This is a genomic window from Streptomyces sp. NPDC001848, assembly GCF_042891915.1.
Classification (GTDB): Bacteria; Actinomycetota; Actinomycetes; order Streptomycetales; family Streptomycetaceae; genus Streptomyces.
On sequence record NZ_JBIATP010000002.1, the window covers coordinates 481256 to 538457 of the forward strand.

Sequence of the window (57202 nt, forward strand, 5' to 3'; positions counted from 1 at the left end):
CGACGGGGTCATCCCCGGGTACGGGGCGGTGGGGCGCAAGGGATAGGCCGACGGCAGGGCCGGGGCACACGGCGCGGCCCGCCGGCGCCGCAGCGGCCACGACCGGTGGGCGCCCGGCAGGGCCCTCACCGGGTGCCCGCTCGGGCTCACGCCGTCATCGGGCGGTCGTACGGCCCGATCGGCGCCGGCAGGCGTGACGTCCCGCCGGACAGCCGTCGGTCCACCGCCGCGGCCACGGCCCGTCCCTCCGCGATCGCCCATACGATCAGCGACTGCCCGCGCGCCGCGTCCCCGGCGGCGTACACACCAGCAACGCTCGTCTCGAAGTCCTCGTTCCGCGCGATCGTGCCACGTGCGTCGAGCGCGAGTCCGAGCTGCTCGATGAGCCCGTCCTTCCGGTCGGGTCCCGAGAACCCCAGAGCGAGCAGCACCAGGTCGGCGGGGAGCGTCCGCTCCGAGTCCGGCAGCGGGCGCCGACGCTCGTCCACCTCGACCAGGTGCAGCGCCCGGACATGCCCGTCCGCGTCTCCCGTGAAGCGGAGCGTGGACGCCGCGAACAGCCGTGCGTCCGCGTCCGCCGCCGGCGCCGTGCGCAGATCGCGTGCCTCCTCGTGCGCCGCGGACAACCGGTAGATCTTCGGATACGTCGGCCACGGCTCGGCGTCCTGGTTCCGCTCCGGCTCCGGCTGCGGATAGATGTCGAGCTGGGTCACGGACGCGGCCCGTTCGCGCACCGCCGTTCCCAGACAGTCCGCCCCGGTGTCCCCACCTCCCACGATCACCACATGCTTCCCGGCCGCCGACAGCGGTGAGACCTCCAGATCCCCCTCGCACACCCGGTCCGCCAGCGGCAGATACTCCATGGCCTGATGGATTCCGGCCAACTCGCGCCCAGGCACATCCAGTTCACGCCACGCCGTCGCACCGGTCGCGATCACCACGGCGTCGTACCGCGACCGCAGCTCCGCCGCCCCTATGTCCTTCCCTATGACCGTGGACGTACGGAACTTCGTCCCCTCCGCACGCATCTGCTCCAGCCGACGGTCCAGATGCCGCTTCTCCATCTTGAACGCTGGTATCCCGTACCGGAGCAGCCCGCCGATCCGGTCCGCCCGCTCGTAGACAGCCACCGTGTGTCCGGCCCGGGTGAGCTGCTGGGCCGCGGCGAGTCCCGCGGGCCCGGACCCGACGACCGCGACGGTGCGCCCCGACAGCCGCTCCGGCGGGCGCGGTGGCGCGAACCCCTCCTCCCAGGCCCGGTCGGCGATGGCCACCTCCACGTTCTTGATCGTGACCGCGGGCTGGTTGATGGCGAGCACGCAGCCCGCTTCGCAGGGAGCCGGGCACAACCGCCCCGTGAACTCGGGGAAGTTGTTCGTGGCGTGCAGTCGCTCGCTCGCCGCTCGCCAGTCCTCGCGCGAGACGAGGTCGTTCCACTCGGGGATCAGGTTCCCGAGCGGGCAGGCGTCGTGGCAGAACGGGATCCCGCAGTCCATGCAGCGGTTCGCCTGCCGGCTGATGATCGGCAGCAGCGCACCGGGGACGTACACCTCGTTCCAGTCCCGCACCCGTTCCTCGACCGGCCTCCGGGGCCATTCCTCGCGAGGTGTGGTCATGAAACCCTTGGGATCGGCCATCGCCGTCCCCCTTGCGTCCATACGGGATCGTTTCGTGCCACGATACGACGCCACAGTCCCGTGCGCGCCCCCGCCGTCCGGGCCCGCCGCGACGGCCGATGCCTCAGGTGAGGGCCAGGACGTACGACATCGCCGCGCCGGCCGCGGCGACCACCCGGACGTGGTTCCACAACGTCCACTCCCTGAGGTACGTACGCCAGTACACGGCCGTCTCGGGGGAGCCGGGGTCCATCCGCAGCAGCGTGCCGTTGCGGGGAACGTTCGCCACGGCGGTCACTCCGAAGACACCTATGAGATACAAGGCGCTGCCCACCAGCAGCGCCGCCTTGCCGTCGTCCGGCCAGAGCACGAACGTCACCACGGCGAGCACGGTGCACAGCACCGCCGCCCCCAGGAAAACGATCATGAACGCCGGTGTCATCGCGGCTCGGTTGATCGCGTTCATCGCGGCGACCCCCTGCGCCGGCGGCAGTGAGCCGAGCCCCTTCATCACGAAGGTGGAGAACGCACAGCACACCCCCGCCACCAGCCCGGCCGCGAGCACTCCGACCATGATCAGCACGAAGTAAGGCCCATCGATCATGTCAACTCCCCGCATTCCTTCCCCCACGCAGCCACCCCAGCCGCACCATCGGCCAGGCGCTCAGCCCGTCCGGCAGCATCCTGCGAAGCCCACACCGATCACGCAGCCTCCCGGAGCCTCCATTCCCGCAGTACCGTCTCCACACGCCCCGCGATGCGCCGCCGCGCCTCGGACCGCGCCACGCCGTCCATCAGCAGCTGGTCGTACGGCGTCTCCAGGTGCCGTACGGACGCCCGCACCGCTGCCGTGACCGCCTCCGGTGACAGGGCCCGCCCCGCCGCACTACGCCCGACCCGTCCGCTGCCGCGCACCGACGCATGCCCCGCGATGGCCCGCGCCCGCTCGGCCGGGCAGCCAGGAAACAGCCGCCGGATCTCCGCCGCGAACGCCTCCGCGAACCGTGCGTCCTCCGCCGCCCGCCGCCGCGTATCCCGCGCCCGCCGTCTGCGCCGCGCCTCCGCGTCCGCCAGGCACCGTTCCTCGGCCAGGGTGAGCGCCGCCTCCTCGACGAGCAGACCCTGGCGCTCGTACCGGCCATGGCGCCGGTTGAACCGCACCACCACCGCCGACAGGCCGCTCGCCTCCCGCGCCCGCCGGGTCAGCGCCGTATCACCCCGCGGCAGGAACACCAGATGGCCGAGATCCGCGCACTCCAGGCACCGCGGCGTCCCCTCCTCCAGCACCAGCAGCGGCAACGGTCCCTTCCGGCACTCGGCACAGTGCCGCCGCCTGAGCGGCTGGAAGACCAGAAGTGCGCGGTATGGCGGGGGAGTTGGGGTCGATGCCATATCCGTTTCCTTCCCCTCCCGTCCGGACGCCGACCGCAAGGGGCACCGTTCGCCCCCCCGGCTTTCTCCCGCCCCGCTCCCGCGGTGGCACCGTCGGCTCCGGCCCGGCTTCCGCGCTCCGCTCCCGGCCGGGGGCGGTACCGTCCGCCTACGACGAGCCGTGAAGAGGGCTCGCCGGCGTGGCGCGGCATCATGGGCCCTGTGCGACTCGAAGCGATCACCTGGGAACGGCTCGGCGACATCCTCGCCGACCGGCTGCTCGACCTGACGCCCGGCGACGGCAGCCCCTGGCCGCGCATCGCGTTCGACGGGGCCCCGGCCGCGCACCCCGGTGACCTCGCCCAGCGCGTGTCCGACGCCCTGCGTATACGTGGCCGGCCTTCGCTCGTCGTCGGTGCGGAGGGCTTTCTGCGGCCCGCGTCGGTCCGCCTCGAGCACGGCCGCCGGGACCTGGACTCCTACTATGACGGCTGGCTCGACACCGGCGCCCTGTGGCGCGAGGTCTTCGGCCCCCTCGAGCCCGGCGGCGACGGCCGCGTCCTGCCCGACCTCTGGGATCCGGTCACCGACCGCGCGACCCGCAGTCCCTACGTCCGCCTCCCGCCCAGTGGCCTGCTGCTGCTCCACGGCCCCCTCCTCCTTCGGCACTGGTTCCCCTTCGATCTCACCGTCCACCTGCTCCTCTCACCGGGCGCGCTCCGCCGCCGCACGCCCGAGTCGGACCACTGGACCCTGCCCGCCTTCGAGCGCTACGAGGCGGAGACGGACCCGGGCGCAGTCGCCGACGTGCTGATCCGCGCGGACGATCCACGCCACCCGGCCTGGAACGGCTGAGGACGGACGGTCGAGGAAGGACGGTCGTGGGCTTCTCGATCTGACCGCGGGTGCCGTCGGCACCGTTCCCCGCCCGAACCGCCGGCGCGCCCCTGCCGACCGGTCGCTCCAGGTGCGTGTTCCCGCAGGCCCGGCGAGAATTGAACTGCGCCGGGACCTGCGGTGCGTCCCGTGCCGCGCCGGCCGTCCGGCACCGGGAGGTACCCATGACCACCGCCGGAGACATCATGCACCGTGGTGCCCAATGGATCCCCGCCCACGAGACCCTGGATCGCGCCGCCCAACTGATGCGCGAACTCAACGTCGGTGCCCTGCCCATCAGCGACGAGAACGAGCGGCTCTGCGGCATTCTCACCGATCGCGACATCGTCGTCGGCTGCGTGGCCATGGGCCACGACCCCTCACACGTGACCGCGGGCGACCTGGCCAAGGGCACGCCGCGCTGGATCGACGCGGACGCCGATGTCGGCGAAGTGCTCCACGAGATGGAGGAGCACCAGATCCGCCGGCTTCCCGTCATCCACAACAAGCGCCTCGTCGGCATGATCAGCGAGTCCGACCTGGCGGAGCATCTGACGGATGACCAGCTCGCCACCTGGGTCGAGAGCGTCTACGCGAGGACGACCTCGCGTTGACCCGGCAACCCGGCCGGAGCCACTCCGGGGTCACAGCCAGTCGTTGCGCTTGAACCCCCGGTACAGCACCAGGCAGGCCACGGCTATCACGACGAGGACCAGCGGATAGCCGAATTTCCAGTGCAGCTCAGGCATGTACGCGAAGTTCATGCCGTAGACCCCGGTGACCATGGTGGGCACCGCGATCAGTGCGGCCCAAGCCGTGATCTTTCGCATGTCCTCGTTCTGCGCGACGCTCACCTGGGCGAGATGGGCCTGCAGGATCGAGTTGAGCAGCTCGTCGAACGCGGCTATCTGCTCGGTGGCACGCAGCAGATGGTCGGAGACGTCCCGGAAGTACGCCTGTATCTCGGGGGCGATCACCCCGATCGGCCGGGTGGCCAGCTCCTGGATGGGACGGTCCAACGGTGCCACCGCACGCTTCAGCTCCAGAAGTTCACGTTTGAGCTGGTAGACGCGTCCCGGATCCAGCCGCGCGCCGTTCTCCGCGAACACGTACGTCTCGACCTGGTCGATGTCCTTTTGGACGGCGTCCGTCACGCTGAGGTAGTCGTCCACCACATGGTCCGCGATCGCGTGCAGCACCGCGGCCGGCCCTTTCGCGAGCTGCTGGGGATTGGCCTCCAGTTCCTCGCGCAGCGGACCGAGCGAACCGTGCCTGCCGTGCCGCACCGTGATGACGAAGGCGGGACCGATGAACACCATGATCTCGCCGGTGTTCACCACCTCGCTCGTCGCCGTCAACTCCTGGTGCTCCACGTAGCAGACGGTCTTGAACACCGCGAACAGCGTGTCCCCGTACCACTCGAGCTTCGGACGCTGATGCGCCTCCACGGCGTCCTCGACCGCCAGCGGGTGCAGGTCGAAGAGTTCGGCGATGCCCGCGAACTCCTGGTCCGTCGGCTCGTGCAACCCCAGCCACACGAAACCGTCGTCCCTCTTCCGGACCCGCTCCACGGCCTCGACCAGATCGCCGGCTCCGGGAACGCGCACGCCGTCCTGATAGGTCACGCAGTTGACCACCGCGGAGCCCAGCGGCGACCGGGCGGGGTGGCTCAGATCGACACGCGTACGGCGCCGCCCCAACCGTGCCACCTTGCGGAGGCCGCCGACCTTGCCGAGACCGGTGACCTTCCGCAGATTCCCTGCCATGGACATCTGGATCTCCTTGCGTGGATCTCCTCGCGCCGCACTCTGCGCCGTCGCGAGCCAGTCTGCCAGTCCGCCGCGATCGCCGGAGAAGCCTGTGGAAGCAGAACATTCCGCTTCACCGCCCGGGTTGCCCGCCGCTTTGGGCCGGTCAGGGTGGGCCCTGCGGAGCGTCGCCCCGCACCGACCAGTACGTCGACTGTCATGATCTCCGCATGACGCACAACGACGGGTACCTCCTCGACAACCGGCAGACCGAGGCCGGCCTGCGTTTCGAGGCGTTGTCCACCCTCTTCGACCCCACGACCTTCCGCCACATCGAGGGGTTCGGCATCGGACTCGGCTGGCGGTGCTGGGAGGTCGGCGCCGGCGGTACCTCCGTGATCTCCTGGCTCGCCAAGAGGGTCGGCCCGACCGGGCAGGTCATCGCGACCGACATCGACACCTCGTGGGCCGCCCAGGCCGCGCAGCCTCCGATCGAGGTCCGTACTCACGACGTGGGCGGCGAAGAACCCCCTGGCGAGGACTTCGACCTGGTGCACGCCCGGCTTGTCCTCGTTCATGTCCCGGACAGGGACAGGGCGTTGCACTCCATGATCAAGGCGCTGCGCCCCGGCGGACGTCTCCTGGTGGAGGACGCCGACCCGGCGCTGCAGCCCCTGAGCTGCCCGGACGAGTACGGCCCCGAGCAGCGGCTCGCCAACCGCCTGCGCGAGGGCTTCCGCGCGTTGCTCGCCGAACGCGGCGCCGACCTCTCCTACGGCCGCGGGCTCCCGCGTCTGCTGCGGGAGGCGGGCCTCAGCCGTGTCGAGGCCGACGCCTACTTCCCCCTCACCTCGCCGGCCTGCGCCGCGCTCGAATCCGCGACGATCCGTCAGATCCGCGACCAGCTCGTCTCCGCCGGCCTCGCCACGGACGAGGACATCGATCGTCACCTGACCAACGTCGCCTCCGGCATGATGGACCTGGCGACCGCCCCGATGATCTCGGCGTGGGGCCGCAAGGAGTGAGCGCGAGGGGGAAGGGAGCGTCACCCGGTACCGCGGAACGTGCCGGAGGCTACCGCTCACCCCTCACCGGTCTCGCTCCCACTGTCTGCACCGCCATCGTCCCCGCCTCGCACCCTGCCGTCGCCGCCTCCTCCGGCTCGGCTCCCGCGAGCAGGGCCGCGAGGAACGCTCCGGTGAACGCGTCGCCCGCTCCCGTCGTGTCCCGAGGCGTGGCCGGGGCCGCCGGGATCCGGGCGGCGATCGCCCCCGACGAGGCCACCAGCGCACCTTTCGCTCCCTGCTTGGTGACCACCAGGGGAACATGGCGGCTCAGCTTGGCCGCCGCGTCCGCCGGGTCGGGCAGTCCGGTCAGCAGACACGCCTCGTCCCGGTTCGGCAGCAGCACGTCGACCCCCTCGGCGAACGCCAGGAACCGGTCCACACCCAGCTCGGTGAGGAACCCCACCGACGCCGGATCGAGGCTCACCGGCACTCCACGCGCGCGTGCCGCTTCGAGGACCAACGTCGCCAGCGCCCGGCTCGGCTCGGAGAACAGCAGATAGCCCGACAGATGCAGCCGTACGACACCGTCGAGCAGTTCGTCCGACCAGTCACCGGGGGCCAGCCGCAGCGACGCCCCGCTGTCCGTGAGGAACGTCCGCTCCGCCGAGGCGCCCGTGTCCACCAGACAGATCACCGTGCCCGTAGGGGCCTGGGGGTCGACGACCAGAAGCGGCCGTACGCCCGACTCCGTCAGCTCCCGCTCGTGCCAGGCGGCGGACTCGGCCCCGACGCGTGCGAGCAGCCGCACATCCGCACAACCCCACCGAGCCGCCCAGCACGCCACGTTCGCGCCTGCGCCACCGGGCAGCGTCCGGATGACGGCGGCCGTGTCCGTACCCGATGCCAGCGGTCCGAGGTGCCGTGCGACGACGTCCGTGACGACGTCCCCGACGACCAGCAGAGACCCGCTCACGCCCCCGCCCAGGCCGCCGCGATCCGTGCCGCAAGCCGCACGTTCCCGCGCACCGCCGCCAGATTGGCGCTGAGCGACGCGCCGCCGGTGTGCCGGACGAGATAGTCCAGCAGGAACGGTGTGACCGCCTGACCGGTGACCCCTTCCTCGCGGCACGCGGTCAGCGCCTCGGCGAGCACGCGTGCGTGAAGCTCCGGATCCAGCTGCTCCTCCTCCGGTACCGGATTGGCGACGATGAGCGCCGACCGGGGGGCACCGAGCGCGTCCTGCGCCCGCATGACCTCCGCGACCTGCCCGGGCGTGTGAAGCGTCCAGTCGACCGGATGGCCGGAGTCGGACAGGTAGAAGCCCGGGAAGCGGTCCGTGCGATATCCGGCGACCGCCACACCCAATGTCTCCAGACGCTGGAGTGTGGCAGGCACGTCCAGGATCGACTTCACGCCCGCGCACACCACGGTGATCCTGGTCCCCGCCAGCAGGCCCAGGTCGGCGGACTCGTCCTGGGTCACGGTCCACTCCCGGTGGACGCCGCCGAGCCCGCCCGTGGCGAACACCCGTACGCCCGCGAGAGAGGCCAGCAGTGCCGTGGCGGACACGGTCGTCGCCCCGCTGACGCCCGCCGCGACCGCAAGGGGAAGATCACGGTGGCCCAGTTTGCGGATCCCGTCCTCGTTCGCGACCCGCTCCACCTGGTCCTTGCCCAGGCCGACACGAGCCCGCCCGTCCAGCACCGCGATCGTCGCCGGTACGGCGCCCTCCTGTCGGACCACGTCCTCCAACTCCAGCGCGACCTGGAGATTGCGCGGGCGTGGCAGCCCGTGCGCGATGATCGTGGACTCCAGAGCCACCACCGGCCGACGGGCGGCGAGCGCCTCCCGTACCTCTTCCGACACCACCAGCACGCGCCTGCCTCCTGTCTCCGGGTCTTCCCTCATCTCTGGCGGGCGGCGCACCCGGTCAAACCCCTGGGAGGTGCGGGAGCCTGCGGCGTCGACCGGGGGCGGAACCACAGGAATCAGAACAGCGGTTCCGGAAGGACCCCCTCCAGCGCCAGCAGCTTCCGCTTGGTCTCCAGACCCCCTCCGAACCCACCGATGCCGCCCCCGCTCTCGACCACGCGGTGGCACGGCACCACCACCGGCAGCGGGTTCGATCCCATCGCCACACCCACGGCCTGGGCGGCGCCCGGCTGACCGACGCGGCCGGCCAGGTCGCCGTACCCCACCACCGTGCCGTAGGGCACGCCGGACGCCAGCTCGCGCAGCACCTGACGGTTGAAGCCGGTGATCAGCGACCAGTCCAGGGGCAGCGCGAAGTCCTGCAGCTCGCCTGCGAAGTACGCCGTCACCTGGCGTATCGCCTCCGCCAGCAGCGGTGAGCGGGCGTCCTCCACGGGCTGGGTCCCCAGCCGGGCCGCGAGCCGCTCCAGTGCCTTCTCACGCACGGCGTCCGTGGCGTGCAACACCACGTTCACCAGGCCCTCGCGTGTGGCCGCCAGCAGCAGGGGGCCGATGTCGGTGGTGAGGACGGTCCACACCAGCTGCTGCTCGTACTGCCCATGACTGTCCATGCGCTCACCGTACGGCGCCGCACTGACAACGGCCCCGGATCGCGGCCCGGGCGGCGCCGGTGCGCGGGTGCATCGCCGCTCACTGGGCGCTGATCGCGGTCTGCACCACGTCGGGCGCGTTCGTGATGATGCCGTCCACGCCGAAGCCGGACACCCGCCGGGCCGCCTCCGCCGTGTTGACGTCCCAGGCGAAGACCTTCATCGGCCGGTCGTGTGGTCCCTTGACGGCGTGGACCGCGGAGACGTAGCGGGCGGAGAGCTTCGTCTGCGTGGAGTTGATCTGGTCGGCGAACCGCGCGTACAGCGGCAGTTCCGTCAGCGGCGGCGTGCCCAGGTAGGCGGTGGTGATCCCTGGGCGCAGGTCGTGGACCATCCGCACACTGTCCGCGCTGAAACTCTGGACGATCAGGCGGTTCCTGAGGTGGTCCGCATCGAGCCACCCCTCGTTGCCGAGCAGCTTGAGGATCTGCCGCTCCAGTCCCGGGTACAGCTCCGGGTTCTTGATCTCCAGGAGCAGGTTCTGCTGGTTGAGCGAGACCCGCTCCATGTACTGCCGCAGCATCGGCACGCGCACGCCCGCGTACCGGGCGCCGAACCAGCTTCCCGCGTCCAGGTGTGCGATCTCCTCGGCGGTGAAGTCCTTCACCCGCCAGGGCGACCGGCCAGGAAACAGCTGCCTGACGTTCGTGGTGCGCTCCAGCGTGGCGTCGTGGATGACGACGAGCCGGCCGTCCCTGGTGCGCTGCACATCGTTCTCGACCCAGCTGAAGCCCATGTCGGCCGCCTTGTCGACGGCGGCCAGCGTGTTCTCCGGTGCGTACGCCGAGGCGCCGCGGTGAGCGATGACGACCGGGCTGTGATCGCTGGTGGCGCGGGCGTGCGGGGTGGGCAGTATGGCGACGCCGAGTCCGAAGAGGGCCATGATCGCGGCGGCGGCGACGCGCGTGTGCATGTTCACTCCTTGTGCCGGTTCGATTACGAACAGCACCAGGATGGCAGTACTGGGCCCGTGGCTCGGCCGCACGAAGGACACGGATGGACCAGGATTGCCCGACACTGGTCACAGGCGCCGCACAAGTGCGGGAGCGCCGTGATTCTTTGCCGGAAAATCGTTCGACCGTCCCGGTGAGGGTCATACTCTCTGCCTCAGCCCTGACCGTCGTCACGGCCTGGGGATGGGGGCTTTTTCCGGAATTCATGAACCATCAGGGTGGGAAGGGCAGCCGCGCATGCAGGGCACCGTCGACGGCTTCAGCTACGGACTCGTCACACCGGTGGTGGCGTACCTCATGGCCTGCCTCGGCGGCGCGCTCGGTCTGCGCTGCACCACCAGATCGATGCTGGTCGCCCAGTCCTGGCGGGCCGGCTGGCTCGCCCTGGGATCGGCCGCCATCGGGTCCGGCATTTGGACCATGCACTTCGTCGCCATGATGGGGTTCACCGTGAAGGAGACCCCGATCCACTACGACAAGGTGATCACCTTCGCGAGCCTCGGCGTCGCCATCGTCATGGTGGGGATCGGCGTCTTCATCGTGGGCTACCGGGGCGCGACCGGAGTGGCGCTCTTCACCGGCGGCACGATCACCGGCCTGGGCATCGCCTCGATGCACTATCTGGGCATGGCCGGGATGCGCCTGCACGGCGTACTCCAGTACAACACCCTCACCGTCGCCGCGTCCGTCGTCATAGCCGTCGTCGCCGCGACCGCCGCTCTGTGGGCCGCCGGACAGATCCGCGGATTCCTCTGGAGCATCGGCGCGAGCCTCGTCATGGGACTCGCCGTCAGCGGCATGCACTACACCGGAATGGCCGCCGTCAGCGTCCATCTGCACGGCGCCGCCGGCAGCCCGGGCGGCGACTCGCCCGCGGCCCTGCTCGCCCCCATGCTGATCGGCCCGCTCGTCTTCCTGGCCCTGGCCGGCGTCATCGTCCTCTTCGACCCCCTGATGGTCATGGGCCGGCCCCACTGGATCCCCGTCGAGCGCAAGCCCGGCGTACCGGCCCACCCCGAGCTCGCGCCCACGGGCACGGGACGCAGTCCGCTGTCCCGCTCCGGCCCGCGCGTCGGACACCGGGGCTCCCGTACCCCGCAGGACTGGTGACCGGCCCCCGTTGTCAGTGCGGGGTCGTACGGTGGATTCCATGCGGCCCGTTTCAAAGATCGAACGCACGGTGGCGCCCTTCGAGGTCGTCAGCCCCTACCGGCCGAGCGGTGACCAGCCCACGGCCATCGCCGACCTGGAAAAGCGCATTCGCGCAGGTGAGAAGGACGTCGTCCTGCTGGGCGCGACCGGCACCGGCAAGTCCGCCACCACCGCGTGGATGATCGAGCGGCTCCAGCGCCCCACCCTGGTGATGGCGCCGAACAAGACGCTGGCCGCCCAGCTGGCCAACGAGTTCCGCGAGCTGTTGCCGAACAACGCGGTCGAGTACTTCGTCTCGTACTACGACTACTACCAGCCCGAGGCGTACGTCCCGCAGTCGGACACCTACATCGAGAAGGACTCCTCGATCAACGAGGAGGTGGAGCGCCTGCGCCACTCCGCCACCAACTCGCTGCTCACCCGCCGTGACGTCGTCGTGGTCGCCTCCGTCTCCTGCATCTACGGTCTGGGTACTCCGCAGGAGTACGTGGACCGCATGGTCAGTCTGCGGGTCGGCGACGAGATCGACCGCGACGAACTGCTGCGCCGTTTCGTGGACATCCAGTACACGCGCAACGACATGGCGTTCGCACGCGGCACCTTCCGGGTGCGCGGCGACACCATCGAGATCTTCCCGGTGTACGAGGAGCTGGCCGTCCGGATCGAGATGTTCGGCGACGAGATCGAGGCCCTGTCCACCCTCCACCCGCTGACCGGCGAGGTCATCAGCGACGACCAGCAGCTGTACGTGTTTCCGGCCTCCCACTACATCGCCGGCCCCGAGCGTATGGAGCGGGCCATCAGAGGCATCGAGAAGGAGCTGGAGGAGCGCCTGGCCGAGCTGGAGAAGCAGGGCAAGCTCCTGGAAGCCCAGCGGCTGCGCATGCGCACGACGTACGACATCGAGATGCTCCGCCAGATCGGCACCTGCTCCGGCGTCGAGAACTACTCGATGCACTTCGACGCCCGCGAGCCCGGTTCCCCGCCGAACACCCTGCTGGACTACTTCCCGGAGGACTTCCTCCTCGTCATCGACGAGTCGCACGTCACCGTGCCGCAGATCGGCGCCATGTACGAGGGCGACGCCTCCCGCAAGCGCACTCTCGTCGAGCACGGCTTCCGGCTGCCCTCCGCCCTGGACAACCGACCGCTCAAGTGGGAGGAGTTCCAGGAGCGCATCGGCCAGACCGTGTACCTGTCGGCGACCCCGGGACCGTACGAGCTCTCCCGCTCGGACGGCGTCGTGGAGCAGATCATCCGCCCCACCGGCCTCGTCGACCCCGAAGTGGTGGTCAAGCCCACCGAGGGCCAGATCGACGACCTGGTGCACGAGATCCGCCAGCGCACCGAGAAGGACGAGCGCGTCCTCGTCACCACGCTCACCAAGAAGATGGCCGAGGACCTCACCGACTACTTCCTGGAGCTCGGCATCCAGGTGCGCTACCTGCACAGCGACGTCGACACCCTGCGCCGCGTCGAACTGCTGCGGGAGCTGCGGTCGGGCGAGTTCGACGTCCTCGTCGGCATCAACCTGCTCAGGGAGGGCCTCGACCTCCCGGAGGTCTCCCTGGTGGCGATCCTCGACGCCGACAAGGAGGGCTTCCTGCGCTCGGGCACCTCGCTCATCCAGACCATCGGCCGCGCGGCGCGCAACGTCTCCGGCCAGGTCCACATGTACGCCGACAAGATCACACCGGCGATGGAGAAGGCCATCGAGGAGACCAACCGCCGCCGGGAGAAGCAGATCGCGTACAACACGGCGAACGGCATCGACCCGCAGCCGCTCCGCAAGAAGATCAACGACATCGTGGCGCAGATCGCCCGCGAGGATGTCGACACGGAACAGCTGCTGGGCACGGGCTACCGCAGGACGAAGGACGGCAAGGGCACCAAGAGCCCGGTGCCCGCACTCGCCAACCACGCCGTCAAGGGGGCCAAGCCGGCCAAGGGCAAGGCGAAGGCCAAGGAGACGGTCCCCACCGACCGCCCGGCCGCCGAACTCGCCGGGCAGATCGAGGAGCTGACCGAACGGATGCGGGCCGCCGCCGCGGATCTGCAGTTCGAGATCGCGGCCCGGCTGCGCGACGAAGTGTCCGAGATGAAGAAGGAACTGCGTCAGATGAGGGAGGCGGGCCTGGCCTGACGTCCCCGCCACCGTGCCGGTCCCGGCACACGCGCGGTGTGTTGCAAGACCGACACAAAGCGCGAGCCGGGGCTCGGCACTGTCAGTGCCGCTGCGTAGGGTTTTGACATCCGCCAAGTCCGCGGCCAACAGGGGACGCTCGAGAGGGGAACAGCGCGTGACCGTCAACTTGACCAAGGGTCAGGCCATCAGTCTGCAGAAGAACGACGGAGGCACGCTGACCGCGGTGCGCATGGGGCTCGGCTGGCAGGCCGCACCCCGGCGCGGGCTGTTCGGTTCGCGCACCCGGGAGATCGACCTCGACGCGTCCGCGGTCCTGTTCGCGGACAAGCAGCCGGTGGACGTGGTCTTCTTCCGCCACCTCGTGAGCGACGACGGATCCGTCCGGCACACCGGCGACAACCTCGTGGGCGGTGCGGGCCAGGGTGGCGACGACGAGGCGATCCTCGTCGACCTGCAACGCGTCCCGGTCCACATCGACCAGATCGTCTTCACCGTGAACTCCTTCACGGGCCAGACGTTCCAGGAAGTGCAGAACGCGTTCTGCCGTCTCGTCGACGAGACCAACGGCCAGGAACTGGCGCGTTACACGCTCGCTGGCGGCGGTGCCTACACCGCGCAGATCATGGCGAAGGTGCACCGTGCGGGCGGGGGGTGGACGATGACGGCTCTCGGCACCCCGGCCAACGGCCGGACCTTCCAGGACCTCATGCCGACGATCCTGCCCCACCTGTAGGCGGCCGGACGCCCGGCACACGAAGCGACGCAGGGGGACGAGGCGATGACGGCCGAGCTGGTCCGGGGGCAGAACCGTCAACTTCCCCAGGTCCGACTTGAGGTTCGGGTGTCGGCCGGCACGCCGATCGTGGCCGGGGCGACGCTCAGCGACGAGCAGGGCAGGGTGCCCGGCACCGAGTGGGTGGCCCATCCGGGCAAGCCCGTCCTGCGGGGCCTGGAGGTTTCCGGGCAGGCGGCAGCCGACCACCGCCTCGCCTTCGACCTGGATGCCCTGCCGGAGAGCGTGCACCGGGTCACCGTGCTGCTGGCCCTGCCGACCGGCATCGGCGGCCCAGTGCGGTTCGGCGCCGTCGCCGCCCCCTTCGTCGCGGTTACCGGCCTCGACGGCTCCCAGGTCGCCACCTACAGCATCACCGGCCTGGACTCCGAGTCCGCCGTCATCGCACTGGAGCTCTACCGCAGGCAGGGGAGCTGGAAGGTGCGTGCGGTCGGCCAGGGATACGCGGGCGGGCTCGCCGCACTCTTCATGGACCAGGGCCTGCCCGAGGCCCGGCAGCTCGCGGACAGCATCAACGAAGCGGTGGTCCGGGGCCTGGCCCGCTCGGTGGCCCCGCCTCCGCCGCGTCCGCCGGGGGGCGACCGCGCACGGCGGACGACCGCCCCGGCGCCTCCCCAGGGGCCGCCCGGCACCATGGCGCCGGCGCAGCACCAGGGGCCTCCCGGCCTACCGCAGCAAGGGCGCCCGTACGACATCACCGACGCACCGGTTCCCGTCGCACAACCCGCCCTCGGCGGGCCCGTCGACCAGCACCCCGGTCGGCATACGGCACCCCCGCCCGCCGCGCCGGCCGGCCAGGCCGCGCAGCCGATCGCCGGCGACGCGACCGGCTGGTCCATGGAGGAGCGCCTGTACAACCAGGTGTGGGGCATGTTCGAGGACCTGGCGCGTACGGTGGCCGCCTACCGAAGCGCCGTCGACTTCGCCGACTCGCGCCTGGAGAAGGAGCTGGACGAGGCCCTGGCCGATCCGCGCGCCCGCCTCGGCCGACAGGGCGACGCCGCACGCGACGCGGCGCAGGCCAGGCACGCCCACCTCGTCAACCAGGCGAGAGCCGCGCTCGATCGGGACCTCACCCAGCTCATCGCCGAGTCCGACGTCGTCGAACCCGCGCTGCCTCCGGCGTTCGCACGCTGGGACAGCCCGGTCTGGCAGGGCTACCGGGTACCTACAGAGATCCCCATGGCCGTGCGCCTCGGCGACCTGCACCTGCCGGAGAGCGAGAGCCTCCACATCCCCATGCTCGTCAGGCTGCCTCTGGAACGCGGCCTGTGGATCGACAGTGGACGTTCCGGATCCCCCGACCCGCTCGTGGACCCGGACGAGCTGCGCCGCCTCGCCATGGACGTGGCGGTCGCACACGCCTCCCGACTGCTTGCCGTGTATCCGCCTGGAGCGTTCGCGGTGCACGTCATCGACCCGGCGGGCTCGGGCGCTCCGGCGCTCGCGCCCCTCGTCCGCTCCGGGGTGCTCGCCACGGCGCCCGCGGTCGGCGCCGCGGGGGTGGCCGACGCGCTGACCCGGCTCACCCAACGCGTCGACCTGGTGCAGATGGCGGTACGGGGCGGCGCGTCCGACTCCCTGCCGCCCGGGGTCGACACGGCCCGGCAACTGCTGGTCGTCAACGACTTCCCGCACGGCTTCGACGACCGGGCCGTGAACCAGCTGCGCTACCTGGCGGACGAAGGTCCCGACGTCGGTGTCCATCTGATGATGGTGGCCGACCGGGAGGACGCCGCCGCCTACGGGCCGCTGCTCGACCCGCTCTGGCGTTCACTGCTGCGAGTCACCCCCGCGCCCGACGACCACCTCGCGGACCCCTGGGTCGGCCACGCCTGGACCTACGAGCCGCCTCGTCTGCCGAAGGGCAGCCAGGTGCTCGGTCGAGTGCTCACCCAGGTCGCCGAGGCCCGTCGCTCCTGGAACGGCTGAGGCGTCCCCCTCCGCCGTGCGTGGGGGGCGCTTGACCAGTGGCTTTGACCTTTCTTTTGCCAATCGCTTTACCTTTCCTTGGTGATTCGGGTACTGTTGGTGACACGGAGGGGAGTACTCCTTCTCTGCTGCGGCGCACCCGTCAGTACGGATCAGGCCGGATCCCGGGGCGTCGGCCCACTGCACAGGCCGTATCACGTGCCTCTGCTCGTGGGTGGAAGAGACCTCCGGTGGCGACGACGCCGACATGAGCCGTGACGTACGTACTGCCGGAGGCGCAGTGGATGTTTCGATGACCCTGTGGGTCCTGACGGTCCTGGGCCTTGCCGCCCTGATCGCCGCCGACTTCTTCATCGGCCGCAAGCCGCACGACGTATCGATCAAGGAAGCCGGGATCTGGACGGTCGTCTGGATCGCTCTCGCGTGTCTGTTCGGGCTCGGCCTGCTCGTCTTCGGTGGTGGCCGGCCCGCCGGAGAGTTCTTCGCCGGCTTCATCACCGAGAAGTCGCTGAGTGTCGACAACCTCTTCGTCTTCGTCCTGATCATGGCGAAGTTCGCGGTCCCGTCGCGCTACCAGCAGCGTGTACTCCTTGTCGGTGTGCTCATAGCCCTGGTCCTGCGGGCGGTCTTCATCGCCGCGGGTGCCGCGATCATCGCGTCCTTCTCCTGGGTCTTCTACCTCTTCGGCGCGTTCCTGATATGGACCGCCTGGAAGCTGATCCAGGAGGCCAGGGCCGACGAGGAGGACGAGGAGTATGAGGAGAACAAGCTGCTGAAGGCCGCCGAGCGCCGCTTCGGCGTAGCCGACCGGTACCACGGCACCCAGCTGTGGATACGGCAGAACGGCAAGCGGGTCATGACGCCGATGCTCGTCGTGATGCTCGCGATCGGCACCACCGACGTACTGTTCGCCCTCGACTCCATCCCGGCGATCTTCGGCCTGACGCAGGACCCGTACATCGTCTTCACGGCCAACGCGTTCGCGCTGATGGGTCTCAGGCAGCTGTACTTCCTCATCGGTGGCCTGCTCAAGAAGCTGGTCCACCTGTCCTACGGCCTGTCGATCATCCTGGGCTTCATCGGCGTCAAGCTGGTGCTGCACGCGCTCCACGAGTCCGGGGTCCACGTCCCCGAGATCTCCATCCCGGTCTCCCTCGGCGTGATCTGTACCGTCCTGATCGTCACCACGGTCACCAGCCTGATGGCCTCCCGGAAGCAGGAGGCGGCGGCTGACACGACGCACAAGGCCACTCAGAGCACTGCAGAGGACAGCGTCGACGCCTGACGCGCCCCGGCCGACACGGCCGACACGGCCGACACGGCCGACACGGCCGGCAGGGGTGCCCGGCACCTTGCCGGGCACCCCTCGGACAGGCAGGCGCCGGAATGCGCGGGAGGCGTCCGTCTGGTGCTCTTCGCGGCGTTCCTGGAGTTGGCGATCAGCCCGTCGCGGGTTCCGTCACGGCGAGCGGAACCGGGCGGGTCTCCGGGAGCAGCGCGAAGCACCCCAGGCTGAGGAGGGCCACGGCCGTCAGGTAGGCGCCGACACCCCAGGGCACCCGGCCCCCGCGCTCGGCCAGCGTGGTGGCCACGATCGGGGTGAGGGCGCCGCCGAGCACGCCGCCCAGGTTGTAGCCCACGGCCGCGCCCGTACAGCGCACCCGGGGCTCGAACAACTCCGGCAGATACGCGGCGATCACGGCGAGCATGGTGATGAGGGCGAGCGCCGCCCCCAGGAAACCCAGGAACATCAGCAGCGGCTCGCCCGTGGCGAGCAACGCGACCATGGGGAACATCCACAGCGCGGTGCCGGCACAGCCCGTCAGACACAGTGGACGCCGCCCGTAGCGGTCACCCAGGAGAGCGAACAGAGGGGTCAGGATCCCCTGCACCACGACGGTGGCCATGACGCAGACCAGCATGACGGTGCGGCTCACGCCGAGCCGCACCGTCGCATACGCCAGGGACCAGGTCGTCATGGTGTAGAAGACCGCGAACCCGATCGCGAGTGCGCCGGCCGTCAGCAGGACGAGCCGCCAGTGGCGGCGCACGACCTCGACGAGCGGCACGCGCGCGTGGTCGTCGATGCCCAGGAAGAGGGGGCTCTCGGTGAGCGCGCCCCGCAGCCACAGACCTGCCGTCGCGAGCACCCCGGCGGCCCAGAAGGGAATCCGCCACCCCCAGGAGGCGAACTGCGCGTCCGACAGTGTCGCCGACAGCCCCAGCATCACGCCATTGGCCAGCACGAAGCCCAGCGACGGGCCGATCTGCGGAAAGCTGGACCACAGCACGCGCCGCCCGGCGGGCGCGTGCTCCGCGGTCAGCAGCACCGCACCGCCCCACTCCCCGCCCAGCCCGAGTCCCTGGAGGAAGCGCAGCACCAGGAGGAGCACGGGAGCGGCCGTGCCGATGGCCTCGTACGTCGGAAGACATCCGACCGCCACCGTCGCCGTGCCGGTCAGCATCAGGGAGGCGATGAGCACCGGCCGCCTCCCGCGCCGGTCCCCGATGTGCCCGAACAGCACCGAGCCCAGCGGCCGCGCCACGAAGCCGGCCCCGAAGGTCCCGAAGGCCGCCAGTGTGCCCGCCACCGGTGAGAACGTCGGGAAGAACAGAGGGCCGAGGACCAGGGCGGCCGCGGTCCCGTAGACGAAGAAGTCGTAGAACTCGACGGCGGTTCCGGCGAGCGAGGCGGCCGCGAGCCGGAGCATGGACGGAGCGCTTACGTTGCGTGCATCGTGCATGCTTGGTCAACTACCCACCGTGACCTTCGGCTACGGGGGCGCGCGGGGGCTCGGCGCCGCGACGGATGGGGCGGGCGTACGCCCGAGCGAACGGCGCGGTCAGCCGGTGACGGTGATGCGCCAGGCGGGACCCTCCGCGCGCACGGTTCCTGGCCGGCTCACCCCGCACCGGGCCGGGCATGCGCTCGAAGCGTCGTGATAGACCGGGGGCTGATCAGCGGTCCGCCAAGGACCGGAAGCCCCGAACGGACCGGAGGAACCGTGCCCCGCACCCTCGCCGACGCCCCGATCATGATCCTCAACGGCCCCAACCTGAACCTGCTCGGGCAGCGCCAGCCGGAGATCTACGGCTCCGACACGCTCGCGGACGTCGAGGCGCTGTGCGTGAAGGCGGCGGCCGCCTACGGCGGCACGGTCGACTTCCGGCAGTCCAACCACGAGGGCGAGCTGGTGGAGTGGATCCACGAGGCACGCCTGAACCACGCCGGGATCGTGATCAACCCGGCCGCCTACTCGCACACCTCCGTCGCGATCCTCGATGCCCTCAACACCTGTGACGGGCTGCCGGTGGTGGAGGTCCACATCTCCAACATCCACCAGCGTGAGCAGTTCCGGCACCACTCCTACGTGTCCCTGAGGGCCGACGGGGTCATCGCCGGATGCGGGGTGCAGGGGTACGCGTTCGCGGTGGAGCGGGTCGCGACGCTCGCGGGGGCGGGGCGGACCCAGGTGTGACGCAGGTGTGGTGGGGCTGCGTCAGAGCCGCCCCGCCTCCACGATCCGGTGCAGGAAGCGCCGTGTGCGCTCCTGCCGCGGATCGCCGAAGACCTGCTCGGCCGTCCCGCGCTCCAGGACCACGCCGCCGTCCAGGAAACAGACCTGGTCGGCCACCTCGCGGGCGAAGCCCATCTCGTGGGTGGCGAGCACCATGGTCATGCCGTCGTCCTTCAAGTCCCGCACGACGCTGAGGACCTCGCCGACGAGTTCCGGGTCGAGGGCCGCGGTGATCTCGTCCAGGAGCAGCAGCCGGGGGCGTACGGCGAGCGCCCGCACGATCGCGACGCGCTGCTGCTGGCCGCCGCTGAGCCGGTCCGGGTACTCGGTCGCCTTGGCAGCGAGTCCCAGCCGTTCCAGCAACTCGTGGGCATGCTCCTCGGCGGTCGCCCGGCCCACGCCGTGCACCCGGCGCGGGGCAAGCGTGATGTTCTCCAGCACGGTCATGTGCGGAAAGAGGTTGTACGCCTGGAAGACGACACCGATCCGGCGGCGTACGGCGTCCTGGTCGACGCGCGGGTCGGTGATCTCCTCGCCATCCAGCCAGATGGCGCCGTCGTCGATCTCCTCCAGGAGGTTCGCGCAGCGCAGCAGCGTCGACTTGCCCGAGCCGGACGCGCCGATCAGGGCCGTCACCGTGTGCGGGGCGACCTCCAGATCCACATTCCGCAGCACGACCGCGTCGCCGAAGGTCTTGCGGACGGACTCCATGCGCAGCACGGGGGTGCCACCCGGCGTACCAGGTGCGGCGTCGGACTTCTCGAGTGTCTCGCTCACAGGTTCCCTCCCTGCGCCCGCTGCCGGTCCATCCGGGCGGTCACCCAGTCCGTGAAGCGGGTCATCGGGATGGTCAGCGCCACGAAGACCAGCCCCGCGACGATGTACGGCGTGTAGTTGAGGCTCCGGCCCACGATGATGTCGGAGGCCCGGACGGCGTCCACCGCACCGCCGATCGAGACCAGCCCGGTGTCCTTCTGGAGCGACACCAGATCGTTGAGCAGGGGCGGCACCTGGCGGCGTACGGCCTGCGGGAGCACCACGTGGCGCAGCGCCTGCCGGTTCGTCAGGCCGAGGGAGCGGGCCGCGGCGCGCTGCGAGGGGTGGACGGACTCGATGCCGGCTCGGAACACCTCGGCCACGTACGCCGAGTAGGTGAGCGTGAGCGCCGTCCCACCGAGCAGCACCGGGTCGACGGTCACGCCCTGCAGCCGTAGCGCGGGCACGCCCAGGACCACGATCATCAGGTTGATGATCAGGGGCAGCCCGCGGAAGAAGTCCGTGTACGCGGCGGAAAGGACGCGCAGCGGGAAGAACACCGGCCCGCGCAGCGTGCGGGCGACGGCGATCAGCATGCCGAGGACGAGGACCGCGACGCCGCACACCAGCAGCAGACGCACGTTGAGCCACAGCCCGTCCAGCACCTTCGGGAGCGCCTCGCGCGCGTACTGCGCGTTGAAAAACGTCTCCTTGGTGCGCGGCCAGCCGGGCGCGTTGACGACGATCAGGTAGACGACGGCCGCGGTGACGAGCGTCGAGAGCGCCGCGATCGCGGTGGCGCGCCGGGCACGGGCGCGCTTGTGGCGCTCGCGCTCGATCCGCCGCCGCGAGGGGACGTACGCGTCGTCCCCGCCGGGCCGGACGCCCGTTTCCGGCATGTCGGCTTCGCCGGAGCTCTCTCCGGACTCCTCCCTGATGACGCTCACTTGAGCACCGGCGCGTCGACGGCGTCGGACAGCCACTGCTTCTCCAGCTTCGCCAGGGTGCCGTCCTTGCGCAGGGCGTTCACTGCGGAGCTCACGCACGGCGTGAGGGCGCTGCCCTTGTCCAGGACGAGCCCGAACTGCTCGGGCGTGCCACCCTGGTTCTCGAACTGGCCGACGATCTTCGCGTCGGTCACCTCGGCCGCGGTGATGTAGAAGGCGGTGGGCAGGTCGGTGACGATGGCGTCCACCTGACCGTTCTTCAGGGCGGACTTGGCCTGGTCGTTCTTGGCGTACGCGGCCGGCTGCTGCTTCGGCTTCACCACGTTGGTGATGTAGTCGAGGCTGGTCGTCCCCACCTGGGCACCCAGCTTGACGTCCTTCAGGTCCGCGATGCTCCTCGCCTTCGCGGCCTTGGAACCCTTAAGGGCGATGACGGCCTGGCGGACGTCGTAGTAGCCGGAGGAGAAGTCCACGGCCTTCTTGCGCTCGGCACTGATCGACACCTGGTTGATGTCGAAGTCGAAGGTCTTCTCCCCCGGCGCGAAGGCCTTGTTGAAGGGAACGGCCTGCCACACGACGGCGCTCTTGCCGTAACCCAGCTGCTGCGCCACGGCGTAGGCGACCGAGGACTCGAACCCCTTGCCGTTGGACGGCTTGTCGTCCTTGAACCAGGGCTCGTAGGCGGGCTCGTCGGTCGCGATCGTCAGCTTTCCGGACGCCTTCGTGGCCAACTTGCCCTTCGCGCAGGTCGCGGCACTCGTCCCGGAAGCCTTGGCGGTAGCGCTCTCCTCCGGCTGCGGGGCACAGCCCACGGCGAGGGCGAGCAGGGCGACGGTGGCGCCGGACACGGCGCGGCGCAGGGCGCGTTGGGCGAGGTGCATGGCGGGAGACTGGCAGCGCAACGCCTGCTTGTCGAGGTCAGATCAGCAACTGTCCGCATAGTGGGAACGGGTGTTGCGTTTCTGTGAACACTCGGGCGGAGTGCGGGCGGGGCCGCCGGTCGAGGGCGGGGATCGGGGGACCGGCGGCCCGTCACCGCGCAGGAGCCGTCATCCTGTGCGGGGCTGCTTCCAGTGGACTGCACCAGCACGCGCGCGGGGAGCGCGCGCGGGGGACCAGCGTGTGCGAACGGTTCACACGGGGCGCGTGCGCCCGGCTGTCACGCCCGGCGCACAGTAGGCTGCGCCGTTCACCATCCCCGCGCGTGCCACTCCGGCAGGTGCGGGCGCTCGTCGCCCAGCGTGGTGTCGTTTCCGTGTCCGGGGTAGACCCAGGTCTCGTCCGGCAGCGCGTCGAAGATCTTCGTCTCGACATCGTGGATCAGGCTGGCGAAGGCCTTCGGGTCCTTGTGTGTGTTGCCCACACCGCCAGGGAAGAGGCAGTCACCGGTGAACACGTGCGGGTGACCGTGTGGGTCGTCGTAGACCAGGGCGATCGAGCCGGGCGTGTGGCCCACCAGGTGGCGCGCGGTGAGTTCCACGCGCCCTACCCGGATCGTGTCGCCGTCGTCGACCAGGACGTCCGTCGGCACGGGGATGCCCTCGGCGTCGTCCCGGCCCGCGTACGTGCGCGCACCCGTGGCCGCCACGACCTCGGCCAGCGCCTGCCAGTGGTCGGCGTGCCGGTGGGTGGTGACGACGGACGCGATGCCGTCGTCACCGATCATGCCGAGGAGCGTCCTGGCGTCGCTGGCCGCGTCGATCAGCAACTGCTCGTCGGTGGCGCGGCAGCGCAGCAGATAGGCGTTGTTGTCCATCGGGCCGACCGCGATCTTGGTGATCATCAGGTCCTTCAGCTCGTGCACATCCGCCGGGCCGCCGACCGTCACCTCTCCGCTGTACGTCATGTCCGCAGCCTATAGCGGCGAGCGGGCCGGTGGCCGTCCGAGACCTACAGCGGCGGAAGCGTCGGCAGCGGTCCTCCCTCGGCGGTGAGAGAGGACCCGTCGCGACGGCCGGAGAGCCAGCCGAGCAGGTCGGGTGCGGGGCCCCGTACGGTGACCTCGGGCTCGGCCGCCTCCCGGCCCGTGCTCCACGCGCGCGTGCCGTCGGTGACACGCGTGGGCGGTACCTCGGGGTGCCGTGTGAACCGCTCCGTGAGGAAGTCGATCTCCCGCTCGACGAACTCCGCCGGCAGGTTCTCCAGCTCGTACCCGATTCCGAGATCGACATGGTGCAGTTCCACCTCGACCCAGCGCCTGAACGGCACCCGGGCCGCGGAGTCGGTGACCCCGTTGCGCAGCTCGACCGTGCGCGACCAGTCCGCGGGCGCTGCCCCCGCCTCCTGGAAACGCGCCTCGCCCGCACGCAGGTCGGCGAGCTGGACGTCCACAGGCCGCGGGGCGTCCCGTTCGATGTCGGCGTCCCGGGCCTCGGCCGAGGCGTACATGGGACGCCCCTGCAGCACGTTCACGAGGGCGTCCGCGTTGCGGGCGAGGTGGGCGAGGACATGGCCGCGGCTCCAGCCGGGCAGCCGTGACGGTTCGGCCACAGCGGCGTTGTCCAGTTCGGCGGCTGCGGTGAGCAGTCGCTCGGTCGCGTCATGTACAGACGCCAGGTCGCGGGCGTGATCCATCATGACGCCGACCCTAGCCCCGCCACTCCTTCGGGTGAAGGAGGCGGCCCCGGCCCGCAAATCGAATGCACGTGCTATATGGTCGAGTCCGGCGTCGGGCATGCTGGATGGCCCGGGATTGTTGTGAACCCTGGAATCCGACCGGCGTTGTCAGTGGCTCCCCCTAGTCTGGGAAAGCGGGGGCCTCGCCCCTGTCGCTTCTCTCAAGAAAGGTGCGGACCGGCGTGGCCGACCGTCTCATCGTCCGTGGCGCGCGCGAGCACAACCTGAAGAATGTCTCGCTCGACCTGCCACGCGACGCGCTCATCGTCTTCACGGGCCTGTCGGGGTCGGGCAAGTCCTCGCTGGCCTTCGACACCATCTTCGCCGAGGGCCAGCGCCGTTACGTGGAGTCGCTGTCCTCGTACGCCCGGCAGTTCCTCGGGCAGATGGACAAGCCGGATGTCGACTTCATCGAGGGCCTCTCGCCGGCCGTCTCGATCGACCAGAAGTCGACCTCGCGCAACCCCCGCTCGACGGTCGGCACGATCACCGAGGTCTACGACTACCTGCGGCTGCTCTTCGCGCGGATCGGCAAGCCGCACTGCCCCGAGTGCGGCCGCCCGATCTCGCGCCAGTCCCCGCAGGCCATCGTCGACAAGGTCCTGGAGCTGCCGGAGGGGAGCCGCTTCCAGGTGCTCTCGCCGCTGGTGCGCGAGCGCAAGGGCGAGTTCGTCGACCTCTTCGCCGATCTCCAGACGAAGGGCTACAGCCGTGCCCGGGTGGACGGCGAGACGATCCAGCTGTCCAGCCCGCCCACGCTGAAGAAGCAGGAGAAACACACCATCGAGGTGGTCGTCGACCGCCTCACGGTCAAGGACTCCGCCAAGCGCCGGCTCACCGACTCCGTGGAGACCGCGCTCGGCCTGTCGGGCGGCATGGTCGTGCTCGACTTCGTCGACCTCCCCGAGGACGACCCCGAGCGCGAGCGCATGTACTCGGAGCACCTGTACTGCCCGTACGACGACCTGTCCTTCGAGGAGCTCGAGCCCCGCTCCTTCTCCTTCAACTCGCCTTTCGGCGCCTGCCCCGAGTGCACCGGCATCGGCACGCGCATGGAGGTCGATCCCGAGCTGATCGTCCCCGACGAGGAGAAGACGCTCGACGAGGGCGCCATCCATCCCTGGTCGCACGGGCACACCAAGGACTACTTCGGCCGCCTCATCGGCGCCCTCGCGGACGCGCTGGGTTTCCGGACGGACATCCCCTTCGCGGGCCTGCCGCAGCGCGCCAAGAAGGCCCTGCTCTACGGCCACAAGACGCAGATCGAGGTCCGCTACCGCAACCGCTACGGGCGTGAGCGCGTGTACACGACGCCCTTCGAGGGCGCGGTGCCCTTCGTGCGCCGTCGGCACAGCGAGGCCGAGAGCGACGCGAGCCGCGAGCGCTTCGAGGGCTACATGCGCGAGGTGCCCTGCCCGAGCTGTCAGGGCACCCGCCTGAAGCCGGTCGTCCTCGCGGTCACGATCATGGGCAAGTCGATCGCCGAGGTCTCCGCGATGTCGATCAGCGACTGCGCGGACTTCCTGCGCGAACTGAAGCTCGACGCCCGGGACAAGAAGATCGCCGAGCGGGTCCTGAAGGAGGTCAACGAGCGGCTGCGGTTCCTGGTCGACGTCGGCCTGGACTACCTGTCGCTCAACCGCGCGGCCGGCACCCTCTCCGGCGGCGAGGCCCAGCGCATCCGGCTCGCCACCCAGATCGGTTCCGGCCTCGTCGGTGTGCTGTACGTGCTCGACGAGCCGTCCATCGGCCTGCACCAGCGCGACAACCACCGGCTGATCGAGACCCTGGTCCGGCTGCGCGACATGGGCAACACGCTCATCGTCGTCGAGCACGACGAGGACACCATCAAGACCGCCGACTGGGTCGTCGACATCGGCCCCGGCGCGGGCGAGCACGGCGGCAAGGTCGTGCACAGCGGCTCCCTGAAGGAGCTGCTCACCAACGAGGAATCGCAGACCGGCCAGTACCTGTCGGGCAAGAAGGCGATCCCGGTGCCCGACATCCGGCGTCCCCGCGACCCCTCGCGGCAGCTGACGGTCCACGGCGCCCGGGAGAACAACCTCCAGGACATCGACGTGTCCTTCCCGCTCGGCGTGTTCACCGCGGTCACGGGCGTGTCCGGATCCGGCAAGTCGACGCTGGTCAACGACATCCTGTACACGCACCTGGCCCGCGAGCTGAACGGCGCGCGGAACGTCCCCGGACGGCACACGCGCGTGGACGGCGACGACCTTGTCGACAAGGTCGTGCACGTCGACCAGTCGCCCATCGGCCGCACCCCCCGCTCCAACCCGGCGACGTACACGGGCGTCTTCGACCACATCCGCAAGCTGTTCGCCGAGACCACCGAGGCGAAGGTCCGCGGCTACCAGCCCGGCCGCTTCTCCTTCAACGTCAAGGGCGGCCGCTGCGAGAACTGCGCGGGCGACGGCACCATCAAGATCGAGATGAACTTCCTCCCGGACGTCTACGTCCCGTGCGAGGTCTGCCACGGCGCCCGCTACAACCGGGAGACCCTGGAGGTCCACTACAAGGGCAAGTCCATCGCCGACGTCCTGAACATGCCGATCGAGGAGGCCATGCACTTCTTCGAGGCGGTCCCGGCGATCTCCCGTCACCTCAGGACGCTGAACGACGTCGGCCTCGGCTACGTCCGGCTCGGGCAGTCCGCGACCACCCTGTCCGGCGGTGAGGCCCAGCGCGTGAAGCTGGCCAGCGAGCTGCAGAAGCGGTCCACCGGACGCACCGTCTACGTTCTGGACGAGCCGACCACCGGCCTGCACTTCGAGGACATCAGCAAGCTGCTCAAGGTGCTCGGCGGCCTGGTCGACAAGGGCAACACGGTCATCGTCATCGAGCACAACCTCGACGTGATCAAGACCGCCGACTGGGTCGTCGACATGGGTCCCGAGGGCGGCGCGGGTGGCGGCCTCGTGGTCGCCGAGGGCACGCCGGAGGAGGTGGCCGGCATCCCGGCCAGCCACACCGGCAAGTTCCTGCGCGAGATCCTCGGCGCCGAGCGCATCAGCGACGCGGCCTCGGTGAAGGCACCGCGCAAGACCGCGGCCAAGAAGGCGGTCGCGGCCGGCTCGGCGGCGAAGAAGACGGCGACGGCCAAGGTGGTGACGACCGCCAACAACACGGCGACCAAGAAGGCCGCCGCCACGAAGAAGGCAACACCCGCGAAGAAGACCACGCGGGCGCGCAAGGCCTGAGTGCTTCGAACGTGCGGTGCCCCGCCGGGAACCCGGTGGGGCACCGCACGTCACACAGCCGGCCGCCGTTCAACTCTCGCAACAGGCCCTAAGCGCCCGCGAGTTCGGACGCATAAGGCGGCTCCGCGCCCGCCCGGGAGCAGGTGATCGCCGCGGCGCGGGCCGCGAAGCCCAGCAGTTCCTGCCACCCGTCGGGGCCCAGGCTCGCCAGGGCGGCGGGGGAGAGGGCGTCGCGGGCGGCCAGGCCGTGCAGCAGAGCCGCGTTGACGGTGTCGCCCGCGCCGATCGTGTCCACCACGTCGACCCGTACCCCCGGCACGGAGTGCTCCGTCCCCTCCCTGGTGTAGGCCGTGATCCCGGCGCCGCCATGGGTGATCACCACGGCGGAGGGGCCGGAGGCGAGCCACTCCCGCGGGCTGCCGCCCAGCCACGCGGCGTCCTCCGCGGAGAGCTTGAGCAGCGACACCGACGGCAGCCAGCTCTTGAAACGGGCCCGATAGGCGTCGGGATCCGGGATCAGGCCCGCGCGGATGTTCGGGTCGAGCGTGGTGAACACGCCCTGCGCCGCGGCGCTGCGCATCAGCTCCTCGTACGCGCTCGCCCCCGGTTCGAGGACCAGCGAACAGGTACCGAACGACACGGCCCGCGTGCCCTCGGGAAGGCGCGCCGGTGCCGTGAAGAGCCGGTCGGCGGTGCCCTCGACGTAGAACGAGTAGCTGGCCGAGCCGTGCTCGTCGATCGTGGCGGCCGCCAGCGTGGTCGGCTCGGTGCCGCGTTGTACGGCCGACACGTCCACGCCCGCCTGGCGCAGCCCGTCCAGCAGGGCCTCACCGAAGGCGTCGTACGAGGTACGGGAGCAGAAGGCGGTGGGGGAGCCGAGCCGGCCGAGCGCGACGGCGGTGTTGTACGGGCCGCCGCCCAGGGCCGGCTGCAACGGTGCGAGCGCGCCCCGGCCCTGCGGGACCAGGTCGATCAAGGCCTCACCGGCGACGACGATCACGAGAGGGTTCCCTTCTGGGACGGGGTGTCGGGACAGCCGCACGACGTGCGGTGGACGAACGCACAGGGCAGGCGCAGGGTGCGGGACGGGCGGTCCGGGGCCTGGAGCCGGTCCAGCAGGAGCCGTACGGCCTGGGCGCCGATCTCCCGGCTCGGCTGGGAGACCGCGGTCAGCCGGGGCGAGAACAGATCCGCCCAGGGGAAGTCGTCGAAGCAGGCGAGCGCCAGGTCGTCCGGTACGGACAGGCCCCGCGTGCGCAGGGTGCGCAGCGCCCCGATGGTCATCGCGTTGTTGGCGGTGACCAGGGCGGTGGGCGGCGCCGCGAGCGCCAGCAGGGCGGCGGTGGCGCGTTCGGCGCCCTCGGCCGCGGAGTCGCCGTGGACCACCAGCCGCTCGTCGTACGGCAGCCCGGTGGCCGCGAGGGCGTGCCGGTAGCCGCTGATCCGCTCGGAGGTGGTGCTGAGGCCGGGCAGGCCCGCGACCAGGCCGATGCGCCGGTGGCCGAGCTCGACGAGGTGGGTGACGAGGTGGGCCATGGGTTCGGCGTTCTCGGCACAGACCTGGTCGAAGCGGAAGGCCGCAGCGGAGGGCTCGCCCGGCTCGGCGGCGGCTGTGGCCCCAGCGGCGTCCCCGGCCTTGACTGCGGGGCCGGCAGCCGCGTCATCATGGGCGCGATCTGGGATGGCCGCGTCATGCCGGTGCGTGACCGTGACGTCGGGGATGCCGTCGACCAGCCGGTCCAGGAACACGGTCGGTACACCGTGCCGTCCCAGGAGGGCGAGGAGGCCGCCCGGGTCCGGCGAGGGCGCGACGATCAAACCGTCGACGCGGCGCTCGTGCAGCAGCTGGACCACCTTGCGCTCGTGCTCCGGGTCGTCGTGCGGATCGGCGATGAGCAGGCTGTAGCCGTGTTCCAGCGCGGCGGCCTCCACGCCTTGGAGGATCTCCGTGAAGTACGGGTTGCTGATCGCCGACACGGCGAGCCCGATCGACCGGGTGCGCGAGGTCACCAGGGAACGGGCGAGGGTGTTCGGGGTGTAGCCCAGTTCGTCGATGGCGTTCAGCACCGCCTGGCGGGTGTGGGGCAGTACCGGGCGGGTGCCGTTCAGGACGTGCGAGACGGTTGCGACGGATACGCCCGCACTGCGTGCGACATCGGCCATGGTTGCCATCGGGTCCCCTCCTCGGCCGTCTTCCCTCCTCGGGCCGTCCGGCCGTGAACGTATCCCATTCGGCGGCTGACGTAAACGCTTGCGCAAGCGTTTACGTCACCTCGGGGTGGGTGGGGCAGGTCCGGGTGGGGCTCGTTGGGGCTCGTGGCCTCCACCTGCGGCTGTCGCCCGGCGCTGCAGGCCGCGCGTTCAGAGGTCTGCGACCCGGCCGAAAGCGGAATGGTCGGTGCCGCTATCGTCGGTGTGGCCCCGTCGTCCCGGTGGGGCAGGCCCTGACCAGTGGAGATGCCATGCCCGCCCGTCCCTCCGCGACCCGTCGCACCGTCCTGCGCGGGGCGGCACTCACCCCGGTCGTCGGGCTCGGTCTGGCGGCCTGTTCGGCGGGCGGCGAGGATGGCGCGACGCCGGACGCGACCCGGACCGCGCCGGTCGCGCTGGGTGCCGAGAACGACGTCCCCAAGGGCGGCGCGAAGCTGTACCGGGACGAGAACGTGGTGGTCAGCCGCGCGGCGGACGGCTCCCTGAAGGCGTACAGCACGATCTGCACGCACGCCGGGTGCCCCATCAACAAACTCTCCGGGACGACGCTCGTCTGCCCTTGCCACGGGAGCGAGTTCGACGCCCTGACCGGCAAGGTGGTGCAGGCCCCGGCCACCGAGCCGCTGCACGAGCTGCCCGTTCAGGTGAGGGGCGGCAGGATCGTGGCGGGCCCGGCGGCCTGACCGCTCACCCGGCCCGGGTCAGTCCCAGTCCCAGCAGATCCCCACGATTCCCGACCGCACCCGCGGCTCCACCAGGTGTACCGAGTGGTGGTGCCCGCTCAGCCGCAGCTCCTGGCGGCCACTGCGCGGGGCGGCCGCGGACTGCTGGGTGAACCGGTGGCAGCGCACCGGCAGCGCCGTCTCGTCGAAGCGCACCTGGAGCGCGTACTGTCCGCCCGGCACGCGGAACCCGCGCACGTGTTCGCGGGAGGTGCCCGCGGTGCCGTCCTCGAAGGCGTAGCGGAAGAGAAACGTATCGCCGGAGTGGAGTCGCGTGTCGAAGAGCAGCTCGGCGACCAGCAGGCCCGTGTCGTGGTGCCGGCGCACACGTCCCGGGCGGCAGTTCTCCAGGGCGTGCACCGCGATCCGCTCCGGGGCGCACCCCGGATCGCCGTGGTGGACGGCGATGTAGCGGTCCACGCCGTCCCGGTGGGCGCGCACGATGTGGTGCGACTCGCGCGCCAGCAGTTCCCGGCGCGACCCCATGCGCACGCGGTCGTGGAGGCCGATGGTGAGCAGCCCGTCGTCGATCGGCGCCTCCAACTCGGCGAGGAGGTGTTCCAGGATGCCGGAGGCCTCCACCAGAGCGCGGTACGAACGGCCCGCGGGACGGTCGGGACCGGGCCGCTCGGCGGAGGTGGCGAGCAGCCGGATCAGGGACTCGTCCGGCAGCTGCAGGATCTCCTCCAGGGCACGCACCGCACGCAGGGACTCGGGCCGCTGGGGGCGGCGCGCACCCTGCTGCCAGTAGCTCAGGCTCGTCACCCCGACCCTTACCCCGTGCCGCGACAGGTGGTGCTGCACGCGCTGCAGCGGCAGTCCTCGGGCGGCGATCGCGGCGCGCAGTGCGACATGGAAGGGGCCGCCGCGCAGGGCCGCCTCCAACTCCGCCGGGACGACGTCCGCGTGCTGTGTGCCGTGCCGCATACAGGGGGGCCTTTCTGTGAATGTGTGCGACGGCTGGTCAGACCGTGCGCAGGGGTCGTGCCGGGGCGCCCGGGGCGTGCGCGGCCCGTTCACAAGCGAACCTCTCCGTTCGCGCCCGAAGTTTCCCCGCATTGAAGCGTGTTGACCAAGCCCCGACAACACCTGATGCCGGCCCCTCGTCGGGCAGTGTCCGGAACGCGTTCGGCGGGGTGGGGGCCAAACCCGGCTCGCGGGACCGTGGGTGGCTGCGCGGCAGCGGAGGGTGCCCGATGTGCGACCGGCTTTCCCGGCGACCCGGGCGCCACCCGCCGACGGCCGCGGGTAGCCCTGGTGGGCAGCGGGGCGGGCCGCCGGCGGTGGGGTGGCCGTCGGCCGAGACGTCTCGGCCGAGCGGGCGCTCCGTCACCCCGGCCGCTGTCCACAGGGGCGCCGCGCTGTCGGCCCCCGCCAGTAGGGTGTGAGACATGGCCGACCCCTCCAGCTACCGCCCCAAGCCAGGAGAGATCCCGGACTCTCCCGGGGTCTACAGGTTCCGTGACGAGCACCGCCGGGTGATCTACGTCGGAAAGGCGAAAAGCCTGCGTCAGCGCCTGGCGAACTACTTCCAGGACCTGGCGAACCTCCACCCGCGCACCCGCACCATGGTCACCACGGCCGCGTCAGTGGAGTGGACCGTGGTGTCCACGGAGGTCGAGGCCCTGCAGCTGGAGTACACCTGGATCAAGGAGTTCGACCCCCGGTTCAACGTCAAGTACCGCGACGACAAGAGCTACCCGTACCTCGCGGTGACGATGAACGAGGAGTTCCCGCGCGTGCAGGTGATGCGCGGCCAGAAGCGCAAGGGCGTGCGGTACTTCGGGCCGTATTCGCACGCGTGGGCGATCCGCGACACCGTGGACCTGTTGCTGCGCGTCTTTCCCGTGCGCACCTGCTCGGCCGGTGTCTTCAAGAACGCGGCCCGCACCGGCCGCCCCTGCCTGCTCGGCTACATCGGCAAGTGCTCCGCACCCTGCGTCGACCGGATCTCCCCGGAGGACCACCGGGAACTGGCCGAGGAGTTCTGCGACTTCATGGCGGGCCGCACGGGGACGTACCTCCGTCGTCTGGAGAAGCAGATGATGGAGGCGGCCGAGGAGATGGAGTACGAGCGGGCCGCCCGGCTGCGCGACGACATAGAGGCCCTGAAGAAGGCCATGGAGAAGAACGCGGTCGTGCTCACGGACGCGACCGACGCCGACCTCATCGCGGTCGCCGAGGACGAGCTCGAAGCAGCCGTGCAGATCTTCCACGTGCGCGGCGGGCGGGTGCGCGGCCAGCGCGGATGGGTCACCGACAAGGTCGAGGAGATCACCACCGGCGCCCTCGTCGAGCACGCCCTCCAGCAGCTCTACGGCGACGAGACGGGCGACTCGGTGCCCAAGGAGGTCCTCGTCCCGGCGCTGCCCGACCCCATAGAGCCCGTCCAGGACTGGCTCACCGGCCGCCGCGGGTCGAACGTGTCGCTGCGCATCCCGCAGCGCGGCGACAAGAAGGCACTGATGGAGACCGTGCAGCGCAACGCCCAGCAGGCACTCGCGCTGCACAAGACCAAGCGCGCCTCCGACCTGACCACCCGCTCGCGCGCCCTGGAGGAGATCGCCGAGGCCCTCGACCTGGACAGCGCCCCGCTCAGGATCGAGTGCTACGACATCTCGCACCTGCAGGGCGAGGACGTGGTGGCCTCCATGGTCGTCTTCGAGGACGGGCTGCAGCGCAAGAGTGAGTACCGCCGCTTCCAGATCAGAGGCTTCGCCGGCCAGGACGACGTGCGGTCCATGCACGAGGTGATCACCCGCCGCTTCCGCCGCTACCTCGCCGAGAAGGAGAAGACGGGGGAGTGGACGGAGGGGGAGGCGCTCACGGAGGACGACGGGCGGCCCAAGCGGTTCGCGTACCCGCCGCAGCTCGTCGTCGTCGACGGCGGGCAGCCGCAGGTCGCCGCCGCCAAGCGGGCCCTCGACGAGCTCGGCATCGACGACATCGCCGTGTGCGGCCTCGCCAAGCGCCTGGAGGAGGTGTGGCTGCCGGACGAGGAGGATCCGGTGGTCCTGCCCCGCACCAGCGAGGGCCTGTACCTGCTCCAGCGGGTCCGGGACGAGGCGCACCGCTTCGCGATCACCTACCAGCGCAGCAAGCGGACGAAGCGCCTCAGGTCGAGCCCCCTGGACGACGTGCCGGGCCTCGGTGAGACCCGCAAGCAGGCGCTGATCAAGCACTTCGGCTCGGTGAAGAGACTGCGTTCCGCCACGGTCGACCAGATTCAGGAGGTCCCCGGCATCGGCCGCAAGACGGCCGAGACCATCGCCGTGGCCCTCGCCCGGGCGGCCCCGGCCGCACCCGCCGTGAACACGGCGACTGGAGAGATCATGGAAGAGGAGGAACCCGGTACGACGGCGGCTTCCTCCGGGGAACCCGTGTCCACGGGCGCCCCGCACGAGCGACGGGGGCAGGAGACATGACCGAGCACGAACACGACCAGTACGCGGAAGAACGACCGGCGCTGAACCGGCCGGATCGTAGCGAATCGGGCGCTGACCAGGGGCGGCAGCAGGCCGCCCAGGACAACGGAGCACAGGTGAGTACGGGCAGCGAAACAGCGGGGATCCCCGACGCAGCCATCCCCGAGCTGGTGATCATCTCCGGCATGTCCGGCGCCGGCCGTTCGACGGCCGCCAAGTGTCTGGAGGACCTCGGCTGGTTCGTCGTCGACAACCTGCCACCGGCGCTGATCCCCACCATGGTGGAGCTGGGCGCCCGCTCCCAGGGCAACGTGGCGAGGATCGCGGTCGTCGTCGACGTCCGCGGCCGCCGTTTCTTCGACAACCTCCGTGAGTCCCTGGCCGACCTGGAGGCGAAGAACGTCACCCGGAGGATCGTCTTCCTGGAGTCCTCCGACGAGGCGCTGGTGCGCCGGTTCGAGTCCGTGCGCCGTCCGCACCCCCTCCAGGGCGACGGCCGCATCGTCGACGGCATCGCCGCCGAGCGCGAGCTGCTGCGCGAGCTGCGCGGTGACGCCGACCTGGTGATCGACACCTCCAGTCTGAACGTGCACGAGCTGCGCGCCAAGATGGACGCCCAGTTCGCGGGCGAGGAGGAGCCCGAGCTGAGGGCCACCGTCATGTCCTTCGGCTTCAAGTACGGCCTCCCGGTCGACGCCGACCTGGTCGCGGACATGCGCTTCCTGCCCAACCCGCACTGGGTCCCGGAGCTGCGCCCGTACACCGGCCTCAACGAGGAGGTGGCCGCGTACGTCTTCAACCAGCCCGGCGCCAAGGAGTTCCTCGACCGCTACGCCGAGCTGCTGCGGCTCATCGCGGCCGGGTACCGCCGCGAGGGCAAGCGCTACGTGACCATCGCCATCGGCTGCACCGGCGGCAAGCACCGCTCCGTCGCCATGTCGGAGAAGCTGGCCGCCCGCCTGGCCGCCGAGGGCGTGGAGACCGTGGTCGTGCACCGGGACATGGGGCGCGAGTGACCGGACGTACTCCGCGGCTGAGCAGACTGCGCCGAGTGGTGCCCGAGGGCCGTGGCGGCCGGGCGCGCCGCCGCGGCACCCAGCCGAAGGTGGTCGCCCTCGGCGGTGGCATGGGCCTTTCGGCCTCGCTCGCCGCGCTGCGCCGGATCACCGGCGACCTCACCGCCGTCGTCACCGTCGCCGACGACGGCGGTTCCAGCGGGCGTCTGCGCGACGAGCTGGGCGTGCTCCCGCCCGGGGACCTGCGCAAGGCGCTGGCCGCGCTGTGCGGCGACGACGACTGGGGCCAGACCTGGGCCCGCGTCATCCAGCACCGCTTCCAGTCCAAGGGCGACCTGCACGACCACGCGGTCGGCAACCTGCTGATCGTGGCCCTGTGGGAGCAGCTCGGCGACCACGTCCAGGCCCTGGACCTGGTCGGCAAGCTGCTGGGCGCCCATGGCCGGGTGCTGCCCATGTCCGCCGTGCCGCTGGAGCTCCAGGCGCTGGTCAAGGGCCACGACCCGGAGCGCCCGGACGAGATCGACACCGTACGGGGCCAGGCGACCGTCGCGCTCACCCCCGGCGAGGTGCAGTCCGTGCACCTGGTGCCGAACGACCCGCCCGCCGTCCCCGAGGCCGTCGAAGCGGTCCTGGACGCCGACTGGGTGGTGCTCGGGCCCGGGTCCTGGTTCTCCTCGGTGATCCCCCATCTGCTCGTGCCCGAGCTCCTTAACGCCCTCGTCGAGACGAAGGCGCGCCGGGTGCTCTCCCTGAACCTCGCCCCGCAGCCCGGAGAGACCGAGGGTTTCTCCCCGCAGCGTCATTTGGAGGTTTTGGGACGACACGCCCCTAAACTCGCCCTGGATGTGGTGCTGGCCGACCAGGCCGCCGTGCCCGACCGCGCCTTGCTGACCGAGGCCGCCCAGCGGTTCGGTGCCGCGGTCGAGCTGGCCCCGGTGGCCCGGACCGACGGAACCCCGCGGCACGACCCGGAGCTGTTGGCCGCCGCGTACGACCGTATTTTTCGGATGCATGGAAGGATCGGCCCATGGCGATGACGGCAGCGGTGAAGGACGAGATCTCCCGGCTTCCCGTCACCCGGACCTGCTGCAGGAAAGCGGAGGTCTCGGCGATCCTGCGCTTCGCGGGCGGACTCCACCTGGTCAGCGGCCGCATCGTGATCGAGGCGGAGTTGGACACCGCGATGGCGGCCCGGAGGCTCAAGCGGGACATCCTGGAGATCTTCGGCCACAGTTCCGAGCTGATCGTGATGGCGCCCGGCGGACTGCGCCGCGGCTCCCGTTATGTGGTGCGCGTGGTGGCGGGCGGTGACCAGCTGGCCCGGCAGACCGGACTCGTCGACGGCCGGGGCCGCCCGATCCGTGGCCTGCCCCCGCAGGTGGTCTCCGGTGCCACGTGTGACGCCGAGGCGGCCTGGCGCGGCGCGTTCCTGGCGCACGGCTCGCTGACGGAGCCCGGCCGCTCCTCGTCCCTGGAGGTCACCTGCCCGGGCCCCGAGGCCGCGCTCGCCCTGGTGGGTGCCGCCCGACGGCTGTCGATCGCCGCGAAGGCCCGCGAGGTGCGGGGCGTGGACCGGGTGGTCGTCCGGGACGGCGACGCGATCGGTGCCCTGCTCACCCGCCTCGGCGCGCACGAGTCCGTGCTGGCCTGGGAGGAGCGGCGGATGCGCCGCGAGGTCCGCGCCACGGCCAACCGCCTCGCCAACTTCGACGACGCCAACCTGCGCCGCTCGGCGCGCGCCGCGGTCGCCGCCGGCGCACGGGTGGCCCGCGCCCTGGAGATCCTCGGCGACGAGGTCCCCGAGCACCTCGCCGCCGCGGGCCGGCTGCGCATGGAGCACAAGCAGGCCTCCCTGGAGGAGCTGGGCGCCCTCGCCGACCCGCCGCTGACCAAGGACGCGGTCGCGGGCCGTATCCGCCGGCTGCTGGCGATGGCCGACAAGCGCGCCGCGGACCTCGGCATCCCGGGCACCGAGTCCAACCTCACCGAGGAGATGGCGGACAACCTGGCGGGGTGACTCCCGTAAGGCCAACAGGCCGGTGTCGGCGCCCAGTTCGGGTTCCCGGCGCCGGCCTTTGTTTGTCTTTGAGGCGCCCTTGACTCGATCATTGATTGTCATGAGCCTGGCATCTGATTCGCCGCTGTGGCGAACCATCGCTAGGGGGATCCATGAGACGCAGAGCGAGATCGATCCTCGCTGTCGGCACACTCCTGCTCGGCGGAGCGGGCCTCGCACCCCTCGCCCACGCACAGAGCGGGACCTCCTCCCCATCCGGCCCGGACCAGGTCAGGGTGTTCCGCGCCGAGGTCACCGAGAAGCAGATACGCCTGTTGCTCGAGGCAGGTCAGGACGGTCATGAACTCGGCGAGCAGGTGACCGGCAGCGGCAGAAGCGCCGTCGAGCTCTACCTCACCGACCAGCAGGCCGAAAAGCTCCGGAAACAGGGCGTCCGCCTCACCGAACACACCCTGTCGGCGAAGGCCGAGACGCGGGTCGAGAACGCGGCCCAGGGGGTGTTCCGCCCGTACAGCGGAAGCGGCGGTCTGAAGGAAGAGATCGTCAGAACGGGGCAGGCCCACCCCGGACTCACCAAGGTCGTCTCCATCGGCAAGACGATCAACGGGCAGGACATTCTCGCGCTCAAACTGACCAAGAACGCGAGGAAGTCCAGGGACGGCTCCAAGCCCTCCGTGCTGTACATGTCGAACCAGCACGCACGTGAGTGGATCACCCCGGAGATGACCCGCCGGCTGATGCACCACTACCTGGACCACTACGCCACGGACAGGCGCATCAAGAAGATCGTCGACTCCACCGAGCTGTGGTTCGTCCTCTCGGCCAACCCGGACGGTTACGACTACACGTTCAAGGACGCCGGCACCCGTCTGTGGCGCAAGAACCTGCGGGACAACAACGGCGACGGCGTCATCGGCGTCGGCGACGGCGTCGACCTCAACCGCAACTTCGCCTACAAGTGGGGCTACGACGACGAGGGCTCGTCCCCCCTGCCCACCAGCGAGACCTACCGCGGCGCGAGCCCCCAGTCCGAGCCCGAGACCCGGGCGCTCGACAGCTTCGAGAAGCGCATCGGATTCAGGTACGGCATCAACTACCACTCCGCGGCCGAACTGCTCCTCTACGGCGTCGGCTGGCAGGTGGCGACGCCGACCCCCGACGACGTCCTCTACAAGGCGCTGGCCGGCACTCCGGACAACCCGGCCATCCCCGGCTACCGATCGCAGGTCTCCTCGGAGCTCTACACCACCAACGGCGAGGCGGACGGCCACGCGTCGAACGTCAACGGCATGGCGATGTTCACCCCTGAGATGTCCACCTGCCAGACCGCGTCCGACATCGACCCGAACGACGCCTGGAACGCCTCCGACTGCAAATCCGTGTTCAACTTCCCCGACGACGAGAAGCTGATCCAACAGGAGTTCGAGAAGAACGTCCCCTTCGCGCTCTCCGTCGCCGAGACCGCCGCCCACCCCGACCGGCCGTCCTCCTCGGTCGGCATCGACGCACCCGACTTCACCCCCGCGACGTTCTCCACCTCCTACGCGCGCGGCGCCGACCAGGAGGTCTCCGTGGTCGTACGGAAGTCCGTACGCGACAAGGAGCTGAAGTACCGCGTCAACGGCGGCCGCGTCGAGAGCAGGGCGCTCCGGCCCTGGAAGGGCGGCGAGACCTACGGCGGCGACGACAACCTCTACTTCGACGAGTACCGGGCCAAGGTGCGAGGCGGCCACCCGGGCGACAAGGTCGAGGTCTGGTTCACCGGCGAGACCCTCAACGGACGGAAGACGGCCGGCAAGCACTTCACCTACACCGTGGCCGAGCGGCCCACGGCGGACGTCCTCGTCGTCGCCGAGGAGGGCGCCAAGGCCCCCCGGGCGGCGACCTACGTCGATGCCCTGAGGGCAGCAGGCCGCAAGACGATCGTCTGGGACGTCGCCGGTCAGGGCGCGCCCGACGCGCTCGGCGTGCTCGACCACTTCAAGGCGGTCGTCCACTACACGGGCGCGAGTGTCCCGGGCAGCGCCACCCAGGTCCAACTGCGTGCCTTCCTCAACGAGGGCGGCAAGCTGATCGAGGCGGGGGAGCAGGCGGGCGGCGCCGTCGACCTCGGCGGCGGCAACCTCTCGGACGACTTCAGCCAGTACTACCTCGGCGCCTACTCGCGTACGGCGACGCCGGGGGTCACCGGATTCGCCGGCTCCGGCAAGCTCGGCGGCGTCAGCGCGGGCCTCGGCGACGCGCCCGGCAACCCGCTGGACAAGGCCGGGGCGTACGGCGTGACGTCCGAGGAACTGCCCGCGGACAAGTACCCCCGGTTCGCCAGTGCGGGGGCGGGCCTGTTCACCGGGACGGCGAACCCGTACCAGCCCTACGCCGGCTCCTACATGGCCGCGGCCGCCCACACGGACAACGCCTACAAGCGGCTCACCCGCACCATCGATCTGACGAAGGTGAGCGCGGCCGACACACCCGCCCTGCGCACCCGGCTGCTGTGGGACACCGAACCGGGCTACGACCACGCCGTGGTCGAGGTGCACACCGTGGGGGCCGACGACTGGACCACGCTGCCGGAGGCCGGCGGCGCCACGAGCGACGCCGTGCCGACGGACTGCGCGGACGGGTTCCTCGTGGCCGGGCACCCCTGGCTCAAGCACTATCTGACCGTGGCGTCGGGCGGCTGCGGCGCGAGCGGCACCACCGGCGCGTGGCACAGCCTGACCGGCGCGTCCAACGGCTGGCAGCAGGTGAGCTTCGACCTGAGCGCGTACGCGGGCAGGACGGTCGAGGTCTCGCTGAGCTACATCACCGACCCGGGCACCGGCGGCCACGGCGTCCTCGCCGACGAGGCCTCGCTCGTCGTCGGCGGCACGGCCGTCGAGACGGAGGGCTTCGAGACGTCCCTCGGAGCCTGGCACGTGGCCGGACCGCCCGCGGGCAGCCCGGCCGTCCTGAAGGACTGGGCGCGCACCGAAACGCTGTTCAGCACCTACGGAGCGGTCACCACGGACCGCACCGTACTGCTCGGCTTCGGTCTCGAGCACGTGACCTCCGCGGCCGGCCGGACGGTCCTGATCGGCAAGGCGCTCAACGCGCTCGGCCTCTGACGGCAGGTGGTCAACGGCAGTTGGTCCCATGTCGCCGGAACGAGTGGCGGGGCCTTCCTGCCGGGGCGGTCCGTACCCCTACTGGCGGGTACGGACCGCCCTGCCGTGTATGGGGCATCTCGATGTCACTCCGGCGGCCTCAGGGAGGTAGGGTCGTAGGCGGTCGGGGACATCCCATACAGCTCGCCGGCGTCGAACCCGGCGTACCAACGAGGAGATCGGTTCGTGACGATCCGCGTAGGCATCAACGGCTTTGGCCGCATCGGTCGTAACTACTTCCGCGCGCTGCTGGAGCAGGGTGCAGACATCGAGATCGTGGCTGTCAACGACCTGGGTGACACCGCGACCACCGCTCACCTGCTGAAGTACGACACCATCCTCGGCCGCCTCAAGGAGGAGGTGTCCCACACCGAGGACACCATCACCGTCGGCGGCAAGACCATCAAGGTCCTCTCCGAGCGCAACCCCGCCGACATCCCGTGGGGTGAGCTGGGCGTCGACATCGTCATCGAGTCGACCGGCATCTTCACCAAGAAGGAAGACGCCGAGAAGCACATCGCCGGTGGCGCCAAGAAGGTCATCATCTCGGCTCCGGCCAAGAACGAGGACGTCACCATCGTGATGGGCGTCAACCAGGACACCTACGACGCGGCGAACCACCACGTCATCTCCAACGCCTCCTGCACCACCAACTGTGTGGCGCCGATGGCGAAGGTCCTCGACGAGAACTTCGGCATCGTCAAGGGCCTGATGACCACGGTGCACGCGTACACGAACGACCAGCGCATCCTGGACTTCCCGCACAAGGACCTGCGCCGCGCCCGTGCCGCCGCCGAGAACATCATCCCGACCACCACCGGTGCCGCCAAGGCCACCGCCCTGGTCCTGCCGCAGCTCAAGGGCAAGCTGGACGGCATCGCCATGCGCGTCCCGGTCCCGACCGGCTCGGTCACCGACCTGGTCGTCGAGCTCTCCCGCGAGGTCACCAAGGAAGAGGTCAACGCCGCCTTCCAGAAGGCCGCCGAGGGCGAGCTCAAGGGCCTCCTCGAGTACACCGAGGACCCGATCGTCTCCTCCGACATCGTCAACGCCCCGGCGTCCTGCACCTTCGACTCCTCCCTGACCATGGTCCAGGAGGGCAAGAACGTGAAGGTCATCGGTTGGTACGACAACGAGTGGGGCTACTCCAACCGCCTCGTCGACCTGACGGTCTTCGTCGGCAACCAGCTCTGATCGCTTCCAGCAGGCATCTCATGCGGTAGCAGGGCTCGGGCAGCGCACGGTCGCGCCGCCCGAGCCCTGACGCACGTGCGGCGAGCCCCGGCGCGCCCACGGACCGATCGGCCGGATCGGTCGTCCGGATCGATCAGCCCTCGTACGATCAAGAGCTTTCCCAGGAGTCCGACCCATGAAGACGATCGACGAACTTCTCTCCGAAGGCGTGGACAACAAGCGGGTCTTCGTCCGCGCCGACCTCAACGTGCCGCTCGCCGACGGCCTCATCACCGACGACGGTCGTATCCGCGCCGTCCTGCCCACCGTCAAGGCCCTCGCCGAGGCGGGCGCCAAGGTGGTCGTGGCCTCCCACCTGGGCCGCCCCAAGGGCGCCCCGGACCCGGCCTTCTCCCTGCTGCCGGCCGCCGAGCGCCTCGGGGAACTCCTCGGCGCGCCCGTGGCGTTCGCCCAGGACACCGTCGGGCCCGCCGCCCACGACGCGGTCAACGGCCTCCAGCCGGGTCAGGTGGCGGTCATCGAGAACCTGCGCTTCAACCCCGGTGAGACGTCCAAGGACGACACCGAGCGCGGCGAGTTCGCGGACCAGCTGGCCGCCCTCGCCGATGTGTACGTGAGCGACGGCTTCGGCGCGGTCCACCGCAAGCACGCCTCCGTCTACGACCTCCCGGCCCGGCTGCCGCACTACGCCGGCTACCTCATCGCCACCGAGCTCGGCGTGCTGAAGAAGCTCACCGAGGACGTCCGGCGGCCCTACGTGGTCGCCCTCGGCGGTGCCAAGGTCTCCGACAAGCTGGCCGTCATCGACCAGCTGCTCGGTAAGGCCGACCGGCTCCTCATCGGCGGCGGCATGGCGTACACCTTCCTCAAGGCCAAGGGCTACGAGGTCGGCAAGTCGCTGCTGCAGGAGGACCAGATCCCGGCCGTCACCGAGTACATCGAGCGCGCCGAGAAGACCGGTGTCGAGCTGGTCCTGCCGGTCGACGCGCTGGTCTCGCCCGACTTCCCGGACCTGAAGACCAAGGCTCCGGCGAACCCCACCGCCGTCGCCGCGGACGCGATCCCGGCCGACCAGGAGGGCCTGGACATCGGTCCGGAGACCCGCAAGCTGTACGCCTCGAAGCTCGCCGACGCGGCCACCGTCTTCTGGAACGGCCCGATGGGCGTCTTCGAGCACCCGGACTTCGCCGAGGGCACCAAGGCGGTCGCCCAGGCCCTCGTCGACTCCCAGGGCTTCACCGTGGTCGGCGGCGGCGACTCCGCCGCAGCCGTCCGCATCCTGGGATTCGACGAGTCGGCATTCGGTCACATCTCGACCGGTGGCGGCGCCTCCCTCGAGTACCTCGAGGGCAAGACGCTCCCCGGCCTCGCCGCACTGGAGGACTGAACCTTGGCAGCATCGATTTCTCCCGGTCGCACGCCGCTGATGGCGGGCAACTGGAAGATGAACCTCAACCACCTCGAGGCCATCGCCCACGTCCAGAAGCTCGCCTTCGCCCTGGCGGACAAGGACTACGAGGCCGTCGAGGTCGCCGTCCTGCCGCCCTTCACCGACCTGCGCTCCGTGCAGACCCTGGTCGACGGGGACAAGCTCAAGATCAAGTACGGCGCCCAGGACCTCTCGGCGCACGACTCCGGTGCCTACACCGGTGAGATCTCGGGCTCGATGCTGGCCAAGCTGAAGTGCACCTATGTGGTGATCGGCCACTCCGAGCGCCGGCAATATCACAACGAGACCGACGAGCTGGTGAACGCCAAGGTCAAGGCCGCTTTCAAGCACGGTCTGACCCCGATCCTGTGCGTCGGTGAGGAGCTGGACGTCCGCGAGGCGGGCGAGCACGTCACCCACACGCTCGCCCAGGTCGAGGGCGGTCTGAAGGACCTCCCGGCTGAGCAGGTCGAGACCATCGTGATCGCCTACGAGCCCGTCTGGGCCATCGGCACCGGCAAGGTCTGCGGCTCCGACGACGCCCAGGAGGTCTGCTCTGCGATCCGCGGCAAGATCGCCGAGCTCTACTCCCAGGAAGTGGCCGACAAGGTGCGCATCCAGTACGGCGGCTCGGTGAAGTCCGGCAACGTGGCCGAGATCATGGCGAAGCCGGACATCGACGGCGCGCTGGTCGGTGGCGCCTCGCTCGACGCCGACGAGTTCGTCAAGATCGTCCGCTTCCGCGACCAGTAAGTGCTTCCCGGGGGCGATCCGTCGTACTCTTGCGGGGGCAAGGTGGTCCGCCACCCTGCCCCCGTCGTCCATCCGAATCCGAGGAAGTTGGTCCAGCCGTGGTTTTGGGGTTCTCGATCGCCCTGATCGTCTTCAGCCTGCTGCTGATGCTGCTGGTGCTGATGCACAAGGGGAAGGGCGGCGGCCTGTCCGACATGTTCGGTGGCGGCATGCAGTCCTCCGTCGGCGGCTCGTCGGTCGCCGAGCGCAACCTCGACCGGATCACCATCGTGATCGGTCTGCTCTGGCTCGCCTGCATCGTGGTGCTCGGCATCCTGATGAAGACGAACCACTAGCGTTGGTCGGCATCGGCAGCCGCACCCAAAGCACCGCACATATCGCACATAAAGCACGTAACGCCCCATGTTCGGTACGGGTCTTCGAACCCGGCCTATCATGGGGCGTGCGTCTGGGGGCGGGGGTAACTCCCATCACTGGACGCGCGTTGGGCCTTACGTAGACTGAGGCGCTCGCAGCGAAGCGAAACGCCGACTCGCTTCGCGGCACCATCACGCAGGGAGTTACGACCGTGGCAAGTGGCAACGCGATCCGAGGAAGCCGGGTCGGGGCGGGGCCGATGGGCGAGGCCGAGCGCGGCGAGTCCGCGCCGCGTCTGCGCGTCTCCTTCTGGTGCTCCAACGGGCACGAGACACAGCCGAGCTTCGCCAGCGACGCGCAGGTTCCCGAAACCTGGGACTGCCCCCGCTGCGGCTTTCCGGCCGGACAGGACCGCGACAACCCGCCGGACCCGCCGCGCACCGAGCCGTACAAGACGCACCTCGCGTATGTACGGGAGCGGCGCAGCGACGCGGACGGCGAGGCGATCCTCGCCGAGGCGCTCGCCAAACTGCGGGGCGAGATCTAGGAGTTGAACCGGCCGGGTGCCTGCGGGCACCTGGCCGGTGGGCGTTCGGTACCCGGCTCCGCCTGCCGCCGGGGCGTCCCGCCACGCGCTGCGGGCCGATGCCTCCTACGGCCGGAGCGGCCCTGCATGGGTCGCGATCTGGAGCCGCGTGCGGCCGGGGCGGCTCTGCGCGGTCGCGATCTGGAGCCGCGTGCGGCCGGGGCGGCCCCGCGCGGGTCGTCGGCCGGTGCGTCGTGCGGTTCGGCCCCGGGAGCGCGACCGGTGGCTTGCGGGGTGTGTCCCCGTGCGGCCCGGCCGTGCGCGACGGCGGCGGGCCGGGGAAGCCACGAGCGGCCTTTTTTCGCAGCTCAGCCCGATTGTCAGTGGTGCCCTCTACGGTTCGGATTCACCGCCCAGCGGATCGCGCACCGCACCGGACGCCTGCGCGCCCTGCTCGTCGCCGGCGGCGTCCAGACGGCGTGCCTGCTGCTCATCGGGACCGTCCGCCACACAGGGGCGCTGTTCGCGGGCATGCTGCCGCTCGGCGCCCTGGGCATGGTGTGGAACGTCGACCAGATCACGCTCATGCAGCACCGCAGCCCCGAGGCCATGATGGGCCGTACTGCCGCCGCCTTCCGCACCGCCTCCACCTCCGGCGCCCCGCTGGGCGCCCCGCTCGGCGGAGCCGTGGCACGGACGTACGGGCTGAACGGGCCCGCGCTGCTCGCCGCTGCGCTCTTCGCGCTCGCCGTCACCTCGTTGACACGCGCGCGCAAGGCGGACGTACCTGTTGTTGCCCCTCAGGACCGCGTGACAACAGGTCGGGCCGCACCGGCATCAACTAGGTTGGACCCGGCAGCGGGGGCGAGGTACGCAGTACAGGCAAGGAAGAAGGCTGAAGTCCCATATGAACGCAGACAGCCGTACCAGGCTCAACCAGACGCCCGAGTGGACCGCTCTGGCCAAGCACCGCGAGGAGCTCGGCGAGGTGCGGCTGCGCGACCTGTTCGCGGCGGACCCGGGCCGTGGCAGCGGGTACACCCTCCAGGTCGGCGATCTGCACGTCGACTACTCCAAGCACCTGGTCACCGACGAGACGCTGCGGCTGCTGCGCGAGCTGGCCGCCGCGCGGGACGTCTTCGGCCTCAGGGACGCCATGTTCCGCGGCGAGAAGATCAACACCACCGAGAACCGCGCGGTCCTGCACACCGCCCTGCGCGCCTCCCGGGACGCGGTGATCGAGGTCGACGGCGAGAACGTGGTGCCCAAGGTGCACGCGGTGCTCGACAAGATGACCGACTTCGCGAACCGGGTCCGCTCGGGCGCGTGGACCGGCCACACGGGCAAGCGGATCAAGAACATCGTCAACATCGGCATCGGCGGCTCGGACCTGGGCCCGGCGATGGCGTACGAGGTGCTGCGCGCCTACACCGACCGCGACCTGACGGTCCGCTTCGTGTCGAACGTGGACGGGGCCGACCTGCACGAGGCCACCCGCGACCTGGACGCGGCCGAGACGCTGTTCATCATCGCCTCCAAGACGTTCACCACGATCGAGACGATCACCAACGCGACCTCGGCCCGCAAGTGGCTGCTGAACGAGCTGAAGGCAGGTCAGGATGCGGTCGCCAAGCACTTCGTGGCGCTGTCGACGAACGCCGAGAAGGTCGAGGACTTCGGCATCGACACGGCCAACATGTTCGAGTTCTGGGACTGGGTCGGCGGCCGCTACTCCTACGACTCGGCGATCGGCCTGTCCCTGATGATCGCCATCGGCCCCGACCGCTTCAGGGAGATGCTCGACGGCTTCCGCCTCGTCGACGAGCACTTCCGCACCGCGCCCGCCGAGTCCAACCTACCCCTGCTGCTCGGCCTGCTGGGCGTCTGGTACGGCAACTTCCACGACGCCCAGTCGCACGCCGTGCTGCCCTACTCGCACTACCTGTCCAAGTTCACCGCGTACCTGCAGCAGCTGGACATGGAGTCCAACGGCAAGTACGTCGACCGGGACGGGCGCGAGGTCGAATGGCAGACCGGACCGATCGTCTGGGGCACCCCGGGCACCAACGGGCAGCACGCCTACTACCAGCTCATCCACCAGGGCACCAAGCTCATCCCGGCCGACTTCATCGGCTTCGCCGAGCCGGTCGCCGAGCTCGCCGACGAGCTGAAGGCCCAGCACGACCTGCTGATGGCGAACTTCTTCGCCCAGACCCAGGCGCTCGCCTTCGGCAAGACCCCGGAGGAGGTGCGCGCGGAGGGCGTGCCGGAGGAGCTGGTGCCCCACAAGACGTTCAAGGGCAACCACCCGACGACCACCATCCTCGCCAAGGAGCTGACCCCGTCGGTCCTCGGCCAGCTCATCGCCCTCTACGAGCACAAGGTGTTCGTCCAGGGCGCGATCTGGAACATCGACTCCTTCGACCAGTGGGGTGTGGAGCTGGGCAAGGTCCTCGCCAAGCGCGTCGAGCCGGCGCTGACCGAGGGCGCGGAAGTACCGGGCCTGGACGAGTCCAGCAAGGCCCTGGTCGCCAAGTACCGCGAATGGCGCGGCCGTTAGGGACAGGGCAGGACAGAGCAGCGGGAGGCGGGCGGCGCGATCGTCCGCTCTCCGGCAGCCGGCTGAGGCCACCGCGCCCGGACCGCCCGCTCAAAAAATGGCCCGCTCAGACCGCCCGGCTCAGGCCACCCGCTCAGGCCACCCGTTCACGCCACCGCGCTCAACGTGTCCGCGAGCCGGCGGCGGGCCGCACGGGCCGCGGGCAGGGCGGCCAGCGCGGCGGCTCCCGCCACGGCCGCGGTGCCGAACAGCAGCAGGAGGACGGGGGAGGGGCCCCGGGCCAGCCCGGCGCCGATACCGCTGGAGCGGCCCTGGGCGTCGATCAGCCAGTGGGCGAGGGGAAGCCCCAGCGCCGTGGCGACGACCACCGCGGCCAGGGCGGTACCGGCGGTGGCCGTGACCGTGATCGCGGTGATCTGCCGCGGGGACAGGCCGATCGCCTTGAGCGCCAAGAGGTCCCGTTCGCCCTCGCGGACGGTGCCGCCGATCGCGGTCAGCAGTTCGACGATACCGATGAGCGCGAGCACGGCGATCAGTCCGGCGACGACTCCCCGCAGCGGTGAGAGACCGTCCGCGGGGTTGGTCACGGGGTGCACGTCCAGGTGCCCGTGGGCGGCCCTGGCCAGGTCGTCGGCGACCTGGTGCGGGTCGGCGCCCGGGCGCAGCCGGAGCTGGTACAGGGTGGGACGCAGTCCCGGGTCGTTCTCGCGGAGGGTGTCGAGCGAGGTGGAGATGACCCGGCCGGCGTTCTCCGGTTCGATGCTGCGACCCACGATGTGCAGGATCTGCGGCTGGTCGCCCACCGTCATCCGCACCCAGTCGCCGACCCGTACGTCCAGCAGGTCGAGCAGCCCCTGCCCGGCCACGGCCTCGTCGGGGCCCCGCGCGGGACGGCCCTCGGCGAGAGCGTAGGGGTAGGGGTTCTGGCGGGTGCCCAGGCCGCGCAGGGCGATGGTGGCTGTCTGGCCCGGCACCAGGGCGGCCACCTCGACGCCCGGGTAGGCGTCGGCGACCTGCCGGTCGCGTTCCAGCAGGGCGCGGGTGGCCGCCTCGCCGAGACCGCTGTCGGGGCGCACGGTGAGGGCGGCGGCGAGCCCTACCTCCCCGGGCTTCGAGTGGAAGCGGTCGATGGTCGTCCACGCGCTCATCGCCACCACGATCAGCAGCAGCGGCAGGGCGAGCCGGGCGACCGTGGCCAGCGACCGGGGACGGCGGGCGAACGCCCGGTGCCAGCCGAGGACCAGCGCGGGCGGCAGCCGCAGACCGAGGGCGCCGCGCGCCAGGACCGTCAGGCGTCCCCCGGCCGGCGCCGCGGGCCGTGGCACCGGCACCGGAGGCACCCGTCCCGCCCGCCAGGCCGCGAGCCCGGTGGTGGCGGCGATGAACAGCACCGCTCCGGCCGGGACCGCGGACAGCGTCACGGTGTGTCCCGGCAGCCCCTGCCACACGCCGACCGCGTCCCCGAAGCGTCCCGGGAGTCGGCGGCCCAGCCCCTGGGTGAGCGCCGCCGCGGCCACCGCGCCGCACAAGGCGTACGCCACGTGCTGGAGCAGGAAGACGCGGACGACCTGGCCGGGTGTGAAGCCGATCGCCTTCAGCACCGAGATGTCCCGCAGATGCCCCCGCACCCGGGTACCGATCGCCCCGTGCACGGCGAACCCGGCCGCCACCAGCGCCCCCAGACCGAACAGGCCGAGGACCTGCCCCAGCAGCCGGTTGTCGCCCTGCGCCTCCGCCCGCGCCTGCTGCCAGGTCGAGACCTCGCTGACCGCGCCGGCTCCCAGGACGGTGACGGCGCGCTGCACGGTGTAGTCCGTGTCGTCGGGGTCGGACAGTCGCAGCCCGGTCACCTGGCCGCCGGGGTCGCGCACGGCGGACGGCAGGGCCCAGACGAGTCCCGGCTGTTCACCGGGGCGGTAGCGGGGTTCGGCGCTGTCCGCGACGCCCACCACGGTCAGCGTCCGGGCCGTACCGGCCACCGTCAGGGTGTCTCCTGGCTCGGCCAGCAGCGCCCTGGCGAGTCGGCTCTCCAGCACCACGCCGCCCGGGTCGGCGGGATCCAGCCAGTGGCCCGAGGTGAGCAGCGGGCGGCCGACGGAGGGCCGCCCGGAGGTGGCGCGCAGCTCGACGGAGGCCCGGGTGCCACGGGAGGCGAGGGTCGCGTACTCGGTCGGGTAGGGGCCGGCCACGGATTCGACGCCGTCCAGGTGGGCGAGGGTCGATGTGTCGGCCGAGCGGGCGGTGTGGATCCACACGTGCGCGCCGCGCGCCTGCGTGAAGATGCGCTGCCAGGGGTTGGTGGCGTACCCGAACAGGGCCGTGGCCAGCAGCAGGGAGGCGACGATGCCGGCGGTGGCGAGCACCATGAACAGTGCCTCGCCGCGATGCGTGCGCAGATCGGAGTGCGCCCAGCGCAGAGTTGCTCGCACGGGCTTCAGCTCCTCGGTCCCGGGAAGGCGCCGGAGCACGTCAGGTGGTCGTACACCGCACTCAGTCCTTCAACTCCAGGACGCCGGACACACCGGATGTCCCGGCCCGGCGGGGCGGCGCACCGTCCAGCTCCGCGTCGTCGACGATCCGCCCGTCGAAGAAGCAGATGACCCGGTCCGCGGCGCTCGCCAGCCGGGCGTCGTGGGTGACGAGGAGGATGCTCTGGCCGCGCTGGTGGAAGCGGGACAGCAGGCGCATCACCTCGCGGGTGCCCTTGCTGTCGAGGCTGCCCGCGGGCTCGTCGGCCAGCAGCAGCGGCGGGTGGTTGACCAGGGCCCGGGCCAGCGCCACCCGCTGCTGCTCGCCGCCGGACAGCTCACCCGGCATGCTGCGCTCCTTGCCGGTCAGGCCCAGCTCGCCCAGCAGCGCCTCCCGCTCGGCGCGCGCCTGCTTCGGCGGCACACCGGCGAGCAGCGCGGGCAGCTCCACGTTGTCCGCGACCGACAGGTCGGAGACCAGGTTGAAGAACTGGAAGACGATCCCGATGCGCTTCCTGCGTTCGACGGCCCAGCGGGCCTCGCTGTAGGAGTCGGTGCGTTCGCCGTCCAGCCAGATGCTGCCGGCGTCCGGTCGCTGCAACCCACCGAGCAGGTGCAGCAGCGTCGACTTCCCAGCGCCGGACGGGCCGGTGACCGCCACGAACTCGCCCCGCGACAGGCGCAGATCCACGCCGCGCACGGCGTGCGCCGGGGCGCCCTCGCCGTAGTGGGTCTTGACCAGCCCCTCGGCGCGCAGGAAAGGAGTGGGGCGCTCGCTCATTCCAGCTCCTCCAGTTCCTCCTGGCACCGCTCCAGCCAGTCGAGGTCGGCCTGCAGGTGCAGCATCGCGCCCTCGATCAGCAGGTGGGCGATACGGTTGTCGCGGTCTTCGGCGGCGGCCAGTCTCGACAGGTCGCGCATGGTGTTGAGGTACTGGCGCCGCTGCTTGTTGATCAGGGCGATCTGGTCGGCCAGGCCGGTCCGCGGGGCGAGGGCCAGTTTCATGAAGAACTCGTCCCGTACCCGCGGCTCGTCCTCGGTCTCCTCGAACCAGGCGTGCAGCGCCTCCCGCCCGGCCTCGGTGAGGTGGTAGACCTTCTTGTTGGGCCGGCTGGACTGCTCGACGTCCTCGCCCTCGATCAGTCCGGACTTCTCGAGGCGGCCGAGGGTGACGTAGATCTGGCCGACGTTCGGCTGAGGGTACGCGGAGCCCAGCAGTTGCTCAAGGTCCTGCTTGAGCTCATAGCCGTGGGCGGGGCCGCGCGCGAGGAGTGCCAGGAGGGGCAGGCGCACTCGTGCTGTCCTCCTGTCCTCGGGATGTGCTCCAGGCCCTAGTATCGCGCATACCTAACAGGTATACATGGCCTCTGACCCCGGGCGAGGGTGCCCGGTGCCGGTGTACAGGGAGGAACCTATGCGGTGGATACGCGCCGCCGGTAGGGGCCTCCTCGTCCTCGCCGTGGTCATGACCGGTTACGTCGCCTCCGGCGCCCGCGCCGACGAAGGCGACGGTGGCGGCCGGGGACCGCTCACCCTGGCCACCGCCGGAGATCTCACCGGCTACCTCGGCCCCCTCCTGCAGGGCTGGAACCGCACCCACCCCGACGAGAAGGTCACCCTGGTCGAGCTGCCGGACTCGGCCGACGAGACGCATGCGCAGATGACCACCGACCTGCGCGGCGGCGACCGCAGCCGGTTCGACGTGCTGAACATCGACGTCGCCTGGACGTCCGAGTTCGCGGCGGCCGGCTGGATCCGCCCGCTGCCGCGCGACCGGTTCCCGCTGAAGAGCTTCCTGCCGCCCGTCGTCGACACGGCGACCTACGACGGACAGCTGTACGCGGTCCCGTACGTCACCAACGCGGGTCTGCTCCTGTACCGCAAGGACATCCTCGCCAAGGAGGGCGTGCCGCCGCCGCGCACCTGGGCCGAACTGGAGCACGACGCGAAGACCATCGCCCCGAAGTACGGACTCGACGGCTACGCGGGCCAGTTCCTGCCGTACGAGGGCCTCACCGTCAACGCGGCGGAGGCCGTGTACTCGGCGGGCGGCACGATCCTCGGCGACGAGGGAGAGCGCGTCACCGTGAACTCGGCGGCGGCCCGCGAGGGCATCGGGTTCCTCGCCCGCGGGGTGCGCGAGGGGTGGATCCCGAGGAAGGCGCTGACGTACAAGGAGGAGGAGTCCAAGCAGGCCTTCCAGGAGGGCCGGCTGCTCTTCCTGCGCAACTGGCCGTACGCGTACGTCGCCGCCTCCGCCCCGGGCTCCAAGGTGGCCGGGAAGGTCGGCGCCGTCCCGCTGCCCGGGCCTGACGGGCCGGGAACGAGTGTCCTCGGCGGCTCCAACCTGGCCGTCAACGCCCACGCGCGGCACCCCGAGTCGGCCGCGCGCCTGATCGCGTACCTCACCAGCGAGGGCGTCCAGCGCCAGGTCCTCACCCGCGGCGCGCTGCCGCCGGTGCGCGCCGCGCTCTACGACGACCCCGAACTCGTACGGCAGTTCCCGTACCTGCCGACCCTGCGCGCCGCCGTGCTGGCGGCCGCACCGCGCCCCAAGAGCCCGCGCTACGACCAGGTCAGCCTCGCCGTGCAGGCCGTGGTGCACGACGCGCTGACGGGGCAGGAGACGCCCGAGTCGGCGGTACGACGCCTGGCCCGCGAGCTGGCCGCCATCTCCCATCGCTAGTTACTTGTTAGGTAACGCGGACATCTCATCTGGCCAGCTTGCGCCCCAATAAGTCCGGATTTGTCACGTCAACTCCTCGGTAGTTTCTGTCTTGTTCGTTGACACCCTCGTGAAACCGCTACTTAACATGCATGCATAACCGTCAGCACGCACAGACAGGTCAACGGGGTGAGTCCCAAGCACATCGACACCCATCGCTGGTGGCGCGACGCAGTGATCTACCAGGTGTACGTCCGCAGCTTCCTCGACAGCACCGGCGACGGCATCGGCGATCTGGCCGGCGTCAGGGCCGGGCTGCCGTACCTGAAGAAGCTCGGCGTCGACGGGATCTGGCTGAGCCCCTTCTACCCCTCCCCGCAGCACGACCACGGCTACGACGTCTCCGACTACTGCGACGTCGACCCGCTCTTCGGCGACCTCGCCGAGTTCGACCTGCTGATGGCGGCCGCCCGGCGGCTCGGCATCAAGGTGCTCCTGGACATCGTCCCCAACCACTGCTCCAGCGAGCACCCGTGGTTCCGCGAAGCCCTCGCCTCGCCGCCCGGCAGCCCGGCCCGGGCTCGCTTCCACTTCGTCGACGGCCGCGGCCCGGACGGCTCCGAGCCGCCCAACAACTGGCACGCCATGTTCGGCGGCCCGGCCTGGACCCGGATCACCGAGGCGGACGGCCGCCCCGGCCAGTGGTACCTGCACATGTTCACGCCCGAGCAGCCCGACTGGAACTGGCGCAACCCCGAGATCCCCGCCGAGTTCGACCGGGTGCTGCGCTTCTGGCTGGACCGGGGCGTCGACGGCTTCCGCATCGACGTCGCCGCGGGCCTCTTCAAGCACCCGGAGCTGCCCGACTCCCCGGACCCGGAGGCCGACGCCCGCACCCGCGACTCGGTCAACCCGCTCGCCTGGAACCAGCCCGAGGTGCACGACGTGTGGCGGCACTGGCGATCCGTCTGTGAGGAGTACACGGCACGCGACGGCCGTGAACGCCTGCTCGTCGGCGAGGTATCGGTGCCGACCGCCCGCGAACACGCGCAGTACGTCCGCCCGGACGAGCTGCACCAGGCGTTCTTCTTCGACCTGCTCAGCGCCCCCTGGGACCCCGACGCCTTCCGCAAGGTCATCTCCGAGGCCATGCAGGACATCGCCGGCACGGGCTCCACGGTCACCTGGGTCCTCAACAACCACGACCAGGTCCGCACCGTCACCCGTTACGGAGAACCCACCCCCCAGGGCAGCGGCCTCGGCGCCGCCCGCGCCCGTGCCGCCGCACTGCTGATGCTGGCGCTGCCCGGAGCCGCGTACATCTACCAGGGTGAGGAACTGGGCCTGCCCGAGGTCGTCGACCTGCCCGACGACGTGCTCACCGACCCGATCTTCCGCCGCACCGGAAGCCGCGCCCGCATCCGCGACGGCTGCCGGGTGCCGCTGCCGTGGTCCGGTCAGGCATCCCCGTTCGGCTTCACCTCCGGCGCCGAGGGCGCGAGGCCCTGGCTGCCGCAGCCCTCGTACTTCGCCGAGTACGCCACCGACCGGGCGCTCGCCGACACCCGCTCCTTCTGGCACCTGTACCGCGACGGCCTCCAACTGCGCTCCTCGCTCCCGCAACTGGGCGAAGGCACGCTGCGCTGGCTGGACACCCCACCCGGCGTCCTCGCCTTCCTACGCGGCGACGACCTGGTCTGCGCCGTCAACTTCGGCACCGCCCCCACGCCCGCGCCGGTCTCCGGCACCCCCCTGCTGGCCAGCGGCCCCTGCCCGCCCGGGGTGCTCCCCGGCTCGACGGCCGCCTGGTGGATCAGTGACGGCACCGACCTCTGAACCCCGTCAATTCCCCACCCCCTGAAGGGACATCAACGATGATGCGACGACGTACCACCCTGCTCACCGGCTGCACCGCCCTCGCCCTGGCACTCGGCGCGACCGCCTGCGGCGGCGGCCCCGTCACCGCGGGCGGCGGTGACAAGGCGCTCAGCGGCCAGACGGTCACCGTGGCCGGTGTCTGGACCGGCAGCGAGCAGAAGAACTTCCAGAAGGTGCTGGACGCGTTCAGCGCGAAGACCGGCGCCAAGACGCAGTTCATCTCCACCGGCGACAACGTCTCCACCGTCGTCGGCAGCAAGATCGAGGGCGGCAACGCGCCGGACGTGGTGATGGTCCCGCAGGTCGGCGTGCTCCAGCAGTTCGCCAAGAAGGGCTGGCTGAAGCCGCTGTCCGCGACCACCCAGCAGTCGGTCGACAACGACTACGCGCCGGTGTGGAAGAAGTACGGCAGCGTCGACGGCACCCTGTACGGCCTGTACTTCAAGGCCGCCCACAAGTCGACCGTCTGGTACAGCCCCGACGCGCTCAAGCAGGCCGGGGTCAAGCCGCCGAAGACGTACGACGAGATGCTGAAGGCCGGACACACCGTCTCCGACTCGGGCCTCGCCGCCTTCGCGGTCGCGGGGGAGGACGGCTGGACCCTCACGGACTGGTTCGAGAACATCTATCTCTCCCAGGCCGGTCCCGAGAAGTACGACGCGCTCGCCGCGCACAAGCTGAAGTGGACCGACGCGAGCGTGGTCAAGGCGCTCACCACGCTGGGCAAGCTGTTCAAGGACAAGCAGCTGATCGCGGGCGGCCAGAAGGAGGCCCTCAACACCGACTTCCCGGGGTCGGTGGAGAAGGTGTTCGGGCCCAAGCCCGAGGCCGGCATGGTGTACGAGGGCGACTTCGTGGCCGGAGTCGCGCACGACCAGTTCGGCAAGACGATCGGGAAGGACGCGGACTTCTTCCCGTTCCCGTCGGTCGACGGCGGCACGGCACCGGTCGTCAGCGGCGGTGACGCGGCGGTCGTCCTCAAGGACGGCAGGAACGCCAAGGCCGGCATGAAGCTGCTGGAGTACCTGGCGACCCCCGAGGCAGCGGCCGTGTGGGCGAAGGCGGGCGGCTTCCTGTCCCCGAACAAGAAGCTCGACCTCTCCTCCTACGCCGACGACGTGACGCGGGCGACGGCCAAGTCCCTGATCGCGGCGGGCGATTCCGTCCGCTTCGACATGTCCGACCAGGCGCCGGCGGCCTTCGGCGGCACCAAGGGCGCGGGCGAGTGGAAGCTGCTGCAGGACTTCCTGCGCGACCCGTCCAACCCGAAGGCGACCGCGGCGCAGCTCGAGGACGCCGCGGCCAAGGCCTACCAGGGCTGACCGGCCATGACCGCCACGCTCGTGAAAGAGGCGAGCCCGCCGACCGCCGCCGGTGCCGCCGAAAGGCGCCGCACCCGGCGGCGGGGGCGGATCATCGCCCTGCTGTTCGTGTTCCCCGCGCTGCTGCTGCTCGGCGCGCTCGTCGTCTACCCCGTGCTGTTCTCGATCGGGCGCAGCTTCTTCGACGCCTCCGGGACTCGGTTCGTGGGCGGCGCCAACTACGCCGAGATGTTCCGCGACCCGGCGACGCTGAAGGCCATCCGGAACACGACGATCTGGGTGGTCGTGGCTCCGGCGCTGCTGACGGGGCTCGGCCTGATCCTCGCCGTCCTGGTGGAGAAGGTGCGCTGGGCCACCGCCTTCAAGCTGCTGCTCTTCATGCCGATGGCGGTGTCCTTCCTCGCCGCGGGCATCATCTTCCGGCTCGCCTATGACCAGGACCCCAACAAGGGGGTGCTGAACGCGGCAGCGGTCTCCCTCCACGACGCCTTCGAGGGCACGTCGTCGTATCCGACGGCGCGGGCGCGCGAGGGCCAGGGGCTGACGCAGGGCCGTGACGGCTCGTACGCGACGCGTGCGAGCGTCGCCCCCGGTGACTCGGTGACGCTTCCGATGGTCGGCGTCCTGCCCAAGGACCTGCCCAAGGGTGCCGCGCCCGCGTACGCGGCGGCCGGGAAGAAGGCCGCCTCCGACGAACTGCGCGGGGTCGTGTACCTGGACTTCTCGCCCGGTGGCGGCGGAAGGCAGGGGAAGGTCGACCCGCGGGAGAGCGGGCTGCCGGGAATGAAGGTCGAGGCGGTGCGCGACGGCCGGACGGTCGGGAGCACGACGACGGCGGCCGACGGCTCCTTCCACTTCCCGGGACTGAAGCCCGGCTCGTACACGGTGAGGCTGCCGGCGTCGAACTTCGCACAGCCGTACCAGGGCGTGTCCTGGCTCGGCCCGACGCTGGTCACGCCCGCGATCATCGGGGCGTACCTGTGGATCTGGACCGGCTTCGCGATGGTGCTGATCGGCGCCGGCCTGTCGACGCTGCCACGGGACGCGCTGGAGGCGGCGCGGATCGACGGGGCGAACGAATGGCAGATCTTCCGACGGATCACGGTGCCGCTGCTCGCACCGGTGCTGACGGTCGTCTTCGTGACCCTCGTCATCAACGTGATGAAGGTGTTCGACCTCGTCTACATCATCGCCCCCGGGCCGGTGCAGGAGGACGCGACCGTGCTCGCGACGCAGATGTGGCTGGTGTCGTTCGGCGGCGGCAACAACCAGGGGCTGGGCAGCGCGCTGGGCGTACTGCTCCTGCTGCTGGTCATCCCCGCGATGGTCTTCAACGTCCGGCGTTTCCGAAGGAGTCAGCGATGAACGCGGTGAGGCGGGGGCTGGGCAACGGGCTGGTGCAGGCCTTCCTGGTGGTGATCGGCCTGATCTGGCTGACCCCGCTGGCGGGACTGTTCGTGTCGTCGCTGCGGTCGGCGTCGGACACGGCGAAGGGCGGCTGGTGGACGGCGCTGGTCAGCCCCGGGCAGTTGTCCTTCGACAACTACTCCGCACTGCTGAAGAACGCCGGGATCACGCAGGCGTTCTGGAACACCGTGCTGATCTCGGTGCCGGCGACGGTGCTGGTGGTGGTGCTGGCGGCGCTCGCGGGATACGCCTTCGCGTGGCTGGACTTCCCCGGCCGGGAGCCGCTGTTCCTGCTGGTGGTGGCGCTGCTGGTGGTGCCGGTGCAGATCGGTCTGCTGCCGGTGGCGAAACTCTTCGGACAGCTCGGCTTGTTCGGGACGATCCCCGGTGTCGTCCTCTTCCACGTGGCGTACGGTCTGCCGTTCGCGGTGTTCCTGCTGCGGAACTACTTCGCGGAGATGCCCAAGGAGATGCTGGAGGCGGCGCGGATGGACGGGGGCAGCGAGTGGCGGATCTTCACGCGGCTGGTCCTGCCCGTGGGGCGCCCGGCCCTCGCCAGCCTGGCCATCTTCCAGTTCCTGTGGGTGTGGAACGACATGCTGGTGGCCCTGCTGTTCGCGGACAGTTCGTCGCAGCCGCTGACGGTGGAACTGCAGTCGCAGATCCGGCAGTTCGGCAGCAACATCGATGTGCTGGCCCCGGGTGCGTTCCTGTCGCTGATCGTGCCGGTGGTGGTGTTCTTCGCGTTCCAGCGGCACTTCGTGCAGGGGGTGATGGCGGGCTCGGTCAAGTGACCGAGCCACGCCGCGGCGACTCGTGCGGGGACGGCCGGGAGACGGCCGCCCCCGCACACGCTTACCGGACGGAGCGGC

The 57202-nt window shown here is 70.6% G+C and carries 49 protein-coding genes (1 of these 49 only partly in view); 27 read left to right on the plus strand and 22 right to left on the minus strand.

Annotated elements, in window-relative coordinates; all coding sequences use genetic code 11:
- Positions 1 to 146: 146 nt before the first annotated feature.
- The 3 genes from ACFYZJ_RS05220 to ACFYZJ_RS05230 all read right to left on the minus strand — a co-directional run bounded on the left by ACFYZJ_RS05220 (position 147) and on the right by ACFYZJ_RS05230 (position 3008).
- The gene (locus ACFYZJ_RS05220) at positions 147 to 1637 is read right to left on the minus strand and encodes a glutamate synthase subunit beta (protein ID WP_388563015.1); all 1491 of its coding nucleotides are present in this window, start codon (positions 1635 to 1637) and stop codon (positions 147 to 149) included.
- 103 nt (positions 1638 to 1740) lie between these two features.
- Positions 1741 to 2220, minus strand: a complete 480-nt coding sequence (locus ACFYZJ_RS05225; protein WP_388563017.1) for a DUF1772 domain-containing protein — start codon at positions 2218 to 2220, stop codon at positions 1741 to 1743.
- A 98-nt stretch (positions 2221 to 2318) separates the two neighbouring features.
- Entirely contained in the window at positions 2319 to 3008 is a 690-nt protein-coding gene (locus ACFYZJ_RS05230; RefSeq protein WP_388563019.1) for a DUF2293 domain-containing protein, read from the minus strand.
- Between the two features lie 192 nt (positions 3009 to 3200).
- On the opposite strand from ACFYZJ_RS05230, the gene ACFYZJ_RS05235 reads away from it, so the two are divergent.
- Positions 3201 to 3842: a uridine kinase gene (locus ACFYZJ_RS05235; RefSeq protein WP_388563021.1), complete on the plus strand. Its 642-nt coding sequence runs from the start codon at positions 3201 to 3203 to the stop codon at positions 3840 to 3842.
- Between the two features lie 206 nt (positions 3843 to 4048).
- Positions 4049 to 4477, plus strand: coding sequence for a CBS domain-containing protein (locus ACFYZJ_RS05240; protein WP_388563023.1), 429 nt, complete (start codon positions 4049 to 4051; stop codon positions 4475 to 4477).
- A gap of 30 nt (positions 4478 to 4507) precedes the next feature.
- Here the strand turns inward: ACFYZJ_RS05240 and ACFYZJ_RS05245 are convergent, their stop codons facing one another.
- Positions 4508 to 5635, minus strand: a complete 1128-nt coding sequence (locus ACFYZJ_RS05245) for a magnesium and cobalt transport protein CorA (RefSeq protein ID WP_388563025.1) — start codon at positions 5633 to 5635, stop codon at positions 4508 to 4510.
- Between the two features lie 206 nt (positions 5636 to 5841).
- Here ACFYZJ_RS05245 and ACFYZJ_RS05250 point away from each other — a divergent pair, with 206 nt between their 5' ends.
- Positions 5842 to 6636: a methyltransferase domain-containing protein gene (locus ACFYZJ_RS05250; protein WP_388563027.1), complete on the plus strand. Its 795-nt coding sequence runs from the start codon at positions 5842 to 5844 to the stop codon at positions 6634 to 6636.
- Between the two features lie 49 nt (positions 6637 to 6685).
- Here ACFYZJ_RS05250 and ACFYZJ_RS05255 read toward each other — a convergent pair whose 3' ends face one another.
- The 4 genes from ACFYZJ_RS05255 to ACFYZJ_RS05270 form a co-directional block, all read right to left on the minus strand.
- A complete protein-coding gene (locus ACFYZJ_RS05255; protein ID WP_388563029.1) occupies positions 6686 to 7591 on the minus strand; it encodes a carbohydrate kinase family protein in 906 nt (301 codons plus the stop codon).
- Positions 7588 to 8493, minus strand: a complete 906-nt coding sequence (locus tag ACFYZJ_RS05260) for a pseudouridine-5'-phosphate glycosidase (RefSeq protein ID WP_388563031.1) — start codon at positions 8491 to 8493, stop codon at positions 7588 to 7590. The genes ACFYZJ_RS05255 and ACFYZJ_RS05260 overlap by 4 nt, the downstream gene beginning before the upstream one ends.
- Positions 8494 to 8606: 113 nt before the next feature.
- Complete coding sequence (locus ACFYZJ_RS05265) at positions 8607 to 9161, minus strand: methylated-DNA--[protein]-cysteine S-methyltransferase (RefSeq protein WP_388563033.1); 555 nt, start codon at positions 9159 to 9161, stop codon at positions 8607 to 8609.
- Between the two features lie 79 nt (positions 9162 to 9240).
- Complete coding sequence (locus ACFYZJ_RS05270; protein WP_388563035.1) at positions 9241 to 10113, minus strand: glycerophosphodiester phosphodiesterase; 873 nt, start codon at positions 10111 to 10113, stop codon at positions 9241 to 9243.
- 277 nt (positions 10114 to 10390) lie between these two features.
- On the opposite strand from ACFYZJ_RS05270, the gene ACFYZJ_RS05275 reads away from it, so the two are divergent.
- The 5 genes from ACFYZJ_RS05275 to ACFYZJ_RS05295 all read left to right on the plus strand — a co-directional run bounded on the left by ACFYZJ_RS05275 (position 10391) and on the right by ACFYZJ_RS05295 (position 17461).
- Complete coding sequence (locus ACFYZJ_RS05275; RefSeq protein WP_388563037.1) at positions 10391 to 11263, plus strand: MHYT domain-containing protein; 873 nt, start codon at positions 10391 to 10393, stop codon at positions 11261 to 11263.
- Positions 11264 to 11303: 40 nt separating this feature from the next.
- The gene (gene uvrB / locus ACFYZJ_RS05280) at positions 11304 to 13448 is read left to right on the plus strand and encodes an excinuclease ABC subunit UvrB (protein ID WP_388563039.1); all 2145 of its coding nucleotides are present in this window, start codon (positions 11304 to 11306) and stop codon (positions 13446 to 13448) included.
- A gap of 157 nt (positions 13449 to 13605) precedes the next feature.
- The gene (locus ACFYZJ_RS05285) at positions 13606 to 14184 is read left to right on the plus strand and encodes a TerD family protein (protein ID WP_388563041.1); all 579 of its coding nucleotides are present in this window, start codon (positions 13606 to 13608) and stop codon (positions 14182 to 14184) included.
- A 45-nt stretch (positions 14185 to 14229) separates the two neighbouring features.
- Positions 14230 to 16176 carry a TerD family protein gene (locus ACFYZJ_RS05290; protein WP_388563043.1) on the plus strand — a complete coding sequence of 649 codons (1947 nt, stop codon included), beginning with the start codon at positions 14230 to 14232 and terminating at the stop codon, positions 16174 to 16176.
- Between the two features lie 280 nt (positions 16177 to 16456).
- Complete coding sequence (locus ACFYZJ_RS05295; protein ID WP_388563045.1) at positions 16457 to 17461, plus strand: TerC/Alx family metal homeostasis membrane protein; 1005 nt, start codon at positions 16457 to 16459, stop codon at positions 17459 to 17461.
- Between the two features lie 154 nt (positions 17462 to 17615).
- On the opposite strand, the gene ACFYZJ_RS05300 is transcribed toward ACFYZJ_RS05295, so the two are convergent.
- A complete protein-coding gene (locus ACFYZJ_RS05300; protein WP_388563047.1) occupies positions 17616 to 18887 on the minus strand; it encodes an MFS transporter in 1272 nt (423 codons plus the stop codon).
- Between the two features lie 294 nt (positions 18888 to 19181).
- On the opposite strand from ACFYZJ_RS05300, the gene aroQ reads away from it, so the two are divergent.
- Entirely contained in the window at positions 19182 to 19655 is a 474-nt protein-coding gene (aroQ, locus tag ACFYZJ_RS05305; RefSeq protein WP_388563049.1) for a type II 3-dehydroquinate dehydratase, read from the plus strand.
- Between the two features lie 21 nt (positions 19656 to 19676).
- On the opposite strand, the gene ACFYZJ_RS05310 is transcribed toward aroQ, so the two are convergent.
- From ACFYZJ_RS05310 to ACFYZJ_RS05330, 5 genes are all read right to left on the minus strand, one after another.
- Entirely contained in the window at positions 19677 to 20405 is a 729-nt protein-coding gene (locus tag ACFYZJ_RS05310; protein ID WP_388563382.1) for an amino acid ABC transporter ATP-binding protein, read from the minus strand.
- Between the two features lie 62 nt (positions 20406 to 20467).
- The gene (locus tag ACFYZJ_RS05315) at positions 20468 to 21349 is read right to left on the minus strand and encodes an amino acid ABC transporter permease (RefSeq protein ID WP_388563384.1); all 882 of its coding nucleotides are present in this window, start codon (positions 21347 to 21349) and stop codon (positions 20468 to 20470) included.
- A gap of 44 nt (positions 21350 to 21393) precedes the next feature.
- Positions 21394 to 22278, minus strand: a complete 885-nt coding sequence (locus tag ACFYZJ_RS05320; protein WP_388563055.1) for an ABC transporter substrate-binding protein — start codon at positions 22276 to 22278, stop codon at positions 21394 to 21396.
- A 308-nt stretch (positions 22279 to 22586) separates the two neighbouring features.
- Positions 22587 to 23243, minus strand: coding sequence for an MBL fold metallo-hydrolase (locus tag ACFYZJ_RS05325; RefSeq protein WP_388563057.1), 657 nt, complete (start codon positions 23241 to 23243; stop codon positions 22587 to 22589).
- A 44-nt stretch (positions 23244 to 23287) separates the two neighbouring features.
- Positions 23288 to 23974 carry a maleylpyruvate isomerase family mycothiol-dependent enzyme gene (locus ACFYZJ_RS05330; RefSeq protein ID WP_388563059.1) on the minus strand — a complete coding sequence of 229 codons (687 nt, stop codon included), beginning with the start codon at positions 23972 to 23974 and terminating at the stop codon, positions 23288 to 23290.
- A gap of 221 nt (positions 23975 to 24195) precedes the next feature.
- Between ACFYZJ_RS05330 and uvrA the strand changes: the two genes are divergently transcribed.
- A complete protein-coding gene (gene uvrA, locus ACFYZJ_RS05335; RefSeq protein WP_388563061.1) occupies positions 24196 to 27231 on the plus strand; it encodes an excinuclease ABC subunit UvrA in 3036 nt (1011 codons plus the stop codon).
- A gap of 88 nt (positions 27232 to 27319) precedes the next feature.
- On the opposite strand, the gene ACFYZJ_RS05340 is transcribed toward uvrA, so the two are convergent.
- Both ACFYZJ_RS05340 and ACFYZJ_RS05345 read right to left on the minus strand, forming a co-directional pair.
- Positions 27320 to 28231: a carbohydrate kinase gene (locus tag ACFYZJ_RS05340; RefSeq protein WP_388563063.1), complete on the minus strand. Its 912-nt coding sequence runs from the start codon at positions 28229 to 28231 to the stop codon at positions 27320 to 27322.
- Entirely contained in the window at positions 28228 to 29403 is a 1176-nt protein-coding gene (locus ACFYZJ_RS05345) for a LacI family DNA-binding transcriptional regulator (protein WP_388563064.1), read from the minus strand. The genes ACFYZJ_RS05340 and ACFYZJ_RS05345 overlap by 4 nt, the downstream gene beginning before the upstream one ends.
- 290 nt (positions 29404 to 29693) lie before the next feature.
- Here ACFYZJ_RS05345 and ACFYZJ_RS05350 point away from each other — a divergent pair, with 290 nt between their 5' ends.
- Positions 29694 to 30125 (plus strand): Rieske (2Fe-2S) protein, encoded by a 432-nt coding sequence (locus ACFYZJ_RS05350; protein WP_388563066.1) that lies wholly within the window; start codon positions 29694 to 29696, stop codon positions 30123 to 30125.
- Positions 30126 to 30143: 18 nt separating this feature from the next.
- Here the strand turns inward: ACFYZJ_RS05350 and ACFYZJ_RS05355 are convergent, their stop codons facing one another.
- Entirely contained in the window at positions 30144 to 31091 is a 948-nt protein-coding gene (locus ACFYZJ_RS05355) for a hypothetical protein (protein ID WP_388563068.1), read from the minus strand.
- A gap of 464 nt (positions 31092 to 31555) precedes the next feature.
- On the opposite strand from ACFYZJ_RS05355, the gene uvrC reads away from it, so the two are divergent.
- From uvrC to ACFYZJ_RS05405, 10 genes are all read left to right on the plus strand, one after another.
- Positions 31556 to 33589 carry an excinuclease ABC subunit UvrC gene (gene uvrC, locus ACFYZJ_RS05360; protein ID WP_388563070.1) on the plus strand — a complete coding sequence of 678 codons (2034 nt, stop codon included), beginning with the start codon at positions 31556 to 31558 and terminating at the stop codon, positions 33587 to 33589.
- On the plus strand, positions 33586 to 34605 hold the full coding sequence (rapZ, locus tag ACFYZJ_RS05365) for an RNase adapter RapZ (protein WP_388563072.1): 1020 nt from the start codon (positions 33586 to 33588) through the stop codon (positions 34603 to 34605). The genes uvrC and rapZ overlap by 4 nt, the downstream gene beginning before the upstream one ends.
- Positions 34602 to 35645, plus strand: a complete 1044-nt coding sequence (gene yvcK, locus ACFYZJ_RS05370; RefSeq protein ID WP_388563074.1) for a uridine diphosphate-N-acetylglucosamine-binding protein YvcK — start codon at positions 34602 to 34604, stop codon at positions 35643 to 35645. Before rapZ ends, yvcK begins: the two co-directional genes overlap by 4 nt.
- Positions 35636 to 36625 (plus strand): DNA-binding protein WhiA, encoded by a 990-nt coding sequence (whiA, locus tag ACFYZJ_RS05375; protein WP_351232792.1) that lies wholly within the window; start codon positions 35636 to 35638, stop codon positions 36623 to 36625. The genes yvcK and whiA overlap by 10 nt, the downstream gene beginning before the upstream one ends.
- 152 nt (positions 36626 to 36777) lie before the next feature.
- Entirely contained in the window at positions 36778 to 39732 is a 2955-nt protein-coding gene (locus ACFYZJ_RS05380) for a M14 family zinc carboxypeptidase (protein ID WP_388563076.1), read from the plus strand.
- A gap of 225 nt (positions 39733 to 39957) precedes the next feature.
- Positions 39958 to 40965 (plus strand): type I glyceraldehyde-3-phosphate dehydrogenase, encoded by a 1008-nt coding sequence (gap, locus tag ACFYZJ_RS05385; RefSeq protein ID WP_388563078.1) that lies wholly within the window; start codon positions 39958 to 39960, stop codon positions 40963 to 40965.
- 175 nt (positions 40966 to 41140) lie between these two features.
- Complete coding sequence (locus ACFYZJ_RS05390; RefSeq protein WP_388563080.1) at positions 41141 to 42352, plus strand: phosphoglycerate kinase; 1212 nt, start codon at positions 41141 to 41143, stop codon at positions 42350 to 42352.
- Positions 42353 to 42391: 39 nt separating this feature from the next.
- The gene (tpiA, locus tag ACFYZJ_RS05395; protein WP_388563386.1) at positions 42392 to 43147 is read left to right on the plus strand and encodes a triose-phosphate isomerase; all 756 of its coding nucleotides are present in this window, start codon (positions 42392 to 42394) and stop codon (positions 43145 to 43147) included.
- A gap of 98 nt (positions 43148 to 43245) precedes the next feature.
- On the plus strand, positions 43246 to 43482 hold the full coding sequence (gene secG / locus ACFYZJ_RS05400) for a preprotein translocase subunit SecG (RefSeq protein WP_103844742.1): 237 nt from the start codon (positions 43246 to 43248) through the stop codon (positions 43480 to 43482).
- 233 nt (positions 43483 to 43715) lie between these two features.
- Positions 43716 to 44051 (plus strand): RNA polymerase-binding protein RbpA, encoded by a 336-nt coding sequence (locus ACFYZJ_RS05405; protein ID WP_119105043.1) that lies wholly within the window; start codon positions 43716 to 43718, stop codon positions 44049 to 44051.
- 372 nt (positions 44052 to 44423) lie between these two features.
- Here the strand turns inward: ACFYZJ_RS05405 and ACFYZJ_RS05410 are convergent, their stop codons facing one another.
- Positions 44424 to 44624: a hypothetical protein gene (locus ACFYZJ_RS05410; protein ID WP_388563082.1), complete on the minus strand. Its 201-nt coding sequence runs from the start codon at positions 44622 to 44624 to the stop codon at positions 44424 to 44426.
- Positions 44625 to 44937: 313 nt separating this feature from the next.
- On the opposite strand from ACFYZJ_RS05410, the gene pgi reads away from it, so the two are divergent.
- Positions 44938 to 46590: a glucose-6-phosphate isomerase gene (pgi, locus tag ACFYZJ_RS05415; protein ID WP_388563084.1), complete on the plus strand. Its 1653-nt coding sequence runs from the start codon at positions 44938 to 44940 to the stop codon at positions 46588 to 46590.
- Positions 46591 to 46736: 146 nt separating this feature from the next.
- Here the strand turns inward: pgi and ACFYZJ_RS05420 are convergent, their stop codons facing one another.
- The 3 genes from ACFYZJ_RS05420 to ACFYZJ_RS05430 all read right to left on the minus strand — a co-directional run bounded on the left by ACFYZJ_RS05420 (position 46737) and on the right by ACFYZJ_RS05430 (position 50351).
- Positions 46737 to 49019, minus strand: coding sequence for an FtsX-like permease family protein (locus tag ACFYZJ_RS05420; protein WP_388563086.1), 2283 nt, complete (start codon positions 49017 to 49019; stop codon positions 46737 to 46739).
- A 61-nt stretch (positions 49020 to 49080) separates the two neighbouring features.
- Positions 49081 to 49839 (minus strand): ABC transporter ATP-binding protein, encoded by a 759-nt coding sequence (locus ACFYZJ_RS05425; protein WP_388563088.1) that lies wholly within the window; start codon positions 49837 to 49839, stop codon positions 49081 to 49083.
- Positions 49836 to 50351, minus strand: a complete 516-nt coding sequence (locus tag ACFYZJ_RS05430) for a PadR family transcriptional regulator (protein ID WP_388563090.1) — start codon at positions 50349 to 50351, stop codon at positions 49836 to 49838. Before ACFYZJ_RS05430 ends, ACFYZJ_RS05425 begins: the two co-directional genes overlap by 4 nt.
- A 121-nt stretch (positions 50352 to 50472) precedes the next feature.
- Here ACFYZJ_RS05430 and ACFYZJ_RS05435 point away from each other — a divergent pair, with 121 nt between their 5' ends.
- The 5 genes from ACFYZJ_RS05435 (at position 50473) to ACFYZJ_RS05455 (ending at position 57124) form a co-directional block, all read left to right on the plus strand.
- Entirely contained in the window at positions 50473 to 51744 is a 1272-nt protein-coding gene (locus ACFYZJ_RS05435) for an ABC transporter substrate-binding protein (protein ID WP_388563092.1), read from the plus strand.
- A gap of 183 nt (positions 51745 to 51927) precedes the next feature.
- Entirely contained in the window at positions 51928 to 53559 is a 1632-nt protein-coding gene (locus ACFYZJ_RS05440; protein ID WP_388563388.1) for a glycoside hydrolase family 13 protein, read from the plus strand.
- 38 nt (positions 53560 to 53597) lie between these two features.
- Positions 53598 to 54923 carry an ABC transporter substrate-binding protein gene (locus ACFYZJ_RS05445; RefSeq protein WP_388563094.1) on the plus strand — a complete coding sequence of 442 codons (1326 nt, stop codon included), beginning with the start codon at positions 53598 to 53600 and terminating at the stop codon, positions 54921 to 54923.
- A 6-nt stretch (positions 54924 to 54929) separates the two neighbouring features.
- Entirely contained in the window at positions 54930 to 56288 is a 1359-nt protein-coding gene (locus ACFYZJ_RS05450) for an ABC transporter permease subunit (protein WP_388563096.1), read from the plus strand.
- On the plus strand, positions 56285 to 57124 hold the full coding sequence (locus ACFYZJ_RS05455; RefSeq protein ID WP_388563098.1) for a carbohydrate ABC transporter permease: 840 nt from the start codon (positions 56285 to 56287) through the stop codon (positions 57122 to 57124). Before ACFYZJ_RS05450 ends, ACFYZJ_RS05455 begins: the two co-directional genes overlap by 4 nt.
- A 61-nt stretch (positions 57125 to 57185) precedes the next feature.
- On the opposite strand, the gene ACFYZJ_RS05460 is transcribed toward ACFYZJ_RS05455, so the two are convergent.
- Positions 57186 to 57202, minus strand: the final stretch of a protein-coding gene (locus ACFYZJ_RS05460) for a lamin tail domain-containing protein (protein ID WP_388563100.1). It continues 493 nt past the right edge of the window; 17 of the gene's 510 nt are visible here — the last part of the coding sequence; its start codon lies beyond the right edge, outside the window; the stop codon is at positions 57186 to 57188.

Excerpts from the sequence above, each read along its gene's own strand:
- ACFYZJ_RS05350 (WP_388563066.1), top strand. The coding sequence starts at position 29,694 with ATGCCCGCCCGTCCCTCCGCGACCCGTCGCACCGTCCTGCGCGGGGCG.
- ACFYZJ_RS05270 (WP_388563035.1), bottom strand. The coding sequence starts at position 10,113 with ATGCACACGCGCGTCGCCGCCGCCGCGATCATGGCCCTCTTCGGACTC.
- ACFYZJ_RS05310 (WP_388563382.1), bottom strand. The coding sequence starts at position 20,405 with ATGGAGTCCGTCCGCAAGACCTTCGGCGACGCGGTCGTGCTGCGGAAT.
- ACFYZJ_RS05235 (WP_388563021.1), top strand. The coding sequence starts at position 3,201 with ATGGGCCCTGTGCGACTCGAAGCGATCACCTGGGAACGGCTCGGCGAC.
- ACFYZJ_RS05450 (WP_388563096.1), top strand. The coding sequence starts at position 54,930 with ATGACCGCCACGCTCGTGAAAGAGGCGAGCCCGCCGACCGCCGCCGGT.
- ACFYZJ_RS05245 (WP_388563025.1), bottom strand. The coding sequence starts at position 5,635 with ATGTCCATGGCAGGGAATCTGCGGAAGGTCACCGGTCTCGGCAAGGTC.
- ACFYZJ_RS05445 (WP_388563094.1), top strand. The coding sequence starts at position 53,598 with ATGATGCGACGACGTACCACCCTGCTCACCGGCTGCACCGCCCTCGCC.
- ACFYZJ_RS05345 (WP_388563064.1), bottom strand. The coding sequence starts at position 29,403 with ATGGCAACCATGGCCGATGTCGCACGCAGTGCGGGCGTATCCGTCGCA.
- ACFYZJ_RS05355 (WP_388563068.1), bottom strand. The coding sequence starts at position 31,091 with ATGCGGCACGGCACACAGCACGCGGACGTCGTCCCGGCGGAGTTGGAG.
- ACFYZJ_RS05425 (WP_388563088.1), bottom strand. The coding sequence starts at position 49,839 with ATGAGCGAGCGCCCCACTCCTTTCCTGCGCGCCGAGGGGCTGGTCAAG.
- ACFYZJ_RS05320 (WP_388563055.1), bottom strand. The coding sequence starts at position 22,278 with ATGCACCTCGCCCAACGCGCCCTGCGCCGCGCCGTGTCCGGCGCCACC.
- ACFYZJ_RS05325 (WP_388563057.1), bottom strand. The coding sequence starts at position 23,243 with ATGACGTACAGCGGAGAGGTGACGGTCGGCGGCCCGGCGGATGTGCAC.
- ACFYZJ_RS05435 (WP_388563092.1), top strand. The coding sequence starts at position 50,473 with ATGCGGTGGATACGCGCCGCCGGTAGGGGCCTCCTCGTCCTCGCCGTG.
- ACFYZJ_RS05275 (WP_388563037.1), top strand. The coding sequence starts at position 10,391 with ATGCAGGGCACCGTCGACGGCTTCAGCTACGGACTCGTCACACCGGTG.
- ACFYZJ_RS05240 (WP_388563023.1), top strand. The coding sequence starts at position 4,049 with ATGACCACCGCCGGAGACATCATGCACCGTGGTGCCCAATGGATCCCC.
- rapZ (WP_388563072.1), top strand. The coding sequence starts at position 33,586 with ATGACCGAGCACGAACACGACCAGTACGCGGAAGAACGACCGGCGCTG.
- uvrB (WP_388563039.1), top strand. The coding sequence starts at position 11,304 with ATGCGGCCCGTTTCAAAGATCGAACGCACGGTGGCGCCCTTCGAGGTC.
- ACFYZJ_RS05390 (WP_388563080.1), top strand. The coding sequence starts at position 41,141 with ATGAAGACGATCGACGAACTTCTCTCCGAAGGCGTGGACAACAAGCGG.
- pgi (WP_388563084.1), top strand. The coding sequence starts at position 44,938 with ATGAACGCAGACAGCCGTACCAGGCTCAACCAGACGCCCGAGTGGACC.
- whiA (WP_351232792.1), top strand. The coding sequence starts at position 35,636 with ATGGCGATGACGGCAGCGGTGAAGGACGAGATCTCCCGGCTTCCCGTC.
- ACFYZJ_RS05225 (WP_388563017.1), bottom strand. The coding sequence starts at position 2,220 with ATGATCGATGGGCCTTACTTCGTGCTGATCATGGTCGGAGTGCTCGCG.
- tpiA (WP_388563386.1), top strand. The coding sequence starts at position 42,392 with ATGGCGGGCAACTGGAAGATGAACCTCAACCACCTCGAGGCCATCGCC.
- ACFYZJ_RS05290 (WP_388563043.1), top strand. The coding sequence starts at position 14,230 with ATGACGGCCGAGCTGGTCCGGGGGCAGAACCGTCAACTTCCCCAGGTC.
- ACFYZJ_RS05380 (WP_388563076.1), top strand. The coding sequence starts at position 36,778 with ATGAGACGCAGAGCGAGATCGATCCTCGCTGTCGGCACACTCCTGCTC.
- ACFYZJ_RS05250 (WP_388563027.1), top strand. The coding sequence starts at position 5,842 with ATGACGCACAACGACGGGTACCTCCTCGACAACCGGCAGACCGAGGCC.
- uvrC (WP_388563070.1), top strand. The coding sequence starts at position 31,556 with ATGGCCGACCCCTCCAGCTACCGCCCCAAGCCAGGAGAGATCCCGGAC.
- ACFYZJ_RS05230 (WP_388563019.1), bottom strand. The coding sequence starts at position 3,008 with ATGGCATCGACCCCAACTCCCCCGCCATACCGCGCACTTCTGGTCTTC.
- ACFYZJ_RS05315 (WP_388563384.1), bottom strand. The coding sequence starts at position 21,349 with ATGCCGGAAACGGGCGTCCGGCCCGGCGGGGACGACGCGTACGTCCCC.
- ACFYZJ_RS05220 (WP_388563015.1), bottom strand. The coding sequence starts at position 1,637 with ATGGCCGATCCCAAGGGTTTCATGACCACACCTCGCGAGGAATGGCCC.
- ACFYZJ_RS05330 (WP_388563059.1), bottom strand. The coding sequence starts at position 23,974 with ATGATGGATCACGCCCGCGACCTGGCGTCTGTACATGACGCGACCGAG.
- ACFYZJ_RS05265 (WP_388563033.1), bottom strand. The coding sequence starts at position 9,161 with ATGGACAGTCATGGGCAGTACGAGCAGCAGCTGGTGTGGACCGTCCTC.
- ACFYZJ_RS05455 (WP_388563098.1), top strand. The coding sequence starts at position 56,285 with ATGAACGCGGTGAGGCGGGGGCTGGGCAACGGGCTGGTGCAGGCCTTC.
- ACFYZJ_RS05300 (WP_388563047.1), bottom strand. The coding sequence starts at position 18,887 with ATGCTCCGGCTCGCGGCCGCCTCGCTCGCCGGAACCGCCGTCGAGTTC.